Consider the following 57,671-nt stretch of genomic DNA (forward strand, 5'->3'; position numbering starts at 1 on the left):
GCGGCTCGATCGCCGCCTTCATGTCGTACAACGAGGCGCGGCGGTGGTCGAAGGAACCCGAGAAATTCGGCAAGGGGTCCGAGGAGGGGATCGCGGCACCCGAGGCAGCGAACAACGCCGTCGCCTGCACCGCGCTCGTTCCCGTCCTGAGCTTCGGCATTCCCGGATCGAACTCCGCCGCGATCCTGATGGGCGGGATGCTCATACACGGCCTGACACCAGGACCGATGCTGTTCCAGAAAGAACCGGAATTCGTATACGGACTATTCGGAGGCCTCGTGGTCGCCAACATCGCACAGCTTCTGCTCGGCATCGTCATGATGACGCCTGCGCTATGGCTCGTGAACCGGCCCAAGCCCTACCTGATGGCCGCGATCTTTGCGTTGGTCTTCTCGGGGATCTACTCGATCCATGACAACACCTACGACCTCTACCTGGTGCTTCTCTTCGGTGTCGTGGGCTACCTTCTGAGGGTCTTCGGCTTTCCGTTCCTGCCGCTCGTGCTGGGACTGGTGCTTGGCTACCTCGTGGAATCCAACTATCGGCGCTCGCTCGAACTGACGGCAGGAGACCACCGGATCTTCTGGGAAACGCCGATCTCGTTCTGGTTGCTGGCGACCGCCGGGGTCTTCGTCGCGGGCTCGGCAATCCGGGACGTGATGGTGGGACGCAAGGCAACCCGCCAGGTCGTGGAGGACCCGGCGGCATGAGCACGGTCTTTTCCGTCCGGCCGTGCCGCCCCGAAGCGCGGCCCGCGCCTGAAGAGCAGTTGTCCTGGGCACTGGCCGACCTCGCCGCGTGCGACCGTCCGCTCGACACTGACGCCGCAGCCCTCGTCGGGTGCCGGCTGATCGACAACATGGCGATCGCCGTCGCCTCTCTCGATCGCTCGCCCGTTGCCGCGGCCCGGGCCCAGGCGCTCTGTTTCCGTCGCGAAGGCGGGGCGCGGATTGTCGGCCTTCCGGTCGATCTGCGCGCCGACTGCACCTGGGCTGCCTTCGCCAACGCCACGGCCGTTCGCGAACTCGACTTCCACGACAGCTACTTCGCGCTCGACTCGAGCCATCCCGCCGACTGCATCATGACCCTTCTCGCCGTCGCGCAGCAGTGCGGCTGCACGGGCGACGACCTCGTCAGGGGTATCCTCGTGTCCTACGAGGTCCAGACCGCGCTGGTCCGGGGCCTGCCGCTTCAGCACCACCGGATCGATCACGTGGCACACCTCGGTCCCGCAGTGGCGGCAGGGCTTGGGGCCATGCTGCGTCAGCCGGCCAGCGTGATCTACGAGGCCGTGAACCTCGCCGCGCATCTCTCGCTGTCCACCCGGCAGATCAGGAAGGGGCGCATATCGACCTGGAAGGCTTCGGCGCCCGGGCATATCGGCAAGTGCGCCATCGAGGCACTGGACCGCGCGATGCGCGGCGAGACGGCGCCCTCGCCGATCTACGAGGGCGACTACGGCATCCTCGCCGTCCTGCTCGGCGGGCAGGACGCGGAAGTGACCTTGCCGGGGCAGGGCGAGCCTTGCCACGCCATCCTCGATACCCTGCCCAAAACACATTCCGCCGGATACCACGGTCAGGCGATCATCGACCTGGCACTCAGGCTGCACGGGCGGCTAGGAGACCTCGACCAGGTGGAAGCGATCACGATCCACACCAAGCGCATGACGCATGTGGTCATGGGCTCGGGCTCCGGCGACCCCGACAAGTGGGACCCGCGCGCATCGAGGGAGACGCTCGACCATTCCGCGCCCTTCCAGTTCGCCCGCGCGCTGGTCGACGGGGACTGGCACCACGACCGAAGCTACGATCCTGCACTCATCTCGGACCCCGCCTTCGTGCGCCTTTGGGGCAAGGTGCGGACCGTGGAGGACGAGGAATGGAACCGCAGGTTCGCCGCCGCCCGCCCCATCGACAAGGATCACGGCGGCAGAGCAGTCATCCGTTTTGCGGATGGCCGCGAACTGACCGAGGAACTGGCCGTTGCGGACTCCCATCCGCGTGGCGCCTTTCCTTGGGGGTTCGAGGACTACCGTCGCAAATTCGAGACCCTGACCGAGCCTTTCTTGTCCCGAGACGAGGGCGAGCGGTTCGTCGTCGCGGCCCGCGATCTGGCGAAGCTCTCCACGGAGGAGGTGCGACTCCTCGGCGTCGAGGCGGACCTGCGTCCCCCGACAGAGGGAGCGAAAGGACTTCTGGACCGGTCGCCCGCATGATCCCCATCAGCCCGCACGAGGTCATGGCCCGGCTCCGCACGCCCACTGTCGACGAGTGGGCGTTCCTCGACCTTCGCGAGAGAGCAGAGGCGGCGAGCGGGCACCCCTTCGGCTCCACCAATGTCCCTTCCAGCCGACTACACCTTGAGATCGGCCGCCTCGTCCCCCGGCCAGCGACCCCGCTCGTCCTCCTCGACGGTGGCGACGGTGCAGCCCGGCGCACGGCCGCGCGTCTCGAAGCCGTCGGACGGCGGCACATCTCCATCGTCGCGGGCGGCATCCCGGGCTGGCGTTCCGCGGGCTTACCGCTGTTCGAGGGCGAGCATACGTTTTCCAAGGCCTTTGGTGAGTGGGTGCAGCACCGCTTCGGCGTTCCGGACATTGGACCCGACGATCTGGCGGCCCTGATCGACGGGGACCAGCCGCCCCTTCTCATCGACGGGAGACCCCTTGAGGAGCATCGGAAGTTCACCCTTCCCGGTGCCATCAGCTGCCCGAATGCGGAACTCGGACTGAGGCTTCCGTCCTTCGTCAAGCCGGGCAGGACCATCGTGGTACATTGCGCCGGGCGCACACGGTCGATCATCGGCGCTCAGACGCTGCGCGACTTCGGTCTTCCGAATCCCGTCGTTGCTCTGCAAGACGGCACACAGGGCTGGGAGTTGTCCGGCAGACACCGGGAGTTCGGAGCAGACCGCCCCATTCCTCCGCCCTCGACGGAGGCACAGGACGCTGCCACGGAGATGGCGAGAAGGGTGCTGCTGTCAGAACGCGTCCCGGAGGTGGATGCGTCAGAACTTGGCCGGTGGACGGAAGATGAGAAGCGCACGACCTACCTTTTCGATCCCCGTGAGGAGGCTGAAGGCCATACCACCCCCGGCTTCCGCAGCGCGCCGGGAACCACGCTCCTCCAGCAAATCGATCGTTACATTGCGGTCAGGGGAGCTCGTGTAGTCCTCTGGGATCCCAAGCTCGTTCGCGCCACGTTCGGCGTGCTGTGGCTTCGCCGCATGGGACTCGACGCCTATGTGCTGACCGAGCCGCCGACCCTGCCGTCCGCGCGAGCCGACAGCGAAACTGTGATGCCGGCCGACGATCCCATCCACGACGTGGTGCCCGAAGCGAAACTGCCCTTCGCCGACCGCCACAATGGCAACCTCGACGACGCACGCGCCTATCTTGCTTGGGAGACTGGCCTCTTGGGACGGCTCGAGGCCGCCGGGATGGTGCTGTGGGAACCGAGACAATCGGGAACGCACTGCACGGCTTGAAGGTCTTGTAGCCTCGATCGTCCTGTCGAACCCTGGGTCGCCGTGCCACGGCGTTCGCCGCGGGCATGCGCCACGGAACCTGCGCCCAACTACGCACTCAGCGAGGCCAGGATCGTGGCGACGAGGCCCTCGGCCCTGAAGTCGATGCCGACCGAGTGAGGTGGCGGCAACGCCCCGCCCGAAAGCAGCTTCAGGCCGAAACCGTCCGTCCGGGGAGCATCGACCCGAGGTCCGCCCGTTTCGCGCCACTCCATGCGCAGGAGGTCGTCCTCCACGGTCCACGTCAGGGTGACGCGTCCCGTCTCCGTCGAGAGAGCGCCGTGCTTCAGGGCATTCGTGGCAAGCTCGTGCAAGACAAGAGCAATTCCGGTGAACACGGACTCCGGAAGGTCGAGATCGGGGCCCTGAATGTCGAAGGGATCCTGATCTTCGGGTCTGAACGGCAAGAGCGACCGCTCCACGAGGGCGCCCAGCCGGAGGGTCTTCTCGCGTTCGCCGAACATGAGTTCGGTGGACAAGGTAAGCGCCCGAATGCGACCGAGGTAAGTGTCGAGCTTCGCATCCCCGGACCAGGTCTGCCGAGCGAAAGCCCCAGCAAGCTGCACCATGTTCTTCAGCCGGTGGCGCAACTCCTGGTTCATGGTGGTGAGCAGCTGTTCGGCTCGGGCCTGATCCGTGGCATCGAACAGAATACCGATCACACGTTGCGCGCTGGCGTTCAGCCTGGGCGTCTGATCGAGCGCCGCGCGCAGGACATAGGTGACCTCGCCCTTGCCCGGCACAAGATAGCGCACCCTTGCCTGCAGGCTCGTTTCGCCCCGCGCCCGCGCCGCGGCGCCCTCGTCCTCGATGCGTTCGCGTTCGCCGGGCGCATACCTCGAACGCAGCTCCTCGACCGTCGGATGGGCTGATTCCGGGAACCCGAGCATGCGGTTCAGCTCGGGCGAGTGCGCTACCGTATTGGTCTCGAGATCCAGATCCCAGACGGCCATTTCGGCGGCGTCTATCGCAAGCCGCAGCCTCTCCTCGCTTGCCGCGAGGGCCTGCCGGGTCAATTCCCTGTCGGTTACGTCCTGAACGGAACCAGCATAGAGCACCGCGTTTGCGTCCGGGCTCTCGTCGTCGAACTCGGCGATTCCATGCGCACGAATCCATCGCGGTTCACCCGTGTCGAAGCGCCTGATCCGATACATGTAATGTTCGTCGGATCGGACGCTCGGGTCCATCGCGCGACCTGCCGCGGCGAGCACCGCCTCGAGATCGTCCGGGTGTATCGCGCCATGGACGATTTCACGCGTAATGGCTCCTTCCGGAGGAAAGCCGAAGATCGACCTCGCTACGTCCGAGTAGGCCAGCCGGCCTTCGCGGACATGCAATTCCCAAACGCCGATTCCCGCCGCCCGGCAGGCAAGCTCGTATCGGTCGGCGGGTTCATGAAGCTCCATGCGATTGGCGGTCTGTTCCATCGGTCCCGAAAGGTTGAAGATTCACGGCAGACGGAAAGAATTGCTTTTCAACCTAACAGCGAAGCCCTGTCGCGCAATATGGAAAAGAATGGCCGAAATAGGAGGCCGCTTGTGGACGGACACCACGGTCATTCGATCGGAAACAACCGCTCGAGCACACGTTCCACGTCCGCCTGGCAATATGGCTTGGCGAGGAGGGGCGCGTCGGCCCAGGCGGCGACGACTTCCTTGCCATAGCCCGTGGCCAGGGCGAAGCCGATGCGCCTCTCCGTCAGCGACGCCGCCACCGGGTCGATCCGGATACCCCGGACGTTGACGTCGAGGATCGCCGCATCGAAGGTCGCGTCCCTCGCCAGCGTGAGCGCGTCGTCGATGTTGTAGGCAGGTCCGATGACGGTCACGCCGTGATCTTCCAGGAAATGCTGAAGCATCGCGGCGACGAGGAACTCGTCTTCGACCACGAGAATGCGCCGCCCCCGGGCGGGTGATGCGCTCACTGTGGCCCCCGTTGCAGGGGCGCGCGCACCGTGCAGCGCAGACCTTGCTTCTGGAAGTCGAGGATGACCTCGCCGTCGAGGTCGTTGGCGAGAACCCTTTCGATCATGAAGGTGCCGAACCCCCGACCGGATGGCGTCTCCACGGGTGGTCCGCCGCGCTCCGCCCAGGTCAGTTCGAGGTCGGATCCCCGCAGAAGTTGCCAGTCGACCAGCACGCTCCCGCTGTCGCAGGACAGGGCCCCATACTTCATCGCGTTCGTGTTCAACTCGTGTATCGCCATCGCCACGGCCAGCGACTGCTTCGGGCTCAGCCTGACGTGGGGCCCATTCAACTCGATCCGCGCCCCGTCGGCGTCGGAGACGGCGAGGGCGTCCGTCAGCAGTTCCCTGAGCGGCGCGCTTTCCCAGTTCGCCTTGGTCAGAAGGCTATGGGCTGCGGCGAGGCTTGCGAGGCGGTCATGGAAGTCGTCGGCCAGGCGGCTTCCCTCGGCTCCCTTCAGGGTCTGGTGCGCGATGGCCTGCACCAGGGCGAGGGTGTTCTTCACCCGATGATTGAGTTCGTTGAAGATCATCTCCCGCTGCGCGGCCGCCTCTTCCTGCTCGGTGATGTCCACGTTGACGCCGATCATCCCGAGAAACTCGCCCGTGGCCGAAGAATAGGGACGAGCGGTGGTGGTCAGGGTCCGATAGTCGCCGTCCACGTTGCGATACCGGCCGGTGACCGAGAAGGGCTGCTGCCGGACTGTCGCGGCCACAACCTCGGCGGTGATGTGCTCGGCGTCGTCCGGGTGCATCGTCGAATGCCAGTCGAAGGTCGCCACCTCGTCTTCGCTGATACCCCAGGCATTCCTCAGCATCCGGTTGAGGTGGAGGCACGACCCGTCGCGGTCGCTCATCCAGATCATCACCGGCGCGTCTTCCGACATCAGACGGAAGCGGATCGCGGAGTCCCGAAGCGCCGCCTCGGCCGCCTGCCGCTGCTCCTCGGCCCTCAGCCTCTCGACGCTGAACCCGACCTGGCGCGCGATCGTGACGGCAAGGTCCATCTCGTGTCCGGACAGGACACGACGGTTGGCGTAGTAGGTCATGAACTTGCCTACGACCCGCCCCCTCACCGTAAGGGGAAAGAAGCCGAGACTGCGGATGTCCTCGCGCCGGATGATCTTCTTGATCCAGTCCGGTTCGTCGGTCTCGTCGATATCGGTGACGAAGATGGGGGTCGGGAAAAGCTCGCCGCACGACCACGGCGTGTGCCCTTCGAGTTGACGCCGATAGTCCGCAGACAGTCCGCGGGTGGCCTTGAAGCGCATGACCTCGTCGTCATCGAACAGCAGGATCGAGGCGCGAGAACATCCAAGCGTCGAGGTGATGGCGTCGAGCCCGGCCTCGAACACCTCGTCGATCGACGTCGTGCGGTAAAGTCTGTCGGTCAGTATATAAAGGGATTGAAGCTCATCGACGTTAGATTTTTCCGTCACCTGGCTCCCGACCATGCGACACACCCCCCGTTTTTCGTGCCGCTTGAGCGACCGGAACTCTCTTGACGAGGCGGTGCCCCAGGTTCCTCACGACCGTCCAAACGCACAGGCGCAGGAAAGGTTCCCCCCTGTGGCAGAGATTTTTTGCGTCGCTATTCCGGCGTGAGGAAGACCGTCCCCAGAGGCGGCAGGGTCACCGTGGCGGAGACCGGCTGGCCGTGCGTTCCCTCCCCCATGGCGCGAATGGTGCCGCCATTGCCCACCCCGGAGCCGCCATACTCGCTGGCGTCCGAATTCAGGACTTCCTTCCAGGTGCCTTCGATGGGCAGACCGACGCGGTAACCCTCCCGCACGACAGGGGCCATGTTGCAGATCACCGCAACCGGACGGCCGTCATCGGCCCACCGCAGGAAAGAGAAGGTGTTGTTGTCGGCGTCCCCGCCTTCGATCCACTGGAAGCCGTCGGGGCTGCAATCGCGCCGGTGCAGGGCCGGTGTCGCCTTGTAAAGCGCGTTCAGGTCACGCACGAGCTTTCGCACGCCGTCGTGCAACGGGTCGTCCAGCAGGTGCCAATCCAGCGACTGGTCGTGGTTCCACTCCTTCTCCTGGCCGAACTCGCAGCCCATGAAGAGCAGCTTCTTGCCCGGATGACCCCACATGAAGCCATAGTAGGCGCGCAGGTTCGCGAACTTCTGCCAGCGGTCGCCCGGCATCTTGCCCAGCATCGACCCCTTGCCGTGGACAACCTCGTCATGGCTGAGCGGCAGCACGAAATTCTCGGAAAAGGCATAGACCAGCCCGAAGGTCATCTGGTGGTGGTGATACTTCCGGTGGATCGGGTCGAGCGACATGTATTCCAGCGTGTCGTGCATCCAGCCCATGTTCCACTTGAAGTCGAAGCCGAGCCCGTCCTCGCTGACGGGGCGGCTCACGCCCGGGAATGCCGTGCTCTCCTCGGCAATGGTCAGGCTGCCCGGCGCATAATCGCGCGCGGTCTCGTTGACACCCTTTAGGAAGTCGATGGCGTCCAGGTTCTCGCGCCCGCCATAGCGGTTCGGGATCCATTCGCCCTCGTTCCTTGAATAGTCGAGGTACAGCATCGAGGCGACGGCATCCACGCGCAGCGCGTCGACGTGAAGCTCCTTCAGCCAATAGGTCGCCGAGGCGCGCAGGAAGTTCGCCACCTCGCGGCGACCATAGTTGTAGATCAGCGTGTTCCAGTCCTTGTGGAAACCCAGCCGCGGATCCTCGTGCTCGTAAAGCGCGGTTCCGTCGAAGCGGGCGAGGCCGTGGGCGTCGGACGGAAAGTGCGCGGGCACCCAGTCGACAATCACGCCGATACCCGCGCCATGCAGCCGGTCGATCATCGCGGCGAAGTCCTCGGGGCTGCCGAAACGCGAGGTCGGGGCGTACATCCCGACCGGCTGATAGCCCCAGGAGCCGGAGAAGGGGTACTCGGTGACCGGCAGGAACTCGACATGGGTGAAGCCCATCTCGGTGACGTAGTCGATAAGCTGGTCGGCGAGCGTGGCGTAATTCAGCACCTCGCCGTTGCCGCCACGCCGCCAGCTCTCGAGATGGACCTCGTAAATCGAGATCGGATCGGCGCGCTGGTCGGGTCGGCGGGCCTCGATCCAGCCGGAGTCGGACCATTCGTGGCGCACCAAGCCGTGTACGACCGAGGCCGTCTCGGGCGGCACCTGGGCAGCAAATCCCAGCGGATCGGCCTTGAGAGGCTGCAGATGCCCGTAGGCGCCCAGGATCTCGTACTTGTAGATCTCGCCCTTGCCGATGCCGGGCACGAAGATTTCCCACACCCCCGTCGCCCCGCGCCGGCGCATTGAGTGCCGTCGGCCGTCCCAGGCGTTGAAGTGGCCCACGACAGACACCCGCCTCGCGTTCGGAGCCCAGACGGCGAAGGACGTGCCCTCGACGCCCTCGTGGGTCATCGGGTGTGCGCCCAGGCGGCGATAAATCTCCTCGTGCCGCCCCTCGCCAAGCAGATACTCGTCCATCTCGCCAAGCACCGGCCCGAAGGCATAGGGATCATGCATCTCCCAGACGTGCCCCTGCGGATTGCGCAGGCGAAGCCGATAGGGAAAGGCTTTCATCTTCGTGCCGAGAACGCCGTGGAAGAAGCCCTCGTTGTTGATCAGGTCAAGCTCGCAGACGCTCTTGCCATCGAGGTCGAGGACCTCGACGTCCGACGCATCCGGGGCGAAGACGTTCACCACGAGCGTGTCCGTCTCGGTCGCACGGCTCATCCCCAGATAGCGGAAGGGGTCGCCATGATGACCTCTCAGAATGGCTTCTATGTCAGCTGCTGGAGGGGCGGAATCCCACATCAAGAGTCATCTCCGTTTTCGTCGAGAAGCGACAGTAGGCCGCGTAGGGGAATGTCGATCCAGTCCGGCCGCATGGACATCTCGTAGGCCACTTCGTACGCCGCTTTCTGTATCAGGAAGAGGTCGAGCAGCGCGGTCTCGAAGTCGCGGTCAGATGGGTGCAGCGATGCGCTGCCGAGTGTGTCTCGGTATGCTTCCAGGAAGGCGCCCTGCGTCGCGTCGCGCCAACCCGCAACACCCGCAAGGGTGCGCTCGGCGTCGGCGCCGATCTCGATCCGGCGGCGCACCGTGGACCAGAGCGCATAGTCGAAGCTGCGAAGCATCCCTGCCACGTCTCGCAAGGGTGACGACTTTGCCTGCCGCTCTCCCAGGCTTCGGGTGGGCTCGCCCTCGAAGTCGATGATCATCACGTCGGTCTCGACCACGAGGACCTGTCCGAGATGATAATCCCCGTGAATCCTGCACTTTCCACCCGAAGGACTGCTTCCGCGCAAGGACGTCAGGCGCGCCTCGAAATCGCCGCGCGCGGCCAGCACCTTGTCGGCCAGCTCTTGCCCGCTGTCGCGAAGCGCGTTCCGCTGTGCCGCGAGCCGGTCGAAGACCTCACTCACCTCTCGCGTCACATCGTCGACGAGCAGGGCGAGGTCGCCCTCCGTCAGCGGCTCTTCCGAGAACGCCGTGCCCGGCTTTCCGCTGGCCAGTGCGAGGTGCAGTTCACCCGTGCGCCGGCCAAGGACGGCGCCGAGATCGAGGGGACCGCCCATGACGTGATCGTCCTCGCCACCGGAGATCTTCTCGGTCATCTCCTCGCGCTCCATGTCGCGCTCGAGCGCTTCGGTCACATAGCGCCAGGCGTCGCCCTGGTTCCGCACGAACTCCGACGCGGCGGCGAGCGTCGTCGGCGTGCCGTCAGGGGCAACCCAGTCGATCGTGCCCAGCAGGGCGGGGCTCGCCTCGAACTCCGTCTCCTCGGTCAGGAAGCGGGCAACCTCAATGTCGGGCTGCACCCCCTGCCGCAGGCGGCGGTAGAGCTTGAGGATCACCTTGTCCGAGAACGCGATGGAGGCGTTGGATTGCTCGGCCGACAGAAGTCGCGGCTCGCCCGGGTCGGCGGCATGCTCGGCCAGCGCATCGCTGCCCCGGAACGCGACGCTGCCTTCACCGGCGGGCAAATCCACGCCCTCGACCATCGCGGACAGCAGCGCCCGAGCCATCTCCTCGTCGACTGCGCCGTCCAGCAACGCGCCCACGCGGTTCGCGCGGCGCAGCTTTGCGAGGGTCGCAGGCAACCTTGGTCCGATCGTCAGCGCATCCTCGCCCCAGACGGCCGAGAGCGGCAGGAAATACTGCGCCTCACCGCTGGCGGACGTGACGTCGACGACCGAGAGCAGGTGGCTCCCATTCCCCATCTCGGCAAGCTGGCGCATCTTCACGCCGTCGATCCGCTCTTCCTTCGCGGCGAACCAGCGCTGCAGCGGCAGGTAGTCGCGCAACGTCTGCCGTTCGAACTGCGGGGCAGACGCATCGGCCAGGGCCGACGAGATCGTTCCGTTTCGCGTCGTCAGGGTCAGGAAGTCTGGCAGCGTCTGGGTATAGGGCGTGTGCCACTCCGGCGCGGCTTCCTCTTCGGCGAGGAGGAACCAGTAGAAGCCATAGGCAGGCAGCGTCAGCAGATAAGGCAACTCGCCCACGGGCGGGAACGGCGACTGACCCGTGAGCTCGACGGGCACGCGACCGTTGAACTGGGACAGGTCGATCTCGGCGGCCTGGGCCTGGCGCGAGAGGTTCGCCACGCACAACACCACCTCGTCTTCGAAGCGGCGGAGGTAAGCGAGCACCTTGCGATTGCGGGGGTACAGCAGCTCGATCTCGCCGCGTCCGAAGACCGGGTGGCGCTGGCGCACCGCGATCATGCGCTTCACCCAGTTCAAGAGCGACGTGGGCGAGCTGTGCTGCGCCTCGACGTTGATCGCCTCGTAGCCGTGGACCGGGTCCTGGATGATCGGCAGGTAAAGTTGCTGCGGATTGGCGCGCGAGAACCCGGCATTGCGGTCGGCCGACCATTGCATCGGCGTGCGCACCCCGTCGCGGTCGCCGAGATAATAGTTGTCGCCCATCCCGATCTCGTCGCCGTAGTACACGATCGGCGTTCCGGGCATGGAATAGAGCAGCGAATTCAGCAGCTCGATCTTGCGCCGGTCGTTCTGCAACAGCGGAGCGAGGCGGCGGCGAATGCCCATGTTGATCCGCGCCCGCCGGTCCTCGGCATAGAAATTCCACAGGTAATCCCGCTCGCGGTCCGTCACCATTTCCAGCGTCAGCTCGTCATGGTTGCGCAGGAAGATCGCCCACTGGCAATCCTCGGGGATCGCGGGCGTCTGCCGGATGATGTCGGTGATCGGGTAGCGGTCCTCCTGGGCCACGGCCATGTACATCCGCGGCATCAGCGGGAAATGAAACCCCATGTGGCACTCGTCGCCCTCGCCGAAATAGGGGCGGGTGTCCTCGGGCCACTGGTTCGCTTCGGCCAGAAGCATCCGCCCGCTGTAGTGCTTGTCGAGGTCGGCGCGGATCGCCTTCAGCACGTCGTGGGTCTCGGGCAGGTTCTCGTTGTTGGTTCCGTCGCGCTCCACCAGGTAGGGGATCGCGTCGAGCCGCAGCCCGTCGACGCCCTTGTCGAGCCAGAAGTGCATCACGTCGAGCACCTCCTCCAGCACCTGCGGATTGTCGAAGTTCAGGTCGGGCTGATGGTCGAAGAAGCGATGCCAGTAGAACTGCTCGGCGATCGGGTCCCACGACCAGTTCGAGTCGTGAGTGTCGTTGAAGATCACCCGTGTCTCGTCCATCCACTTCGACGGATCGTCGGACCACACGTAGAAATCGCGCTCGGGCGACCCCTTGGGCGCGCGCCGCGCCCGCTGGAACCAGGCGTGCTGGTCCGAAGTGTGGTTGATGACAAGCTCGGTGATGACCTTCAGCCCGCGCCGGTGCGCCTCGTCGACGAAGCCCTGGAAGTCCTCCATCGAGCCATACTGCGGATTGACCGATTTGAACTCGGCGATGTCGTAGCCATCGTCGCGCAGGGGCGAGGGGTAGAAGGGCAAGAGCCAGATCGCCGTCGCACCCAACTCCTGCACATGGTCGAGCCGGCGCATCAGGCCGGCGAAATCGCCGATCCCATCGTTGTCGCTGTCCTGGTAGGCCTTGACGTGAACCTGATAGATCACGGCGTCCTTGTACCAGTCGGGTGCGGTGGTTTCCGGGTCGACTGCTAGCGACTGTCTGTCGGCGATGTTCATGCGACCCCTCCCGGCGGGAACAGCTTCCATATGGCATAGGGCCGGTTCACGGGATCGAGGGCAAGCCAATGGTCCTTTCCGTGCCACATGAACTGGTTCCCGTGGATGGCGTCCTCGACCCTGATCGAGGCGGCATCGGGCAGGTCGAACTCCCAGAGCGGCACCTCGAAGTCGAACTCGGTGCCGGTGTGGGGGTCGATCAGAACGTGGAACAGAAGGTAGTTGCGGGTCGCCTCATCGAAGCGGCCGTAATAGAGGACACGCTCGTCGCCCGCGTCGAAGAACTTCAGGTTCAGAAAGTCCTTCATCGCGGGGTTCTCGCGCCGGATCCGGTTGATGAGGCGGATGTCGTCCTTGATGTTGCCCTCGGCGTCCCAGTCGCGGTGCCGCAACTGGTACTTCTCGGAGTCGAGGTACTCCTCCTTGCCCGGCAGCGGTGCGCTTTCACAGAGCTCGAAGCCGGAGTACATGCCGTAATTCCCCGCCAGCGATGCCGCCATCAGAAGCCGGGTGCGGAAGCCCGCGCGGCCTGAGTACTGCAAGGCGACCGGGTTGATGTCGGGGGTGTTGGTGAAGAAATTCGGCCGCATGTAGTGGCGGCAGTCCTTGGTGGTCAACTCGGTCAGGTACTCCGTCAGCTCCTGCGCCGTGTCGCGCCAGGTGTAATAGGTATAGCTCTGGTTGAAACCGAGCTTCGCCAGACGCTTCATCACCTTGGGCCGCGTAAAGGCTTCGGAGAGGAAGATCGCCTCGGGATATTTCACGCGCACCTCGGCGATGATCCACTCCCAGAACGGGAACGGCTTCGTGTGCGGATTGTCGACGCGGAAGCAAAGCACGCCATGCCCCGCCCAGAACAGGAACAGGTCGCGGATCGCCTCCCAGAACGGCGCATTGGGGCGGCCGTCGTCGAGGTAGTAGCGGAAGTTGACGATGTCCTCGTACTTCTTCGGCGGGTTCTCGGCGTATTTGATCGTCCCGTCCGGACGGCGCTCGAACCAGTCGGGATGCTCTCCGATCCAGGGATGGTCGGGCGAGGCGTTCAGCGCGATGTCGAGCGCGATCTCCAGCCCCTTGTCGGCGGCCGCGGCGACGAGCGCGTCGAAATCCTCAAGCGTGCCGAGGTCGGGGTGGACGGCGTCCATGCCGCCCTCGGGCGAACCGATGGCATAGGGCGAGCCCACGTCGTCGGGTTCGGACTTGAGGGAGTTGTTCTTGCCCTTGCGGTTCGTGGTCCCGATGGGGTGGATCGGCGGGAAGTACAGCACGTCGAAGCCCAGGTCGCGCACATAGTCGAGCCGGTCGATCACGTCGCGGAAGGTGCCGTGCTGCCCCTCAGGCCCGGTGGAGCGGGGGAAGAGTTCGTACCATGCCGAAAAGGCCGCCCGCTCGCGGTCGATCCAGAACGGCAGATCCTCGTAGCGGGTGACGTTGGCGCGCGGGCCATGACGCGCCATCGTCGCGAGGGTCTCGGCCGACAGAAGCGTATCCGCGTCGCCGGCCTTGGCGGCGGCATTGAGGGCATTCAAGTCCGAGGCTTCTCCACGACGAGGCTTCAGGTCTGCCAGGATCAGGCGCGCTTCTTCCATCTCGACGGACACGTCCTGACCGGCCTCGAGCTTCTTGCGCGTGTCGCGCGCCCAGGTGCCCCAGAGGTCGCGCCAGGCGACGATGGTCACTTGCGCCGGTCCGACCTCGTCGAAGGTGACCTCGGCGCTCCAGCGGTCGTTCACGCCCTTGAGCATGGGGATCTCGCTGCCATCGTCCTTGACGATCGCGGCGGCGATGACCTCGTGGCCGTCGCCGAAAATATCGGCGCTGATCGTCTCCGGCCAGCCTGCCACCGCCTTTGCGGGGAAGCGGCCGCCATCGATCTCGGGGCTGACCGCTTCGATCACCAGCCGATTTTGTGCCAGAGCTTCAAGTATCGCTAAGCTGCCATCTTTTCTTGTCTTTCCGACTGCCACCTAAACCTTTTCCCCTTAAATCTCGCTGTCCCTGACCAATCTCGTGATGGGCTAACGACCCAGACCCGACCTTGTTCCGGCCCGTGGACAGGTCAGTCGGGATCGGGTCGCTCACGCTGGCCGAAACGGCGGCGCACCCGGCGCGCCCGGTCGGACACTCGAGCCATGCCATCATTCTTCAGGATATGGGCACGAAGACAAGGCCGCAACGAAAGAGGCGCAGTCGCCCGTGTGGCGCGCTCTTTGGTCCTTGTGGTGGCGTGTGGGGCGCCTGGCTATCCCGCCCCCCTCGCATGGCGCAACTGACCGGACCGGACGGTCTACCGAAGCCTGGCGTGACCCTTGTCCAAGCTACAAGGCTCGAGGCTCAACGGTACGATTTGCTGAGCGCTCTGCTGCGGCTCTTGGGGCGCTGCGCGTCCGGCCTCCAGTCGATGTGCTGCGAGATCTTCTGCCGGCTTTTCTTCTCCCGCTTCTCGGAGGCGGAGCTTAGCAACTTCGAAAGGAGACGGCGCATCGGGAGACCTCGCAAGGGGAACAAGTTTTGAAACAGCGCCGGAATCGTGGCAATTCCGTGGCGCATTTCCGCACCTGTCGCTCACTCCGGCATGGTCAAGAGGCGGTCATTCGCGGCGCGATCCAGCAGGTCGAAAGCGACCGGACGATCAGCATCTCAAGCCCCGTGGAGGATGCGACGGAAGCTCTTCGGTCGCCTCGTACCAGGCGCGAAGGGCAGAATAGCTCCCGTCGAAGACGCGACGCTTCAGGGTCTCGTAGATCTCCGAACATTCGGCGATCCCGGACCCGCTCAATGCGCCATCCTGAGCCAATGCCTCGCACCGAAGATAGGAGGTCTTGAGCGTCTCCGCCTGATTGCAGGCGTCTCGCCCGACAGAGGACGGAAAGGCGGCAGCCGGTTCGGAAGCTGCAAATGCCATTCCCACAACAAGCGGCGCGAGAACGCGGCAGCACATCGACATGTTCATCGTGAAGGTCCTCGGAATTGCTGCGGGTCCAGTTCTCGAAAAGCCTAGGTCCGCACGGGATCCGTCGCATGGGGCGAGCGTCCCGAATGTCCGGATTCTTTCAGCTCTCGTCAGCCATGACCGGGTCTCCGGTCCCGGTTCACGCTGTCGCCGCGCCCGAAGCCTGCGTCGCGCGCCATCACGATCGCTTCCGCCCTGGACTTGACCCCAAGGGCCGCGATCAGGCCCGAAACATGGTTGCGGACCGTCTTCGGGCTGATCCCGAGGCGTCCGGCGATGGCCCGGTTGTCGAGGCCAGCGGCGACAAGGTCCAGCACCTCGCGCTCACGCGCGGTCAGATCCCCGAACCGGGCGTCGTCTAGGGCCGGTGCCGGAAGAAAGTCATGCAGGACCTCGACGAAAGACCTCCAGGCCGGCTCGTCGTCACGCGGGAAATGATTGGGCGTGTCGAGTTCGAGAAACTGCGCCCCGTGAATCGATTGCGCCAGAAGGCGTCCCTCCGCGAGGGGCACGACAGCGTCGCCCGTCGCATGGGCCACCAGCGTGGGGCAGCCGATGACAGTCAGCGCCGTGCGAATGTCGATCCGGAACATGTACTCCGTCAGCCGGGCGGCGACCTCGGGCGAGGCCGCGCGGCGCTGCAACTCGCACCACGTCGCCAGATGGCCCGGCGCGCCGTCCGGCTGGAACTGCTGGGCGAAGGCCGTCGCGAACGCGTGGTCCTCGCTGCCCCAGCCAAGCCGGACCATATCCAGCATGACCCGCGCCTTTTCCGGCTCGAGAGGAATATCGTCGCGCTTGTTGCGTCCGCGCGCATAGGTCCCGAACAGCACCAGGTGGCTGACCCGCCCCGGATGACGCGCGGCGTATTCCAGCGCCACCGCGCCGCCCTGACACACGCCGATCAGGGAGAAGCTGTCGAGCTTGAGATGACCGACGAGCGCGTCGAGGTCCCGGACCCAGGCTACAAAGGTCAGGTCGTCGACCCGGCGGTCGGACATGCCGCAGCCGCGCGGATCATAGCGCACGAGCGAGTACCGGCTCGACAGCGCCTCGAGCCAGGGCTTCCAGGCGACGCTGCGCCGCTGAAATTCAAGATGCGTCAGCCAGCTCGGCAGAAGAATGACCGGAGGGCCTTCGCCAGAGACGCAATACGCGATCTTCGCGCCGTCGAAGCTCTCGAAGAACCTGATCTGACCATCCCGCATGGCGCCACTCCCAGGGCCGCTGTGCCGCCGACGGTACCCGTGAAGACCTCGGACGGCAAAGGCGCATGCCATGAAGTTGTGGAGATTGATAACCGATCCCCGACCGACCGTCGTCCGTCCGCCTCAGAACCCCGCTTCGTACTCTGCCTTGCGTCGCTGGTCTTCGGCGACCGCGGCGTAGACCTCTGCGGGATCGACATGCCTCGGCGCCATCTCCTGGCCCCGGTTCGCCATGTCGTAGCCTTCGATCGCGACCGACTCCTCATAGGTCCGCACCACGACCGTCGATCCGACGGACACGCGATTGTAGAGGTCGATGGCGTCCTGGTTGAACAGCCGGATGCAGCCCGCGCTGCCCGAGTTGCCGATCGTCGCGGGGTCGTTCGTCCCGTGGATGCGGTAGTAGGTGTCGCGGTTGCCCCGATAGAGGTAGATGGCTCGCGCTCCCAGCGGATTGGCCCTGCCGCCCGGAATGCCCTTCGAGAAGGGACCATAGACGTCGGGCTCGCTGCGGATCATGTTCGCGGTCGGCGTCCATCCGGGCCACTCCGCCATGCGTCCGACCGTAGCTTCGCCCTGAAAACCGCGCCCCTCGCGGCCCGCCGCGATGGGATATCGGATCGCGGCTCCGGGCGCCTCGACGTAATAGAGAAACTTGGCGTAGGGATCGACGACGATGGTTCCGGGCGTCTCGTACCCGTTGTAGGCCACCGAGGTTCGGCGATTGGGTTCCTGAAGGTACTGCGGGTCGACGCGCGGGATGACGATATGTCCCTCCTGCACCTCGCCATAGTCGCCGACGTCTTCCAGATCCTGGAAGTTGCCCACGTCTTCCGACGGCATGGTGCCCGAGCATGCGGCAAGCGCCAAACCGGCCGCCATCGCGACGACAAAGCGTATTGCTGTAAGTTTACTCATAAGTTCCATCGGATCGTTGGATTTGCGCGCAACTTAAGGCGCTGCGATCTGGGAGCAATCGCCAATTGCCCGGACGGCGAAGGCAAGCGGATAGTGGCGCGGAAAAGCCCGGGCAACGGGTGTGACCGACCTTCAGAACATCCCGTTTTCATTTTCGCCGTCGTCGGGGATGACCTGAAGCGACATGTGCAGTCCGACCTGCACCGGCACGGGCAGCATCCGCGTCGAGAGCCGCGCGTAGAGATAACCGAGCAGCAGAACGCTCTGGAAGAACAGCATCGCCGTCGTCCAGACCGCGGGCGAGCTCTGCGGAAAGGAATGCCATGTCTGTCCCGTTGCCTGTCCGATCCCGGGAAAAGCATCGAAATATGGTGCCAGTATGGCGACAGACGCGGCCCCTGCGTCACATTGGTGCCGGGGTCGCGCCTTGGCCCTTCCGTCCGCAAAGCGCGCCGTCTATCCCTTTCGCCATGATCGACGTACGCCCCGCCACCCCCGACGATTTGCCCGAGATCCTCGCCGTCCAGCTCGAAAGCTGGCGCCGCACCTATCCCGGTCTCTTGCCCGACGCCTATCTGGGCGAACCCGTGGCGAGCGACCTGAGCCGCACCTGGACGCCGGACCGGCTGAGCCGCGCGCTCGTCCTCGTGGCGCTGCGCGAGGGCCGCGTGGCGGGCTTCGTGGCGACGCTGCCCGACGACCCGGACGGGCCCTACGTCGACAACCTCCACGTCCGTCTCGCGGACGAAGGGCAGGGGGTCGGCCGCGCCCTTCTGGCCGAGACCGCGCGCCGCCTGATGGCGCTCGGCCATGACTGCCTGCACCTGACCGTGGCCGAAGGCAACGCGCGCGCCACGGCCTTCTACGCCCGCAGCGGCGGCCACCTCTCGGACCCCGTTCCGGACGACGTCTACGGTCAGCCGCTGATGGCGCTTCCGGTGCGCTGGACCGACCTTTCCGCCCTCGCTGCATTGGCCTGAGAGGCGGTCCGCAAAAATCCGACGGTGCCGCGAAACGCGCGGCCAATTCCGCTTGACGCCCTTCGCACCCTTCCTTATGTCACCCCCTGTCGCGCGGTTGTAGCTCAGTTGGTTAGAGTACCGGCCTGTCACGCCGGGGGTCGCGGGTTCGAGCCCCGTCAACCGCGCCACTTCCTCCCTTGCATGTCGCTTGTACCGGGGCTCTCCTGAGCCTCCGGAGGATATGCGCATGGCGGACTTCACCCAGGACGGTATCACCGTCGCCTACGATGTGGCGGGCGAGGGGCCTGCCGTCCTTCTGCTCCACGGCTTCCCCCAGACCCGTGCCCTCTGGACCGATGTCGCCTCTCGCCTCGCAGCGCGCTTCACGGTGGTGACCGCGGACCTGCGCGGCTACGGCGCCTCGTCGAAGCCCGGGGCGTCGCCGGACCTTGCCGAGTATTCCTTCCGCGCGATGGCCGCCGATCAACTTGCCCTCATGCGTCACCTTGGCCACGACCGCTTCCACCTCGTCGGCCACGACCGCGGCGCGCGGACCGCTTACCGGCTCGCGCTCGACGCACCCGAGGCCGTGGCGAGCCTCACGCTCATGGACATCCTGCCCACGGACGCGCTTCTCGCCGCCTGGACCTACCCGGTCTCGAAGGCCTACTTCCACTGGAGCTTCCTCGCTCAGCCAGCGCCCTTCCCCGAGCGCATGATCGAGGCCGACCCCGATCACTTTTACGAGGCCTGCCTCCTCGGCTGGGGCGGCGCGTCGCTCACCGACTTCCCCGCCCTCGACACCTACCGCGCGGCCTGGCGCGACCCCTCGACCATCGCGGGCATGACGAACGACTACCGCGCCGCCGTCACCATCGACCAGACGCACGACGCCGAGGACGCGGGCCGCACCCTCGACATGCCGTCGCTCGTGCTCTGGGGCGCGCAAGGCGCGATGGCGAAAAACTTCGACGTGGCAGAGGTCTGGCGCCCAAGGCTCAGCCGCATGACCGCCCGCGCGATTCCCGGCGGGCACTTCTTCATCGACCAGCACCCGGACGCAACGGCCGACGCGCTCGAACCCTTCCTCGGCTCCATCGACCTCTAGGTACGTCGGGAGGGTCCGGGAGGGCAGCGCGCCTCCATCCCGTCCGCGGCTTCAAGATTGACCGCCGCCATCTTGGTCCCGTCGGCTAACTTCGCGATGTCGGCACAGACGCGATACCGACACAATACCGACGTGATACCGACGCGGGGTTGGCGATCACCGCGTCACCGCGTCCAGCACCCGCGCCCAGCTCCGGATGCCCTTGTGGAACGACCGGACGTCGTACTTCTCGTTCGGGCTGTGGATCAGGTCGTCGTCCAGACCAAAGCCGATCAGCATCGAATCAAGTCCGAGGATCTGCTTGAAATAGCCCGCGATCGGGATCGATCCGCCCGACCCGATGAAGGCCGCATCCTTCTCCCATTCGTCCGAAAGCGCCTGCCGCGCCTTCTCGAAGGCGGGGTCGTCCGTCGCCATGACCGAAGCCGGTCCGGCGCCGTGGTCCTTGAACTCCACCGAGCAGTCCGGGGGCAGGGCATCCTGCACCATCCGCCTGAAATTGTTGCGGATTTCCAGTGGGTCCTGCGTGCCCACCAAGCGGAAGCTGATCTTGGCCGAAGCCTTCGACGGCAGCACCGTCTTGAACCCGTCGCCGGTGTAACCGCCGGTGATCCCGTTCACCTCGCAGGTCGGCCGCGACCAGATCATCTCCAGCACGCTGCGGCCGGTCTCTCCAGCAGGAACCGACAGATCGACCCCGCCCAGGAACCCTTCGGCATCGAAGCCAAGCCCTTCCCACTGCGCCCTCATTTCGTCGGTGATCTCCGGCACGCCATCATAGAACCCCGGCACCGTGATCCGACCCGTCTCGTCATGCAGCGAGGCGATGATCCGCGCCAGTACCCGGACGGGGTTCATCGCCGCACCGCCATACATCCCCGAGTGCAGGTCCTTGTCGGCGCCAGTGACGGTCAGTTCCTCGCCTAGAAGTCCCCGCAGCATGGTCGTGATGGCCGGCGTGTCGCGGTCGAAAAGCCCCGTGTCGCAGATCAGCGCCAAGTCCGGTTTCGACAGCTCATCCTTGAATTCCTTGAGGAAAGGCACGAGCGACGGCGACCCCGACTCCTCCTCGCCTTCGAAGAGGAAAGTGACCCGGCACGGCCACGATCCGTTCACTGCCTTCCACGTCCGGCAGGCCTCGACGAAGGTCATCAGCTGCCCCTTGTCGTCCGACGATCCGCGTCCGCGCAGGACTTTGCCCTGCGGCGTGTCCTGCACCTCGGGGTCGAAGGGATCGCGGTGCCAGAGAGACAGGGGATCGACCGGCTGCACGTCGTAGTGCCCGTAGAACAAGAGGTGCGGCGATCCTTCGCCGACATGCCCCACGACCATGGGATGCCCCGGTGTCGCCCGCGCTTCGGCGTCGACGCCAAGCGAGGCGAGATCGGCCACCAGCCAGTCCGCCGCCGTGGCGCAGGCTTCCTTGTAGGCCGGGTCCGTCGAGATCGAAGGAATGCGCAGAAGCGCCTTCAATCGTTCGAGAGCGGGGTCGAGATCGTCGTCGATGCGGGAGAGCACGGCGTTCAGGGTCATGGGGCCTCCGGTTGCTGTGAACCGGACGTTATCAGGCTGTGAAACGGCGTCCAGAGCGCTGGCCTTCTAGGCCCTCCGGGCGTATGTGAAACCAAACGGCAAAGGAGTTCCCCAATGGTCAGGACGCTGACCCTTGTCCTCGTCTTCCTCGCGATGGCGATGCCCGCCGCAGCGCAAGTCTTCGACACCGCCTCGGCGCGGCAGATGCTTTACCCGACGCGCGGACACACGATCCAGACCGCCAAGGAACTCTCGCCCCAGAACCGCCGCATCGTGACCGGCATCGTGCCGCTGATGGCCAAGGAAATGCGTCAGCCCGTCCGCTACTACACCGCCATCGCCTGGTCGCCCAAGGACGGGATGGTCCACGAGTCGCTCCAGGCGGCGATGAATCACCATTCGGTCGAGGCGGCCGGCGCCGCCGCCGTCGCGGCCTGCAACGTGAAGAAGTCGAATGGAGCGCCAAACTGCGTCGTCGCGGCGCGGGTCGTGCCGAAGAACTGGCAGCCGAGGCCGCTCATGCTGTCGATCGATGCGACGGCCGCTTTCGACAAGAAATACAGAAGGATGCGCGGATCCAAGGCCTTCTCCGTCTCATCCGCCACGGGGGCCTTCGGCTATGGGGCCTCGGACGCCGCGGCCCTGGCCCGCTGCGGGTCGACTGGGGCGCAAGACTGCAAGGTGGTCATCAGGAACTGATTGATCCGCGTCAATTTGTTCGGTCGTCGAGGTTGTTAGGGTAACATATTCCGTTTTATGAACGAGAGACGACTCGGAGGGGAAGACACAGTGGACTACACCGCCAAGCTCGACGCCGCGCTGCAACGGCTCCACGACGAAGGCCGCTATCGGACCTTCATCGACATCGTGCGCGCGAAAGGCCAGTTTCCCCACGCCACCTGGCGTCGGAAGGACGGCAGCGAGCGTCCGGTGACGGTCTGGTGCGGCAACGACTACCTCGGCATGGGCCAGCACCCCGAGGTGCTTGCCGCCATGCACGAAGCGCTCGAGACGACGGGCGCGGGATCGGGCGGGACCCGCAACATCTCGGGCACGACGCTGTATCACAAGGCGCTTGAGGCCGAGCTTGCCGACCTTCACGGCAAGGAAGCGGCCCTTCTCTTCACCTCGGCCTACATCGCGAACGACGCCACGCTGTCGACGCTGCCGAAGCTGTTTCCCGGCCTCATCGTCTATTCCGACGAGCTGAACCACGCCTCGATGATCGAAGGCATTCGCCGCAACGGCGGGGCGAAGCGCGTCTTCCGTCACAACGACCTCGACCACCTGCGTGAGCTTCTGGCGGCCGACGATCCGGCCGCGCCGAAGCTGATCGCCTTCGAATCGGTCTATTCGATGGACGGCGACTTCAGCCCGATCGAAGCGATCTGCGATCTGGCCGACGAATTCGACGCGCTGACCTACATCGACGAGGTCCACGCGGTCGGTATGTACGGCCCTCGCGGCGGCGGCGTGGCCGAGCGCGACCGGCTGATGCACCGCATCGACATCATCAACGGAACGCTGGCCAAGGCCTATGGCGTGATGGGCGGCTACATCGCTTCCAGCGCGAAAATGTGCGATGCCATAAGGTCTTACGCGCCGGGCTTCATCTTCACGACCTCGCTTCCGCCCGCTGTCGCGGCGGGCGCTGCGACATCGGTCCGCATCCTCAAGACCGACCGCGCGCGGCGCGAGCTGCACCAGACGCAGGCCTCGATCCTTAAGACGCGGTTCAAGGCGCTGGGCCTGCCGCTGATCGACCACGGCAGCCACATCGTTCCGGTGATCGTGGGCGATCCGGTCCATACCAAGGTCATTTCGGACATGCTGCTGGAACAGCACGGCATTTACGTCCAGCCGATCAACTTCCCGACCGTGCCTCGCGGCACCGAAAGGCTGCGTTTCACGCCCTCTCCGGTGCATGGTCCGAAGGAAATCGACGCACTCGTGCGCGCGATGGATGCACTCTGGTCGCACTGCGCCCTGAATCGGGCCGAACTCTCCGCCTGAACAGAACTCTGCCGTGACCCTTTGGTAGGTCCGTGTTAACAATGGCCTACTACGCTCGGAGCCGATTCTGACGGCCCTGAACCTGGGACAGAGATGACTGAAATGGGGCAGGACTCGTGACCGGTCGTCGCGGGACGACTGATCAGACGAAAAAGCCGTCGCGCCAGAAGGGGTTCGACGACTTCGAACTGCGCCTTGGTGACATCATGCGCGGGGAGCGCGCCACCCTGGGCAAGTCGCTTCTGGACGTGCAGCGCGAGCTGAAGATCAAGGCGACCTACATCTCGGCCATCGAGAATACCGATCCCTCGGCCTTCGACACGCCGGGCTTCGTCGCGGGTTACGTCCGCTCCTACGCGCGCTACCTCGGTCTCGACCCGGAATGGGCGTTCAAGACCTTCTGCGAAGAGGGCGGCTTCACGGTGGCGCACGGCATGTCACCCGAAGCCAGCGTCAAGGTCGACAAGACTCCCGGCGTCAAGAAGCCCAAGGCCATGGGCAAGCCCGCGCATCTTCGCGACCCCTTTACCGAGCCCTCCGTCAGCTATCTCCCCAAGGGGGAGGCGGTGTTCGCGGGCATCCAGCCGCGGGCAGTGGGGTCCATCGCCGTCCTCCTCGTGCTGCTAGGCGGGATAGGCTACGGCGGGTGGGCCGTCCTTCAGGAAGTGCAGAAGGTACGTCTGACGCCCGTGGACCAGACGCCCGAAGTGCTGGCCGAACTCGATCCCCTGTCGTCTGCAACGCTTGCGCCCGACGAAAGCGAAGGGCCTCAGATCGCCGCGGCCAACCCGGATGGCACCGACCGTCTCTACAGGCCCGAAGCGCTGGACGTTCCCGTCCTGACCGCCCGCGACGGACCGATCGCCTCCATCGACCCCGACACGGTCGGGGCGCTCGCGCCAAGCCGGGACGAACGCTTCCTCGCCAATCGCCAGCCCACGCCCGACAATGCTCCCTTCGCGATCCCCGGCGGCCCGCGCACGCCGACCGAAGCGGTGGCGATGGCCGACCTCGACGGATCCGAACTCCTGCCGCCCGTCCAGGTGGTCGAAGCGACGGCGCCATCCGTCTCGCTTCTCGCGGTGCGCCCGTCCTGGGTGCGCGTGCGCGCCTCGGACGGCACCGTGATCTTCGAGAAGATCCTCGACGCGGGTGAGGAATTCAACGTCCCCCTGACCGAGGAACCGGCGACACTGCGGGCCGGAAACGCAGGATCGCTCTACTTCGCCGTCAATGGCCAGACCTATGGTCCGGCGGGCGACGGACCCATTGTGGTGAAGGACGTCAAGCTGGGCGTCGACGCGCTGATGCAGAAGTACAAGGTCGCCGACGCCGCCCGCGACACCGACCTCGCGCGCTTCATCGCCGTCGCGGAAGCGCAGACCGACGCCCAGAGCCAGTAATTGCGATCCGGACGCGCGGGCCTTACATAGGCCGCGACCCGTATCCGCGAAGGACACGCCGAATGTCGCACAATCCGATCCGTCCCTGGCGCAACATAGAGCGCCGGAAATCGCGCATGATCCACGTGGGCTCCGTGCCCGTGGGCGGCGACGCGCCGGTCAGCGTGCAGACCATGACGAACACGCTGACGACCGACGTGGCGGGGACGGTGGCGCAGGTGCAGGCGGCCGCGGACGCCGGCGCCGACATCGTGCGCGTCTCGGCCCCCGACGAGGCGTCGACGCGGGCCTTGAAGGAGATCGTCGCCGAAAGCCCGGTCCCGATCGTCGCCGACATCCACTTCCACTACAAGCGCGCCATCGAGGCGGCCGAGGCCGGTGCCGCCTGCTTGCGGATCAACCCCGGCAACATCGGTTCGCCCGACCGCGTGCGCGAAGTGATCCGCGCGGCCCGCGACCACGGCTGTTCCATTCGCATCGGCGTGAACGCGGGGAGCCTCGAGAGGCACCTTCTCGAGAAGTACGGCGAGCCTTGTCCCGATGCGATGATCGAAAGCGGGCTCGATCACATCCGCATCCTTCAGGACAACGACTTCCACGAGTTCAAGATCAGCGTGAAGGCCTCGGACGTCTTCCTCGCCGCCGCCGCCTACCAGGGGCTGGCCGAGGCGACGGACGCGCCGATCCACCTCGGCATCACCGAGGCGGGCGGCCTGATGACCGGCACGATCAAAAGCGCGGTCGGCCTCGGCACCCTTCTGTGGATGGGCATCGGCGACACGATCCGTGTCTCGCTTTCGGCCGATCCGGTGGAAGAGGTGAAGGTGGGCTTCGAAATCCTCAAGTCGCTAGGCCTGCGCCACCGGGGCGTCAACATCATCAGTTGCCCTTCCTGCGCGCGCCAGGGGTTCGACGTGATCCGCACGGTCGAGGCGCTGGAGAAGCGCCTCGAGCACATCAAGACGCCGATGAGCCTCTCGATCATCGGCTGCGTGGTGAACGGTCCCGGCGAGGCGCTGATGACCGATGTGGGCTTCACCGGCGGTGGGGCGGGGTCCGGGATGGTCTATCTGGCGGGTAGCCAGAGCCACAAGATGTCGAACGACCGTATGATCGACCACATCGTCGAGGAGGTCGAGAAAAAGGCCGCCCAGATCGAGGCGGCCTCGGCGCAGCAGGCGGCGGAATAGGGCGTCAGCCCTTTTCGGCCCGGATGCTGTCGATGATGGCCATCATCTGGTCCAGCTCGACGTATCCCCGCACGAAGGTCTCGCCCATGATGAAGGTGGGCGTCCCCTGGATCTGGAGCGCCTGGCCGAGAGCGCGGTTGGTGTCGATGACGCGCGTGACCTCGTCGCTGTCCATCTCGGCGACGATGGCGTCGTGGTCCAACTCCAGCGTCTTCGAAAGCCGCGCGAGGAAGGGTTCACTGACGTTGCCCGAATGGGTCATCAGGCTGTCGTGCGCCTTCTTGTAGGCGTCGTCGCCCTGGGTGATCTTGGTTGCGATGGCATAGCGCGCCGCCAGCGTCGACTGGTCGCCCAGGATCGGGAACTCCTTCACCACGAAGCGGATGTTGCCGTCTGTGTTCACAAGGTCCTCGACGGCAGGAAATGCGCGCTTGCAGTAGCCGCACTTGTAGTCGAGGAACTCGACCACCGTCACGTCGCCGTCGGGATTGCCGCCGACGAAGCTGAAGCCGTCCTCGAAGATCGCCTGCCGGTTCTGCTCGAGCATGGCCTTCTCGGCCACGGCACCCTGCGCTACGCGCTGCTGCTCGAGCACCGCGATGGCCTCCATCAGGACGTCGGGGTTCTCAAGCAGGTAGTCGCGGATCTCGGAGCGGAAGATGGTGCGTTCGTCGGGCGTCATCGCCTCGATCTCGAACGCCTGCAGCGGGGCGGCGAGAGCGCCGAGGGCCAGCATGCCGGTCGTCAGGGCTGCAGTCAGGCGAAGCATGGGTCGTCTCCGTTTCAAAGTCGCCGGAGGATGGCAGGTTGCACGGCAAACGCAACGGCTTCACCAAATTTTGACCGGAGGGCGTGCGATTGACGGCGGGGCCTGCGATTGGCAGGAACGCCCCAACCCCAGGAGGAACGTCATGCGCCTGTCCCGCCGGTCCGAGGTCGATCCCTTCATCGTCATGGACGTGATGGAAGCCGCCACACGCGCCGAGGCGGAAGGGCGACACATCATCCACATGGAGGTAGGTCAGCCCGGCACGCCCGCACCTAAAGGTGCGCGCCGTGCGCTGGCGCAGGCGATGGAGGCGGGGTCGCTCGGCTACACCGTGGCTCTAGGCCTGCCCGAGTTGCGGACGCGCATCGCGGCTCTCTACGGCACGCGTTACGGCGTCGATCTCGACCCCGCCCGCGTCATCGTCACGGCTGGGTCCTCGGGCGCCTTCCTTCTCGCCTTCACCGCGCTCTTCGACGCGGGCGACCGCGTCGCTCTGGGTGCGCCGGGATATCCGTCCTATCGCCAGATCCTGTCGGCCCTGAGTCTCACGCCGGTCGATATCCGGACGCGGGCCGAGGATCGCTTCCAGCCGACGCCCGACCTTTTGCCGGATGACGTTCAGGGTCTCATCGTCGCCTCACCGGCGAACCCCTCGGGAACCATGCTCGACCGTCCCGCGCTTGCCGCCCTGATCGACGCGGCCGCCGCGCGAGGGGCCGCCTTCGTGTCGGACGAGATCTATCACGGCCTCGAATACGACCGTCCGGCGGTTTCGGCGCTTCAGATCACCGATGACGCCTATGTCATCAACTCGTTCTCGAAGTACTTCTCGATGACCGGCTGGCGGGTCGGTTGGATGGTGGTGCCCGAGGCGCATGTCCGCACCGTCGAACGCCTGGCTCAGAACATGTTCATCTGCCCGCCCCATGCAAGCCAGGTGGCGGCGCTGGCGGCGATGGATTGCGAGGACGAACTCGAGGCCAACGTGGCCGTTTACCGTCGCAACCGCGCGCTGATGCTCGAAGGTCTGTCCGAGGCGGGCTTTACCGATCTCGCGCCGCCTGACGGAGCTTTCTACATCTACGCCGACGTCTCCGGCCTGACGCAGGACAGCAGAGCCTTGGCCGCCGAGATCCTCGACAGCGCCGGAGTCGCCGTGACGCCGGGCCTCGATTTCGACAAGGGCAGGGGTCACGCGACCCTTCGATTCTCCTACGCACGCTCGACCGAAGACATCGAGGAGGGTCTCCGCCGCCTTCACGACTTCATGACAAGACGTCGGGTCGGCGGTTAGCCGCTTTCGCCGGAGGCGCTTTTGCGCTATCCAGAGCCGAAACGACAAGACCGGGGCCATGGGTAGCTTTGTAAGAATTATCGTCGCCATGGCGGCCATTTTTGGCGCGTGCCTGAGTTCAGGCTCTGCTGCTGTGGCCGATGGCGTCGTGGCTGAGGTCTTGGCCCCCGGCGTCACCATCGCGGACGAGGCGGGCAAGGTCGCGATCACCATTCCCCTTTCGATATCAGTGCCCTGGAGGGTGACGTTGGCGGATGGACCGCCGCGCGTGATCGTCGAGTTCGGCGACGTGGATTTGACCGAAGTGCCCGCAGCAGCCTCTGTCGCCATCGGCGAAATTACGACGGAACATCACGCGCCGGGATGGTCCCGGATGGTGGCTGTCCTCCGCGAACCCCTGGACGTCGACACGGCCGAGATGACGACCGCGGACGACGGATCGGCTATCCTCTCCGTCATGCTGATCCCGGCGACGGCCGAGACCTTCCGTACCCAGGCCGACCCCGCCAACGTCCCCGGTCCCCTCGTCACCAACCCCGAGGCCCGTCCGATGATCGCCATCGACCCGGGTCACGGCGGCTTCGATCCCGGTGCCGAGATCGAGGTCTTTCGCGAGGCCGACCTGACGCTTCAGTTCGCGCGGAAGCTGCGCGAGCAACTCATGTCCACCGACCGCTTCGACGTGGTCCTGACGCGGGAGGACGATGTCTTCGTCTCGCTCGACGACCGTCTGGATATCGCGCGCGAGGCGGGGGCCGACGTGTTCCTGTCGTTTCACGCCGACGCGCTCGATGACGCCTCGGGCGAGGCGTCGGGCGTCACGGTTTACCGGCTTTCGCCCGAAGCCGCCGGCAACGCGGACGAGGAACAGGCCGAGCGGCACGGCGCCGCGAACATGCTGGGCGGCGTCGATCTGAACGGCGCGGGCGACGACGTGTCCGTGGCGCTTCTGGAACTCGCGCGGCAGGACACGACGCCCAGGACCGACGCCCTGTCGGCAGCCCTTGTGTCGGCGTTCCGGTCGGCGGAACTGGCGGTCAATTCGCACCCCGAGCGAACCGGCGACCTGGCCGTCCTGAAGGCATCAGAGATTCCGTCGATCCTGATCGAATTGGGTTTTCTGTCCTCGAAGGCCGACCGGGCGCGGCTTGCCTCCGAGAAATGGCAGCACGAGGCGGCGGTGGCGGTCAGGAACGCCCTTCTCCTGTGGGAGGATGAAGACCGCCTGCGCCGCGACGCCCTGCGCCGTTAGAAGCCTTCTTGTGGGCCGAAACCCGCGCGGAGCCCTTTTGACCCGGACCACTCCGCGCCATATACAGGATCGACAGGCAAAGGTGCGGCGACGGTGACCCGGTTCTTCTTCTCTTTTCTAGGCGCGATATTCTCGCTCGTGACGCTCGGCCTTCTGATGGTCGCGCTGGTCGGCGGGGCCGTGTTCTATGTCTACGGCCGCGATCTGCCGGACGTGGCGCCCCTGGCGAACTACCAGCCGCCTACGCTGACACGCATCTATTCGCCCGAGGGGCGGATCATCGACGAATACGCAGCGCAGCGCCGGATCTACATTCCCTACGACGAGATCCCGGACACGGTGAAGAACGCCTTCATCTCGGCCGAGGACAAGCGGTTCTGGACCCACGGCGGTTTCGATATCCAGGGGATTGCGGCGGCCCTCTACGAGGCCGCGCAGACCCGCGGCGAGTCCGTCCGCGGCGCCTCGACCATCCCGCAGCAGGTGGCGAAGATCATCTACTTCGGCAGCGAGCGGGCCATCGAGCGCAAGATCAAGGAGGCGATCCAGGCGTCGCGCATGGTCAAGGAGATCGGGCGCGAGAAGATCCTCGAGATCTATCTCAACGAAATCTTCCTCGGCCAGAACGCCTACGGTGTCGCGGCCGCCGCTCAAACCTACTTCAACAAGTCCCTGACCCAGCTCAACGCGCAAGAGGCGGCATACCTCGCGGCGTTGCCGAAGGCGCCCTCGACCTATCACCCGGTCACCGCCGAAGAGCGCGCCGTCGCGCGCCGGAATTTCGTGCTGACCGAGATGTACGAGAACGGCTACATCGACGAGCCGACCTACGAGGAAGCCCGCGTGGCGCCGCTTCTGACCGTGCAGGCCGGAGACCGCGAGGCTTTCGCGGCGAAGCTGCCGGCGCGGGACTATTTCACCGAGGAGATCAGCCGCCAGCTCACGCGCGATTTCGGACAGGAAGGCTTCAAGGCCGCCGGCCTGACGATCCGGGCGACGATCGACCCCGAGATGCAGAAGATCGCTGCCGCAGCGCTGCAGGAGGCGCTCGAGGAATACGACCGCGCGCAGGGCGAATGGCACGGCACCGTGGCGACGCTGGAGCCCGAGCAGCTGACCGACGCCAAGACCTGGCGTGCGGCGCTGGAAGAGATCCCGAAGCTCGCCCGCGACGTCGAAAGCTGGTTTCCCGCCGTGGTGCTTGAGGTCGGCGAAAGCGCGGCCCGGATCGGGGTCGAGGCTTGGGCCGACGGCGCCGACGGCCACTGGATCACGCCGGACGACGTGAAGTGGATCCGCAAGGCCCGCGTGGCAGGCGATGTTCTGAACGTCGGCGACGTGATCCACGTCCGCCACGATGGCGGCAGCCCCGACGACCCGGTCTTCTCGCTGCGGCAGGTGCCGGGCGTGCAGGGCGGCTTCATGGCGATGGACGTCAACACCGGCCGCGTCATCGCGATGCAGGGCGGCTTTTCCTACCAGGTGTCGAACTTCAACCGTGCGACGCAGGCGCTGCGCCAACCGGGCTCGTCGTTCAAGCCCTTCGTCTATGCGGCGGCCCTGGATTCGGGCTTCACGCCCGCGACGATCATCGTCGACGCGCCGATCGAGGTCGACGTGGGCGGCGGGCGGGTGTGGCGTCCGAGGAACGCCTCGAACCGCTTCTACGGGCCGACGCCCCTGCGCACCGGGATCGAGCGGTCGCGGAACCTGATGACGGTCCGTCTGGCCGAAGAGGTGGGAATGCCGACCGTCGCGGGCTATGCCGAACGCTTCGGCGTGTACGACCGGATGGACCCGTTCCTCGCCAACTCTCTGGGAAGCCAGGAGACGACGCTGTTCCGCATGGTCTCGGCCTACGCCATGTTCGCCAACGGCGGCGAGCGGGTCGAGCCCACGCTCGTCGACCGGGTGCAGGACAGGTGGGGCACCACGATCTATCGCCACGATCAGCGTACCTGCGAGGAATGCGGAGTCGAGGATCTGGCGGCCGGAAAAACCCCGCGCATCATCACCAACGGCAAGCGCGTGATGAACCCGATCACGGCCTACCAGCTCACCTCGATGATGCGGGGCGTCGTCGAGCGTGGAACGGCGGCGGGGCAGGTCAACCTGGGTGTTCCCACGGCCGGCAAGACCGGCACCACCAACGACGCCCGCGACGTCTGGTTCGTCGGCTTCACCTCGACCATCGCGGCGGGGTGCTATATCGGTTACGACCAGCCCCGGGCTCTTGGACGCGGCGCGTCGGGAGGCGAGTTCTGTGCGCCGGTCTTCCAGAACTTCATGAAGAAGGCCGTCGAGAAGTACGGCGGCGGCCGCTTCGAGATTCCGCCCGGCGGGCACTTCATCAACATCGACCGCTACAACGGTGCGCGGCTTCCCGACAATGCGAGCGGCGAGAACGTGGTGGCGGAGTACTTCCGCGAGGGCGAGGAGCCGGTCTTCGGCATCGCCTTCGACGGCGGTTTCGCCATGGGGGCAAACCTGCCGCTCTACACCGAGGAAGTCTCGCGCGCGACGCGCCAGGTCGAGACCTCGGACGGCGACGTGGTCAACATCCCCAGCCAAGCGACTGCCGGCGAGATTTCGTCGGGCGGGCTGTACTAGGACAGCGCCGCCACGCCGATGAAACGGTCAGGAGGTCTCAGTCGTCCGACTGGGCCTCGCCTCGTTTCATCCCCGAAACACCGAGCGCGAGTGTGGCAGCCATGAAGCCGTCCAGATCGCCGTCCAGCACCCCTTGCGTGTCCGAGGTCTCGTGCCCGGTCCGCAGGTCCTTCACCATCTGGTAGGGCTGGAGGACATAGGACCGGATCTGGTTGCCCCAGCCCGCGTCGCCCTTGTTCTCGTGCGCCTCGGTGATGGCCGCGTTCCGGCGGTCCAGTTCCATCTGGTAGAGCCTCGACTTCAGCGCCTTCATCGCGATGTCGCGGTTCTGGTGCTGCGACTTCTCGGACGAGGTCACCACGATCCCCGTCGGCAGGTGCGTGATCCGCACCGCCGAGTCGGTCGTGTTGACGTGCTGTCCACCGGCGCCAGACGAGCGGTAGGTGTCGATGCGGATGTCGTTGGCGGCGATGTCGATCTCGATGTTGTCGTCGACGACGGGATAGACCCAGACACTGGCGAAGGAGGTTTCGCGCGTGCCCTTGCCGAAGGGCGAGATGCGGACGAGTCGATGCACGCCCGCCTCGGTCTTCAGCCAGCCATAGGCGTTCGGGCCCTTGATCTGGTAGGCGCAGGACTTGATGCCCGCCTCCGATCCGCCGATCTCGTCCTGAAGCTCGACCTTGAAGCCGCGCTTCTCGGCCCACCTGATGTACATCCGCTGAAGCATCTGCGCCCAGTCGCAGGCCTCGGTGCCACCTGCGCCCGCGTTGATCTCGAGGAAGGTGTCGTTTCCGTCCGCCTCGCCGTCAAGCAGCGCCTCGAGTTCGGCTTGGGCCGCGCGGTCGCGAAGCGCCTTCAGCGCTGCCTCGGCCTCGCTCACCACCTCGGCGTCGTCTTCCATCTCGCCCAGTTCGATCAGCTCGACGTTGTCGGACAGCTCTTGCGACATGGCCTTGTAGCGCGTCACGGCGTCGACCAGCATCTGCCGGTCCCGCATCAGGGTCTGCGCGCGCGCCGGGTCGTCCCATAGCTTGGGATCCTCGGTCATCGCGTTGAATTCTTCCAGACGATGCTCTGCCGTGTCCCAGTCCATCCGCTGCGCCAGCAGATGAAGCGACTTCTGGATGGCGGCGACCGTGTTCTCGGCCTCGGCGCGCATGGGACCTCCGGGGGGTGAATGCCTGTCGGCGGGTGATACCAACGCGCGGGTGTGGCTTCAAGCACGAGGGGACGGGCGGGTGATCTGGATCAAGGCGCGGTCGCTCCGCGCCGGACAGGACTGAGCGCATGGAGGATACATCGCATCCGTTGGCGCTTCCGGCTTCGCCGATCCCCCAGATCGCGCGGGTGACCGTGCCGGAACTGGTTTCGGCACTGAAGGCCGGGATCTGGGACTTTCGCACCGCACCCCTTTTCGGGATTGCTTTCAGCACCTTCTATGTGGCCGCGGGACTGGCGCTCTGGTGGCTCGGGGCGGGGACCTTTCTCTGGACGCTCGCCTTCGCACTCGGTTTCCCGCTGGTCGCGCCCTTCGCCGCGGTCGGGCTCTACGAGGTCAGCCGCCGGATCGAGGCCGGAGAGCCGCTCGTCTGGGGCCCCGTGCTGTCGGTCGTCTGGCACGAAAGGACGCGGCAGCTTCCATGGGTCGGTGCGATCCTCGCCTTCACCTTCCTGTTCTGGAGCTTCTTCGCCCACATGACCTTCGCGCTCTTCATGGGCCTCGGCGCCATGCATCACGGCCCCCTGACGTTGGAGGCGTTCATGACGCCCGAGGGCCTGACCATGCTGGCGGTGCAGGGCCTCGTGGGCGCAGGCGTGGCCTTCCTGACCTTCGGCATGACCGCGGTGTCGCTGCCGCTTCTGGTCGACCGCGAGATCGACTTCGTGACGGCCATGATCGTCAGCCTGAACACCGTTCGGCACAACCGCGTTGTCATGGGGCTTTGGGCGCTGACGATCGCGGCAGGGCTGCTCGTGGCGATGCTGCCGGCGTTCCTCGGGCTCTTCGTGGCGCTACCCGTCTTCGGTCATGCGACGTGGCATCTCTATCGTCGCGCGCTTTACACGCCCGCGCCCTGAGACACGAAAAAGGCGCCGCGGGTGGCGGCGCCTTCGAACATCCCCAGGGGACGAAGCTTACTTCACGCCGCCTGCCGGGGCGCTCGTGCCCACGCCCATGCCGGGCTTCGGCGCGATGCCGCCCTTCGAGTTCAGCGGGTCTTCCTGTCGCTGGACCGAACCCTCGAAATGGGCGCCGGATTCGATGGCGATGGTCTTGTGGATGATGTCACCCTCGACGCGGGCGGTCGAGGTGAGGCGAACCTTGAGGCCGCGCACCTTGCCGACCACGCGGCCGTTCACGACGACGTCGTCGGCGATGCACTCGCCCTTCACCGTGGCGCCTTCGCCGACGGTCAGAAGATGCGCGCGGATGTCACCCTCGACGTTGCCCTCGATCTGGATGTCGCCGGTCGTCTTGATGTTGCCGGTGATCTGAAGGTCGGCCGAGAGGACCGATGCCGGCGGCTTGGCCTTCGGCGCGGAAGAGGACGAGGAGGGGCTGAAGTCCGAGCTGCTGTTCGACTGGTTCATGACGGGCGCCTTTTCTTCCTTTGCTGCCTCAGTTCCCTGCTTGGGGCCGGGTTCGTTGATTTTGCTCTTAGAAAACATCTCTAGCTGCCTTGATGAATTTCATCGGGTTGAGGGCGTCACCGCCGATCCGGATCTCGTAGTGGAGATGGGTTCCGGTCGACCGTCCGGTGTTCCCCATATCACCGATCAGGTCCCCGCGCGAGACTCTTTGCCCAACCTCGACCCGGATTTTGGAGAGGTGTCCATATCGTGTCTCGTATCCGAAATCATGCCGTATCTTGATGAGGTGGCCATATCCTGACGCCGTTCCGGCGTGCGTCACCACCCCATCGGCGGTGGCAAGGATCGGCGTCCCGGTGCCGCCGGCGAAATCATGCCCCTCGTGCATCCGGCCCCATCGCTTGCCGAAGCCGGATGTCGAGCGGTAGCTGCCCTTGATCGGGAACGAGAACGGCAGCTTCTCGGCGGCGATGCGATAGAGGTTCGCCTCGTCGAGACGTCCCAGCACCTCGTTGGCGCGGTCGGTCAGGGGGTCGGGCTCGGCGTCGCCGCTGGTCGAGAAGACGATCGGGGTCAGAGGGCCGCCCTGGCCCGAATAGCTGCGGCGGACCTGCTCTAGGATCGAATCGGTCGGAAGTCCCACGGCCGAGAACATCTCCTCGATCGGCGACAGCGACGTCGTCACCGCCTCCTCGATCTGGCTGAAGATGCGCTCGTTGCGCTCGGCCTCGAGTTTCTGGTCGAAGGCGACTTCCTGGAGCATCGTCTCGGCCTCGACGACCTTGTCGTTCATCTGGTCGCGCTCTCCCGCCAGATCGCCCAGGGCCGCCGTCATCACGTCCAGCGTCGTCTCGAGATCGCTCATCCGGGTGATGTCGGGTCTCTCGGCCGCGCTCTCGGCGATCTCGGCCAGAAGAAGTTCGGACTGTTTGCGGGCCTCGTCGCGTTCCTTCATCGTCTCGCGCAGCGTGCCGGCGATGACGTCGACGCCGGTTTCCAGTTCACGCCGGCGGTCTTCGGAGGCGAGGAGACGGGACTGCATCGCCGAGACCTCGGCCAGCGCCACCGCGAAGCGCCCCTGCGCGTCGGAAGCCTCGCGCGCTCTCGCGTCGCGTTCGTGGGAAAGCTCGTTCAGGCGCGCCTCGTACACGGCCTGGTCCCGCAGCGCCTGTTCGCGCAGGTCGCCCGCGCCGAGGCTGTGCATGATGAGGATGGCGGACGAGACGATCGTCCAGCCAAGGAGCAGGGCGCTTCCGGCGATGCCGACGAACTGCGTCGCGGGCGAGAGGCGGACGAACCGGGTTTCGGTGTCCGACCTCAGGAAAAGCCTCTGCTCAGGAAATGTGCGCTCCAGCGCACCGCTCAGTCTGGATATCATTGGCAGCGTCACAAGGTCCTGTCCCGTAACCTCGAATGAGGAGCCGGGCCCTGTCCGGCCCTTCACCCCGCGAAAGTCTTAAAGGCTGGGGGGGAGTCAGGCAACCGTGCCTTGCTCCCGCCGCGGAAATGCCGCGATTCAAGCGGAAAGCCGCCGAAAGATCAGTTATTTCCGGCAAGTGGCCAGTAGAAGTCAGGCGGTATTCCGGCCTCGGCGCGCTTTTCCTCGTTGAAGGGCGGCTTCAGCGCTCCGTGGAAATAACGGCGGACAAGATCGTGGAACACGGGCTTCGGATCGAGGTCGCCGCGCCCGCAGAGAAAGTTGAACCACTTCGAGCCGTAGGCGACGTGGCCGACCTCTTCGGCATAGATCGTCTCGAGCGCGGCCACTGCACCGGCATCGCCGGACTTGCGGAAGATGCCGATCATCTGGGGCGTCACGTCCAGACCGCGCGCCTCCAGCACCATCGGGACGACAGCGAGGCGTCCGATCAGATCGTCCGCCGTATCCTCGGCCGCCCGCCACATGCCGGCGTGGGCGGGCAGGGCGCCGTAGTGGCTGCCCTGCGCTTCGAGGCAATCGGCGACGAGTCCGAAGTGCTTTGATTCCTCGTCGGCCGCTCGGACCCAGTCGTCGTGAAAGCCGGCCGGCATGGGAACATGCCCGAACCGCGCGACGAGGTCCCAGTGCAGATCGACAGCGTTCAACTCGATGTGGGCGACCGCGTGCAAGAGCGCCGCGCGGCCCTCGGGGCTGCCCGGCTTGCGCTTCGGCACGTCGCGCGGGTCGAGAAGCTCGGGCCTGTCAGGTCTCGCGGGGCGGTCGGGCGGCGAGGCGGTGCCGACGGGGAGGGTCTCGCCTGCCTCACGCGCCGCGAACCAGCGGGCGGCCTGCGCCCGCGACAGGCGGCACTTCTCGCGCGCGTCCGCCGTCGTCAGGACCTCGACCGCCATCTCCGTCAGCGTCTGTGTCATGGCCGTCCTGTCCGGACCGAGCGGCTCACAGCGCCTTCACGGCGTTCAGAACCTCGTCCGCGTGGCCGTCCACTTTCACCTTGCGCCATTCGCGCGCGACCGTTCCGTCGCCCGTGACGAGAAACGTGGCGCGCTCGATACCCATGTAGCTCTTGCCGTACATCTGCTTCTCGCCCCAGACGCCGTACCGCTCGCAGACGTCGCTCTCGGCATCCGACGCCAGGATCACGCCCAGATCGTACTTGTCGCGGAACTTGTCGTGCTTCTGCACCGTGTCCTTGGAAATGCCGACGACAACGGCGCCGGCGGCCTCGAAATCCGCCGCGCGGGCGGTGAAGGCCTGCGCTTCCAAGGTGCAGCCGCGCGTGTCGTCCTTGGGGTAGAAATACAGCACGACCGCCTTCGGGCGCAGGTCGGAAAGGGTGATCTCGCCGCCTCCGTCGCGGGGGAGCGTGAAGTCGGGCGCGGTCTGTCCGTCGAGGCTCATGGGATGTCCCTGTGTCTTCTGCGATTACAGTTTGGTGTTTTAGTCCGCTTCGGCCCAGAATACACCCCGGACGCAAATGCCGATGGCAGAGAACGACGAGCAGACAGAAGGGACGCAAGACGTCCCGCCGCCGGTCCGCCGGCCGCGCCGCCCGCGTCACGGGCGCGTTGGCCTTGGCATGGTCCTGACCCTGTCTCTGGCCGGGGTCATCTTCACCATCCTCGTCCTGTCCCTGTCAGGCCGGACGATCGCCGTTCCCGACACGATCCGTGCGGGCGTCGAGCGCCGGATCAACGCCCGGCTCGAGGGCACGCCGATTTCGCTGGGCGGGATCGAGGTGGGGGTGGGCCGGGACGGTATCCCGCACCTCTTGATGAACGACATCCGTTTCGTCGACCTTCAGGGCGGGGCCGTGGCGCAGTTGAACCGCATCGGAGCGGAACTGTCGCCCGGCCGTCTTCTGCGCGGAGAAGTCGCGGCATCGAGCCTGTTTCTTTCGGGCGCGCAGATCACCATCCGCCGGACCGCCGACGGCAGCTTCGCCTTTCGGTCCGACCAGGTGGCGGCGGACGAGGCCGAGACGCTTCCCGAACTTCTCGAACGCATCGACCGCATCATGGCCTCCGGCGCGCTGGCCTCGCTTCAGGAGGTGCAGGCGGGCGGTATCGTGCTGACGCTCGAGGATGCGCGATCGGGGCGCATCTGGCAGGCCACGAACGCCACGGCCATCGTGCGGAAAGGCGGTGAGGGGCTGAACCTCTCGGTGGCTTCGGACGTCTTCAACGGCACCGACGACCTCGCCGGAATACAGTTCTCGGTCTCGCGCAACCGGGGCACGGGCCGGGTGTCGCTCGGCTTCACCGTGACGGGCATGCCCGCAGGCGACATCGCGCTTCAGTCGCCCGTGCTGTCGTGGCTCTCGGTTCTCGATGCGCCCATCTCGGGCTCGGTTCGGACCGAGATCGACGAAACCGGGCAACTTCTGTCCTTCGCCGGAACGCTCGACATTGCCTCGGGTGCGCTTCAGCCGACCGAGGAGGTGACGCCCGTCGCCTTCGAAGCGGCGAGGGCCTATTTCACCTTCAACCCCTCGCGGCAGAGGATCGACTTCTCGGAGATCAGCATCGTGGGACCCGAGGGCCGTCTCCTCGCCTCGGGTCACACCTATCTCGACGAGCTTGACGGGCCTTGGCCGCGTGCGTTTCTCGGCCAGTTCCGCGTCGAGGCGCTGGACTACGAGGGCGGCGGCATCTTCGAAGCGCCGGTGACATTGACGGACGTCCGCGCCGACCTGCGCCTGCGGCTCGATCCGTTCACCGCCGACCTCGCGCAGGTTGTCATCGACAACGAGGGCACACCGATCCGTGCGACGGGTCGCGTCGAGGCCCGCGAGGACGGCTGGCACGCGTCGGTCGACGCGACGACCGAGCGCATCGGGTCCGACCGCGTTCTGGCGTTCTGGCCCGTCGAGGTCTCGCCCATCACCCGGAAGTGGCTGTCGCGGAACCTCGAACACGGAACGATGGTCGAGCCTTCGGTGGCGCTGCGCGCCCATACGGCACGGAAACCCGAGATCGAACTCAGTTTCCTGTTCGAAGATGGCAATGCCCGCTTCCTGCCCGCGATGCCGCACCTGACCGAAGCGACGGGGCGAGCCACCCTGCACGACCGCCGCTTCACGCTGGCGGTGGACGCGGGCGGCATGGAGGCCGAGACGGGCGATCGGATCGATCTCGGCGGCTCGGTCTTCCTCGTCCCCGACGTTCGGCCGAAGCCGGTGCAGGGCGAGATCACGGTGGTGGCGAAGGGGCCGATGCAGGGCATGCTGTCCATTCTCGACAACCCGCCGCTTCGGATCATGGAACGCGCCAAGCGCCCGGTCGATATCGCCGAGGCCGAGGCCGATGTGCTGGCCCGGATCACGCTGCCGCTCGTCGACGGCATCAAGGCCGAGGACGTGTCCTACGAGGTCGCGGCGACATTGAGCGACGTGCGGTCCGACAGCCTCGTGCCGGGCCGCGTGCTCGAGGCCGAGACGCTGGAGTTCTTCGCCGACCCCAGGCGTCTCGGTCTGGAAGGCGCGGCAACGCTCGACGGCGTGGCGCTGACCGCGCGCTGGCTTCAGCCGCTCGGCGAGGCGGCGGACGAGGGAGGGACCATCGCGGGCCGGCTCGCGCTCTCGCCCGACACCGTGGAGACCTTCGGCCTGCCGCTGCCCGACGGGTTCCTGCGCGGCGAAAGCGAGGGCGACTATCGCCTGACGCTGGCGCCGGGCGCGCCGCCCGACTTGCTTTTGACCTCGCAGATGTCGGGTCTGACGCTGTCCTTGCCCGCTGTCGGCTGGACCAAGCCCGCGGGCGAAACGGGCACGCTGACCGTCGCCGCCACGCTCGGTGACGTGCCCCGGGTCGACCGGCTGGAACTGGACACCGCCGGGCTGTCGCTGCGGGGCGGTCTGGACTTTGGGACCGAGGGGTTCACGGGCGCGACCTTCACGCCGCTTCGGGTGGGCGACTGGCTGGACGCGACGGTGAGCCTGACGCCCCGAGGCGCAGGGCAATCGCCCGCGGTGGCGCTTCAGGGCGGGACGCTGGACCTGCGCCGCCTTGATCTCGGCGGCACGGGGGGCGGGCGCGGCGGCGGCCCCATCGACCTGGCGCTCGACCGGCTGGTGGTGTCCGACAGTATTTCCCTGACGGGCGTGCGAGGCCGGATCGACCAGACCGCCATCGGACTTTCGGGCGAATTTCGCGGGCAGATCAACGGCGGGGCACAGGTGAGAGGTACGCTGGCCCCCGCCAACGCAGGGACCGCCATCCGCATTCAGAGCGAGGACGCGGCGGGCGTGCTGGCCAGCATCGGACTGACGCCAAACGCGCGCGAGGGGACGCTCGACATCGTCCTGACGCCGGTTGTGGGGGCGCCGTCGGGCACCTACTCAGGCCAGTTCCTGATCGAGCGCATCCGCATCCGCAAGGCGCCGGTGATGGCCGATCTCCTTGACGCGATCTCGATCGTGGGCCTCATCGACCAGCTCGACGGGCCCGGCATCCGGTTCGAGAGCATCGACGGCAGCTTCCGCCTCACACGCGACCGCCTGACGCTCCAGCAGGCGGCGGCGGTCGGGGGGTCCATCGGAATTTCGGCCGACGGGATCTATGACATGGCGTCGAAGCAGCTCGACATGCGCGGGGTGATCTCGCCGGTCTATTTCCTGAACGGGATCGGCTCGCTTTTCACGCGGCGGGGCGAGGGGTTGTTCGGCTTCAACTACCGCATGGCAGGCCCGACGTCGGACCCGTCGGTCAGCGTCAACCCGCTGTCGATCCTGACGCCAGGCGCCTTCCGCCAGATCTTCCGCCGCGCGCCGCCGGGGGGCTGAAGGGTGCGGCTGTCCGACTTCGATTTCGACCTTCCCGAGCGTCTGATCGCGACCCGTCCCGCGCGGCCCCGGTCGTCGTCGCGCCTGCTCGTGGCGACGCCGTCGACGATGACCGACGCGCACTCCATCGACCTTCCCGCGTTCCTGCGACCGGGCGACCGGCTGGTCCTGAACGACACGCGCGTGATCCCCGCCCGCCTGTCGGGAGTGCGGCGCCGGTCGGGCGAGGGTGGGGACACCTCCGCCCGCATCGAGGCGACGCTTCTCGAGCCGCGCGCGGACGGGACGTGGTCGGCGCTTCTGAAGCCCCTGAAGAAAGTCCGCGACGGCGAGGCGCTGGCGTTCTCGCCCGATCTGTCGGCCACGGTCGAGGGCCGCGACGAGGGCACCGCGCGCCTGCGCTTCAACCTGTCGGGCGACGACTTCGACGCGGCGCTGGCCGAGGCCGGCGCGATGCCCCTGCCGCCCTACATCGAAGGGCGCAGGCCGTCCGACGCTCAGGACCGCGAAGACTACCAGACGGTCTGGGCGCGAGAAACGGGAGCCGTCGCCGCGCCGACCGCGTCGCTTCACTTCGACGACGCTTTACTGGCCGCGCTCGCTGCGCGGGGGATCGACCGCAGCTTCGTGACGCTTCACGTCGGCGCGGGCACCTTCCTGCCGGTCAAGGTGGATGACGTGCGCGACCACAAGATGCATGCCGAGCGGGGAGAGATCACCCTGGAGGCCGCCCGAGAGATCAACGCTACGCGCAGCGCAGGAGGACGGATCGTTCCCGTCGGGACCACGGCGCTACGTCTGATCGAGACGGCGGCGGAGGACGACGGCACGCTCGCGGCGTGGCGAGGTGCGACCGACATCTTCATCACGCCCGGCTACCGCTTCAAGGCCGCCGACGCGCTTATGACGAACTTCCACCTGCCGAAGTCGACGCTGATGATGCTGGTTTCTGCCTTCATGGGGGTGGACCGCGTGCGCGAAATCTACGATCACGCCATGCGGAACGACTACCGCTTCTTCTCCTACGGAGATGCCTCGCTGCTCCTGCCGGCGGGCTGAAAACCGACAGAGGTCGTCGCATTCGGGCAAGTCGCGCCCAGTCAGCGCGCGTTAGGGCAGGCAAGACAGAGGGAGGCAGCACGATGCTGCAAGTGATCCGCAGCGCATGGCCGCTGCTCCTCGGCATTATCCTGCTGATGGTCGGCAACGGCCTTCAGGGCTCGCTCATGGGCATTCGCGGCGGGATCGAGCAGTTCTCGACCATCGAGCTGTCGGTCATCACCTCGGCTTATTTCGTGGGCTTCCTGTTCGGCTCGCGCACGGCGCCGGGCCTGATCCGGCGCGTCGGCCATGTCCGCGTCTTCGCCGCGCTCGGGTCTTTCATCTCGGCGGTGCTGATCCTCTATCCGACGATCACCGAGCCCTGGGCCTGGGTCCTGTTGCGCGTCCTTTTCGGCTTCTCCTTCTCGGGCGTCTACGTCACGGCCGAAAGCTGGCTGAACAACTCCTCGACGAACGAAAACCGCGGCAAGGCGCTTTCGCTCTACATGATCGTGCAGATGGTCGGGATCATGGTGTCTCAGGCGCTTCTGAACGTCGCCGATCCGGCGGGCTATGTTCTTTTCGTCATCCCGTCCGTACTCGTGTCGCTCTCCTTCGCGCCGATCCTCTTGTCGGTCACGCCGACGCCAGAGTTCGACACGACGAAGGCGATGAACCTTCGCGCGCTCTACAACACGTCGCCCACGGGCATCGTGGGGATGTTCCTGATGGGCTTCGCCTTCTCGGCGCTCTTCGGGATGGCCTCGGTCTATGGCACGGCGGCGGGCATGTCCGTGGCCGAGATCTCGATCTTCGTCACCGCGATCTTCTTCGGCGGCCTCGTGCTGCAGTTTCCCATCGGCTGGATGTCGGACCGGATGGACCGCCGCAAGCTGATCCTCTTCGCGGGGGTGGGCGGCGCGCTCGGCTCGCTTCTGGGCCTGGCGTTCGGAGGGAGCTTCGAAATGATCCTCGTCGCGGGTTTCATCCTCGGCGGCGTGTCGAACCCGCTCTATGCGCTCATTATCGCCTACACCAACGACTATCTTCCGAGAGACGACATGGCGGCGGCTTCGGGTGCGCTGATCTTCGTCAACGGTCTCGGCGCCATCGCAGGCCCCATCCTGACCGGATGGCTGATGGGCAACCTCGGACCCCCGGGGTTCTGGGTCTTCCTCGCCGCCAACTTCACGCTTTTCGTGGCATACGTCGCCTACCGGATGACGCAGCGCGTCTCGCTCTACGAGGGCGAGGGCGACTATGACGCTGTGACTTATGCGCCGCTGACCCCCTCGGCGACTCCGATCGCGGTCGAGGCCGCACAGGAATTCTATGCCGACAACGCCCCCCCCGAGCAGGACATTGCTGCCTCGCAGGAGGAAAGGGTTGATCGCCAGTGAGGACGTGGTAACGCTCGAAGGCGCCTGGGGAAGAGGCAAGGGTAGGTGACACGCATGGCGAGTCCTGAAGACATTCTGGCCTTCTGGCTGGACGAGACAGGCCCGGAAGGCTGGTACAAGGGCGGCGAGAAGCTCGACGAGACGATCCGCGAGAGGTTCGAGGCCGACTGGAACCAAGCAATGCAGGGCGCACTGTCGCTGTGGCTGACCTATGCTTCGGGAACGCTGGCCTACATCATCCTGACCGACCAGTTCTCGCGCAACATGTACCGGGGCACGGTCAAGGCCTTCTCGTCCGACCGGCTGGCGAAGTCCGCCAGCAAGGTGGCGATCTCGAAGGGCTGGGATCTCAAGATCGACGAACCCGCGCGTCAGTTTTTCTACCTGCCGCTCGAACACTCCGAGAACCAGGAAGACCAGGACCGCGCCGTCCGTCTGTTCTCGACGCGGATGCCCGAATCCGCCGAAAGCCTGCTTCACGCCAAGGCGCACCGCGAGATCATCCGCCAGTTCGGCCGCTTCCCGTTCCGCAACGAGGCGCTGGGCCGCGAGTCGACCGAGGCCGAGCGCGAGTTCCTCGAAAGCGGGGGCTACGGGCGCATGGTCGAGAAGCTGCGGGCGAAGAGCGCCGCCTGACGTCTTCGGTATGGCGGGTATTCCGACATGGCAATGTCGGACCGGGTGACTTCGCCTTTCGTCCGTGGCACATGGAGGACAGACTGTTGATCTCGCCTCGGGAGGAAAACCAATGGCAGCCAGGACCTTCGACGTCGTCGTGATCGGAGCGGGACCGGGCGGGTATGTCGCCGCCATTCGCGCCGCGCAGCTTGGCCTGAAGGCCTGCATCGTCGAGCGCGAGCACATGGGCGGCATCTGCCTCAACTGGGGCTGCATCCCGACGAAGGCGATGCTGCGGTCCTCCGAGGTCTTCCACCTGATGCACCGCGCCAAGGAATTCGGGCTGAAGGCCGAGGGCGTCGGCTATGACCTCGACGCGGTGGTGAAGCGGTCGCGCGGGGTGGCCAAGCAGCTTGCCTCGGGCGTGGGGCACCTGATGAAGAAGAACAAGGTCGAGGTCGTCATGGGCGAGGCGACCCTGACCGCGAAGGGCAAGGTCAGCGTCAAGACCGACAAGGGCACCGAGGAGCTTCAGGCGAAGAACATCATCGTCGCCACCGGCGCCCGGGCGCGCGAATTGCCGGGGCTCGAGGCTGACGGCAAGCGGGTCTGGACCTACAAGCACGCGCTTCAGCCGCCGCATATGCCGAAGAAGCTCCTGGTCATCGGCTCGGGCGCCATCGGCATCGAATTCGCAAGCTTCTACAACACGCTCGGCGCCGAGACGACGGTGGTCGAGGTGATGGACCGAATCCTTCCGATCGAGGACGCCGAGGTTTCTGCCTTCGCGAAGAAGGCCTTCGAGAAGCAGGGCATGAAGATCCTCCAGAAGGCGACGGTCAAGAAGCTCGACCGCTCCGACGACAAGGTGACGGCGCATATCGAGATGGACGGCAAGACCGAGACGATCGAGGTCGACACGGTGATTTCCGCCGTAGGCATCGTCGGCAACGTCGAGGGCCTGGGACTTGAGGAGTTAGGCGTGAAGGTCGAGAGAACCCACGTCGTGACGGACGCCTACTGCCGCACCGGGGTCGACGGTCTCTACGCCATCGGCGACATCGCAGGCGCGCCCTGGCTTGCGCACAAGGCGTCGCACGAGGGCGTCATGGTCGTGGAACTGATCGCGGGCAAGAACAAGGTCCACCCGGTCAAGCCGCAGGAAATCGCCGGCTGCACCTACTGCCAGCCGCAGGTGGCGAGCGTCGGCTACACCGAGGCCAAGGCCAAGGAACTGGGCTTCCAGGTGAAGGTCGGAAAATTCCCCTTCATCGGCAACGGCAAGGCCATCGCACTTGGGGAAGCCGAAGGTTTCATCAAGACCGTCTTCGACGAGAAGACCGGCGAGCTTCTGGGCGCACACATGGTCGGCGCGGAAGTGACCGAACTGATCCAGGGCTATATCGTCGCCCGCAAACTCGAGACGACCGAGGAGGACCTGATCGAGACGGTCTTCCCGCACCCGACGCTGTCCGAGATGATGCATGAAAGCGTTCTCGACGCCTATGGGCGCGCGGTCCACTTCTAGCCGCTGTAGCCGATCATCCGTCCCAGGACGAGGATCGCGGGCCAGAGGATCAGCGAGGGCAGGGCGGCGCGCTGCAGCGCCGAGCCTGTCGCGTTGAGGTGCCAGAGCGCGTTGGCGACGGCGAGCGCAAGAAGAGCCATTTTCGCCCGGAACCAGCCGTTCACGACGTAGTCGCCCGCCTGCGTGATGAACAGCAGCAGGCCGCAGGCCGCCGCCAGAAGAAGTCCGGCTATGGCCCAGGGATGCAGGCCGGCGGTCATGTCGCGGCCGCGAAGGGCGGCGACGTCCATCGGGATGACCGCTCCGACGAGGAGCGCTATGCCCAGGATGTGGCCCGCGTTGATGAGCGGATAGAGCCACCGAGACGCCTTGAGCGCCTGCGCCAGCGATGTCGCTTCCAGAAGGGCTGCAAGCTCGGTCAAACGCGGTCCGGGTAGAGGACGTACTCGGTGCCGCCGATGACCACGACCTCGGCCTTCATCAGAAGTTGCTCGGGATCGGCGTGGCGTTCGCCGAGAAGTGTGACTTCGGCCCCAGGCGCCAGCATCTCGTCAGTGAGACCGGCGTTCTGGTTGCGCCAGGGCTGGCCGACTTCGGCGGTCCATGACTCGCCGTCGGCGTCGACGGTCAGGACGCCGTGAGGGTTGCCGAGGTTCGCCTCGGTGACGATGCCGGTCAACTCGAACTGCCCGCCGTCGGTCCAGCGCCATCCGTGGTGCGCGGCGGCAGGCAGGGCGAGGGCAGCGGCTAGAGCGGTGATAATGAGGCGGCGGGTCAGCATGGCAGGGCTCCTTGGTGGCGTGGGGGCTTGTCGGAAAATCCTAGAGCCTCAGAGGCGTCCGTCGCCTGACAATCCCGTGTGCCCGCTCGCTACTGCGCGGGCCTCTGCCGTTATTCACAGGAAGTTCACGGAAAATCGGTGACGCGGCATGGATGTTCCGGTAATGTTCCGTTTACGCCATTGAGTCTCGCGGCCCCGTCGCTATCTCTGTGGCTTGCGCTTTGAGAGGTGGCTTGATGGCCGAGCAGAAGAACATCGAGGTGCGCGGCGCGCGCGAGCACAACCTCAAGAACATAAACGTCGACATTCCCCGGAACGAATTGGTGGTCATCACTGGCCTCTCCGGCTCGGGCAAGTCGTCGCTGGCCTTCGACACCATCTACGCCGAGGGGCAGCGTCGCTATGTCGAGTCGCTCTCGGCCTACGCGCGGCAGTTCCTCGACATGATGCATAAGCCGGACGTAGACCACATCTCTGGTCTGTCTCCGGCGATCTCCATCGAGCAGAAGACCACCTCGAAGAATCCGCGTTCGACCGTCGGCACCGTTACCGAGATCTATGACTATCTTCGCCTGCTCTTCGCCCGCGCCGGCACGCCCTATTCCCCCGCAACAGGCCTGCCGATCGAGGCGCAGCAAGTGCAGGACATGGTCGACCGCGTGATGACGATGGAGGAGGGGACGCGCGCCTATCTTCTCGCCCCGATCGTGCGTGACCGGAAGGGCGAGTACCGCAAGGAATTCCTGGAGCTGCGCAAGCAGGGCTTCCAGCGCGTGAAGGTCAACGGCGAGTTCTACGAGCTCGACAGCCCGCCCACGCTCGACAAGAAGTTCCGCCACGACATCGACGTGGTGGTGGACCGCATCGTGGTGAAGGAAGGCATTGAAACCCGGCTGGCGGACTCGTTCCGCACCGCGCTCGACCTCGCCGACGGCATCGCCATCCTCGAGACCGCACCCGCCGACGCCGAGCCCGAGCGGATCACATTCTCCGAAAAGTTCGCCTGCCCGGTATCGGGCTTCACGATCTCGGAAATCGAGCCGCGCCTCTTCTCGTTCAACGCGCCCTTCGGGGCCTGTCCGTCCTGCGATGGTCTGGGCGTCGAGCTGTTCTTCGACGAACGCCTCGTGGTGCCCGATTTGTCGCGGCCTCTCGTGCCGCTCGACAACGGCGCGCTTGCGAACTGGCGGAAGGGCAAGTCGCCCTATTACATGCAGACCATCGACGCCTTGGCGAAGCACTATGGGTTCGACAAGCGCACACCGTGGAAAGAGCTGCCCGAGACCGCGCAGCGGGGTATCCTGTTCGGCTCCGGCGAGGACGAGATCGCCTTCCGCTACGACGAGAACGGCCGCGTCTACACCGTCGAGCGCGCCTTCGAGGGAATCATCCCGAACCTCGAGCGGCGCTACCGCGAGACCGACAGCGCCTGGATTCGTGAGGACCTGGAGCGGTTCCAGAACAACCGCCCCTGCGGCACCTGCGGCGGATTCCGCCTGCGGCCCGAGGCTCTGGCGGTGAAGATTGGCGGCCTTCACGTCGGGGAAGTGGTGCAGAAGTCGATCCGCGAGGCGCTGGACTGGACGCTCGACGCGCCGAACCACCTGTCCAAACAGAAGAACGAGATCGCTTCAGCCATCCTGAAGGAGATCCGCGAGCGTCTCGGCTTCCTGAACAACGTGGGTCTCGAATACCTGACCCTGTCGCGGAACGCGGGCACCCTGTCCGGTGGCGAAAGCCAGCGCATACGCCTCGCGTCTCAGATCGGCTCGGGCCTCACCGGGGTTCTCTACGTTCTCGACGAGCCGTCCATCGGCCTGCACCAGCGCGATAACGGGCGCCTGCTGGAGACGCTGAAGAACCTGCGCGACGCAGGCAACACCGTCATCGTCGTCGAGCACGACGAAGAGGCGATCCGCGAGGCCGACTACGTCTTCGACATCGGACCCGGCGCCGGCATTCACGGCGGCGAGGTCGTGGCCCACGGCACCCCGGCCGAGATCATCGCGAACCCCGCCAGCGTTACGGGAGACTATCTTGCCGGGCGACGGGCGATCCCTGTGCCGCACGAGCGCCGGAAGCCGAAGAAGGGCAAGTCGGTCACGGTGGTGAACGCCTCGGGCAACAACCTCCAGGATGTGACGGCGAGCTTTCCCCTAGGCCAGTTCGTCTGCGTCACGGGCGTGTCCGGCGGCGGAAAATCGACGCTGACCATCGAGACGTTGTTCAAGACGGCTTCCATGCGGCTGAACGGTGCGCGTCAAACGCCAGCGCCCTGCGAGACGATCAAGGGGCTCGAACACCTCGACAAGGTCATCGACATCGACCAGCGCCCCATCGGGCGTACTCCGCGTTCGAATCCAGCGACTTACACGGGGGCCTTCACGCCGATCCGAGACTGGTTCGCGGGACTGCCCGAGGCGAAGGCGCGGGGCTACAAACCCGGACGCTTCAGCTTTAACGTCAGGGGCGGGCGCTGCGAGGCCTGCCAGGGCGATGGCGTCATCAAGATCGAGATGCACTTCCTGCCCGACGTCTACGTCACCTGCGAGACCTGCCACGGCCAGCGGTATAACCGTGAGACGCTGGAAATCCGATTCAAGGGCAAGTCCATCGCGGATGTCCTTGATATGACGGTGGAAGACGCGCAGGAGTTCTTCAAGGCAGTGCCGTCCATCCGCGAGAAGATGGATGCTCTGGTGCGCGTGGGTCTTGGCTACATCAAGGTCGGCCAGCAGGCGACGACGCTGTCGGGGGGCGAGGCACAGCGGGTGAAGCTGTCGAAGGAACTGTCGAAGCGCGCGACGGGGCGGACGCTTTACATTCTAGACGAGCCGACGACGGGCCTTCACTTCGAGGACGTACGCAAGCTGCTGGAAGTGCTGCACGAGCTGGTGGAGCAGGGCAATTCCGTCATCGTGATCGAGCACAACCTCGACGTCATCAAGACCGCCGACCACATCATCGACATCGGTCCCGAAGGCGGCGACGGGGGCGGGCGGATCGTGGCCGTGGGCACGCCCGAGGACGTGGCGAAAGTGCCCGAGAGCCATACGGGGCGCTACCTCGCCGGAATCCTTGGCGCGGCGCGTGTGGCGGCGGAGTAGGCTCCGCCGCGCCTTTGGGTCAGCTCAGGATGAGGTCGGTCAGCTCGATCAGGTCGAGCACGGCGCGTGTGCGGCGGTCGACCCGGATGATCGCGTCGCCGACGCGGACATAGTCCGAACCGTCGTCGAGCCGCGGCAGACGCCACGTCCGGTCGTCACGGCGGATCAGCGTGCCGTCGCGCGTGTCGACGACGATATATTCCCGTCCATCCAGCACGATGCGGTCGCCGACGCGCAGGACGCGATAGTCGTCCTCGTCGTAACGATCCCAATCGTCGCGGTCCCGGTCGTCCCGGTCCGCACGATCCTCATAGCGGTCATGGTCGCGGTCGTCGCGCGTCACGCCCTTCCGCGCAAGGCCTGGCGGCACGCAGGCGGGCGACTTCTTTGCCAGACCCGGCGGGCAACCCTTGGGGTCCTTGGCGAGAGCGGCATCGGGCAGGGCGCCGAGCGCCAGCGTGAGGGAAAGGGCAGTCAGAAGGATTTTCACGGGGTCTCTCCTTTGCTTCTCAAGCTAGGGCTGCTTTGAGGCAGAAGTAGGACAAGGCCCTTTGCGTTGGCAATTCGCCGCCGGTCAGAAGGCCCGGTTCATTTGCGCAGTGACGTCCTCGAGCACTTCGAGCGTGTCCGGGTTTACGCGGAAAACCTGATCCCCCACACGGAAATACCAGAAGTCTCCGCCTGTCGGCGGAAGCCCGTAATACTCGGCGTTGAGGAGGATTTGCCCCTGACCCCGGGGTACGACTTCGCCCGCGGCCACTTCGACAGAGCCAGAATTCTCGGGCGGCGTGAGGCACTTGCCACCCACGGTGCAACCATGCGCGCCCGAGATCTGGATAAAGGCGGCCAAACCGGCCAATACGAGGTAACGAACCATGGGACAACACCCCTCACTCACACCTGTCATACGAGGGGATGACGCGGAATAAGCGGAAAGGTTCCGTAAAATTCAGGCGTCGATGTCGATCCAGACAGGAACGTGGTCGGAAGGCTTCTCTCGCCCCCGCACGGCCGCCTCGATCCAGCAGTCGTTCAGCAGGTCGGCAGCTTGAGGCGACAGCAGGTGGTGGTCGATGCGAATGCCGTCGTTCCGGTCGAAGGCGTTGCGCTGATAATCCCAGAAGCTGTAGTGCCCGCCGCCCGCGTGGCGGACCCGGAAGGCGTCGGTGTAGCCGAGGTTCAGGATCTCGCGGAAGGCGGCGCGGCTGGCGGGCAGGGCGAGCGCATCCTCGCGCCACGCTGCGGGTCTTGCGGCGTCCTCGTCCTGGGGAATGACATTGTAGTCGCCGCAGATCACCACAGGCTCCTCAGTCTCGAGCAGCGCCTCGGCGCGGGACTTCAGCCGCGCCATCCAGGCGAGCTTGTAGTCGTACTTCGGACCCGGTGCGGGATTGCCGTTCGGCAGGTAGAGGCCGCAGACGCGCACCGCGCGTATCCCGATCACGGTCGCCTCGATCCAGCGCGCCTGCTCGTCGGTCTCGTCGCCGGGCAACCCTCGCGTCACGTCCTCGAGAGGTAGCTTCGACAGGATCGCGACGCCGTTGAAGCCCTTCTGCCCGTGGGTGTGGACGGTGTAGCCCAGGTCCTCGAAATGCTCGCGCGGGAAACCCTCGTCCTGCGACTTGATCTCCTGGAGGAGCGCCACGTCGGGCGCGCTTTCGGTCAGCCAGGCGGTGACGGCTTCGATCCGGGCCCGGACGCCGTTGATGTTGAAGGTGGCGATGCGCATGAGGGGAGATGACGGGTTTTGCCGGATGTTGTCAAAGCGGATCCGGCGCACGCACCGCGAAAGCGCACGGTCCGAGCCGGCCCTTTGCCTTTTATGGCGCAGCCTGATGACGGCTACGCCGAACTCCCAAAGGCTGCTTTGAGACCATTGGGTACGCCCCAGAAATCAATTGTCTTCGGTGTGTCGAGCGGGTCCGAATGGACCGACTTGGGCCAAGATTGTTTTGACGTCTGATTTTTCGTCCGGAATGCTTGCCTGGAACATCAAAGGGTCGGGCCATGGGAAGAGACGAATTCTTTGGAACCGACGATCAACGCGCGGTGCTGCGTCGGGGCCGTGGGATGGCTTCTTTACTGGGTCAGGACCGGCGCTACACTTATTACGGTCGCACGGTTGGCTTGGCCGGACCAGAGGACGGCGGCATTGAGCAACTTGCAGCCCTGGCCACGGTCCAGGGCAACGCGGCCTACGGTACCGTGCGGTTGAACGAGGCCGAAGCCATCAAGATGTCGCTGTCGGCGCGCGGGTTCGTCCCCGTGCACTATGACAAGTGGGAGGGCAATCGCTCTGCCATCGCGGCGGCGCGACGGGTTGTCGAGACGGTTTCCCTGCCCGAGGATCTTACGATGCTGCGTCTTGATGCGTCGACATCGGACGGGCACCTGACCTCTCTGGCCGACATGGCCTTGGGCTGCGGTGTCCTGCCGCTCTGCGGAGAAGTCTTGCGCGGCCTCTTGCGTCCCGCGCTCTGTTTGGTGGCCATTGACCGCACGTCGAAGGTGGTTTCGTGCGCAGCGTCATCGGCATACGCCCACGAAGATCATCCCAAACATGGCAGGCAGGCATGGTGGGGAATGCTTGCCACCGACCCTGCGCGGCGTGGTCAGCGGTTGTCTCTTGTTCTTGGGGCACATGCCTTGCTTGAGATGGAAGCACGGTTCCAATTCGGCAACTTCATGACTGGCGTTGAGCCTGGAAACGCGCCGTCGGAATCCATCTGCGCCCGAATGGGACTTTCGCGGGGAGACTTTGCGATCGTCGGATGCACCGATCCGCGCGCCTTGGCCGCTGGACGTATGACGAGGTAGAGCCTCAATGCCCCCGTATATGGAAGGCGGCTCTCCGCACAGGGGTTAGGTGAAGCGTACGTTTGTCGAGTCGATGGCGTGCCTGCCCCAATTTGCACGAGAAATGCAGAAGGCCGGGGTCCGAGCCATCCCTTCGATTGCATCCCCCGGTCTGTCAGGCGGGGATCGGCTCTCCCGTCCGCCGCTCTATCGCGATAAAGCGCCGGGCGCGCGTATCGGCGTCGGTGTGCAGAGGACGCCGTTGAAGCGCGATCGAATGCGGATGAGGCCGCGCTTCGGAGTCGAGCTTAGTGTAGCGTCGCGCCTTCGCCGGTCCTCCGGGGATACGCTTGCCGTCGATGATATGCTTGGTCATCAGAGCCTCCCTTGTCTGGGACAGCCACCCTAACAGATTCGCGCTATGTTTGCAGGCCCCACCGAAAAGCGAGCAGGCATAAGCTCTTACATCGAAAACGACGTCCCGCAGCCGCAGCTCGACGTCGCGTTCGGGTTCTCGATCACGAAGCGAGCGCCGATCAGCTCGTCTGCGAAGTCGATGACGGCATTCGACAGGAAGGGCAGGGATACCTCGTCCACCACGACCTTCTGTCCCTCGCCTTCCAGCACGAGGTCACCGTCCGACGGCTCGCCCATGTCGATGGAGTACTGGAAGCCCGAGCATCCGCCGCCCTCGACGGCGACGCGAAGCGCCCTGGGCGCGTCCGCGCCTTCGTTGATCTCGGCCAGCCGCGCAAAGGCGCGGGGCGTGACACGGGGAGGAAGGGCAAGGTCCATCTCGGACTCCGGCGTTTCTTTTGCTGCTTCAACGGAATATATGGGCGACGGGACAGGCGAACAAGACAGGGGACGCAATGCAGGCGCCCTATGCGTCGGACCCGGCGACAAGCCGGGGCCGGCTGCACGACGAGGACGAGTCCACCTTCCGGTCCGCCTTCCAGCGCGACCGGGACCGGATCATCCATGCCAGCGCCTTCCGGCGGCTGAAGCACAAGACGCAGGTCTTCATCGAACACGAGGGCGACTACTTCCGCACGCGCCTCACGCATTCCATCGAGGTGGCACAGGTGGCGCGGACGATTGCGGGCGCGCTTGGCCTCAACGCCGAACTGACCGAGGCGGTGGCGCTGGCGCACGACTTGGGCCATACGCCCTTCGGTCACACGGGCGAAGAGGCACTGTCGGCGCTCATGGCACCCTACGGCGGCTTCGATCACAACGCGCAAGCGCTGCGGATCGTGACTGCGCTGGAACGGCATTATGCGCGGTTCGACGGGTTGAACCTGACCTGGGAAACCCTTGAAGGCATTGCGAAACACAATGGTCCGGTGACGGGCGTGCTGCCTTGGGCGCTGGCCGAGTACCAGACCAAGCACGACCTCGAACTTCACACCTACGCCAGCGCCGAGGCGCAGGTGGCGGCGATCTCGGACGACGTGGCCTACAACCACCACGACCTGCACGATGGGCTGCGGGCGGAATTGTTCTCGACCGACGAACTTGGAAAGCTCCCCATCCTCGACCGCTGCTTCGCCCGCGTCGACGAGATCTATCCCGGCCTCAACTACTATCGCCGAAGGCACGAGGCGCTGCGGCGCTTTTTCGGGCTTCTGGTCGAGGACGTCATCGCGGTGGCGCAGAGATCCCTGGCCGAGATCCAGCCGGCCAGCGCGCAGGACATCCGCGAGGCGGGGTTCCAGATGATCCGTTTTTCCGAGCCGCTGTTCCAGGATCTGAAGGTGATCCGCCAATTCCTCTTCACCCGCATGTATCGCGCACCGACGGTCGTGAAGATGCGCGCCGAGGTGACCCGCGTGATCGACGAGCTTTTCCCGTTCTTCATGGCGCACCCCGACAACTTGCCGAAGCAGTGGCGGAAGGACGTCGAGGACGCCGAGGACGAAACCGCGCTCGCCCGCATCGTGTCCGACTACATCGCGGGCATGACCGACCGTTTCGCGCTTCAATGCCACGAGAGGTTCATCGGGGGCGGCGAGGCGGCGGCGATGCGTAGCGTGCCGGTGGGGTGACGTCTCAGGCTTTGCCCGTCGGGGTGATCTTCCGCCGCAGTCTGTCGAGCCGGTTCGTCAAAACGGTCCGGAGGGCAGCATCGTCGAGCGTCGGCTCGAGGTCCTTGAGAAAGACCATGTGCCGCCTGAGGCCCGCGGGGTAGTTCGGCAGGGTCATCGCCGCAAAATGCTCGGCCAGGTCCGGATTGGCTTCGAAATACGGGGCGGGATCGACGCCCGCCGCGACGAGGTTCAGCTTCGTCCGGACGCATTTCTCGCAGGTGCCGCAATTGCCGCCGATTTCCTTGTTCTGGCAGACCGACACGGCTCTCATCAGGTCGGGATCGGCGTCGACGATAGCCCGGACCTTGGCGGTCCGCCCGGCCTCGCCGCCGGCGTGATGGATCGGGAACCATGTGGACCCAAGCGCTTCGACGATAGGGCGCGAGTTGCCCCAGGGCGTATAGCCGTACTCTTGCGCCAGCGTGAAGTCTGCGGCGATGGACCCGTCTCGGAAACATTGGGCGTGGAAGGCCAGCATCATCGCCAGGACGCAGGTGTGCGTGGCATTGAAATAGAGCTTGTGGTCGCGGACCGTCGTTTCGGCCGTCACCAGCTCCAGCCCGAGGACCTCCGCGAGACGCGCCACCCGGCCGCGCCTCTCGACGAAGCCGGGCGAGGTGGCGCGCGGGTAGTCTGCGCCCGCGACGAGAAGGCCATGACCAGCCCGGCCTTCGGCGACGTCCTTCATGGCAGCGTAAGTTGAATCTATACCGCCCGAGAGGCAGATCAGGCCGCCGTGGCGCGGGGCATGGACTGGGGCCGGGACGAGATTGGTCGCTTCGATGGTGACGGGATAGCAGCGGCGAACGCGCCACAGATCGAAAATGTCGACCACGCGGCGCGCGGCGGCAAGGCCGTCCTCCGTAATCGGAAGATCGGTCCTAACATTCCAGTTGTTCCGCACCGCCACGGCGAGGGTGCCGAAAAGCGCGAAGTCGAAGACGTCGTGCGTCCCGATGTCGTTGAGGTCGGAGGTCACGTCGAACGCCGCGTCGCCAAAGTGCACTCGGCTGGTCGAGCCCTGTTGCACGACCGTCAGGTCCAACGTCCGTGCTTTCGGAACACGGATCAATCTTTCGGTTAGCACAGTCAGCAAAGCTGCAACCTCGAGAAGTGGCCCCCTTGGTTGTTCACACGGTGCGGCTCAAAGAACAACCCTGACGCCAAGGCATCGGCGGGGATAGGGTCGCTTGTATCGCGGTGGCCGCAGCACCAGCCGGAAGCACCGGCCCGCTTTCGTTGACGCCGGGCGCCGGAGTGTTAAACCCCGCCAAGAGCCAAGGACCGGACCCATGAACATCTTCGCCGACATCCGCACCTCCGTGATCGAGACGCTCGACGCCCTTGTGGCCGAGGGGCGGCTGCCCTCGGGCCTGTCCTGGGGCGCGGTGGCGGTGGAGCCACCGCGCGATCCGGCGCATGGCGACATGGCGACGAACGCGGCGATGGTCCTGGCAAAGCCCGCCGACAAGGCTCCCCGCGACATCGCGGTCGAACTGGCCGAGCGGCTGACGTCCGATCCGCGGATCGCGACAGCCGAGGTCGCGGGTCCAGGGTTCATAAACATCCGTCTCGTCCCCGAGGTCTGGCATGATGTCGTGGCCGAGGCCATCGACGCCGGGAGGTCCTTCGGCCATTCGGGCCTCGGCGCGGGCGTGAAGGTGAACATCGAGTATGTCTCGGCGAACCCGACGGGACCCCTCCACGTCGGACACACGCGGGGCGCGGTTTTCGGGGACGCGCTTGCGGCGCTGCTCGAATTCGCGGGCTACGACGTCACGCGCGAATACTACATCAACGACGGCGGCGCGCAGGTCGACGTCCTCGCCCGCTCGGCCTACGAGCGGTACCGCGAGGCGAACGGCCTTTCTCCCGAGATCGCCGAGGGTCTCTACCCCGGCGACTATCTCGTTCCTGTGGGCGAAGCGCTGAAGGTGAAGTACGGCGACCGGCTTCTGAACCTGCCCGAGGGCGAATGGCTGACCGAGGTCCGCGACTTCGCCACCGACGCCATGATGGAGCTGATCCGCGAGGATCTGGCGACGCTCGGCGTGAAGATGGACCACTTCTTCTCCGAGAAGTCGCTTTACGGCACGGGTCGGATCGAGGCGGCGATCGCGGAGCTGAAGAAGCGGGGCCTGATCTACAAGGGCACGCTCGAGCCGCCGAAGGGCAAGGTGCCCGAGGACTGGGAGCCGCGCGAGCAGACGCTCTTCAAGTCGACCGAGCATGGCGACGACGTCGACCGGCCGATCATGAAGTCGGACGGCGCCTGGACCTATTTCGCACCCGACATCGCCTATCACTGGGACAAGATCGCGCGCGGCTTCGACGAGTTGATCGACGTCTTCGGCGCGGACCACGGCGGCTACGTCAAGCGGATGAACGCCGCCGTCTCGGCCCTGTCGGACGGGCGCGTGCCGGTCGACATCAAGCTGACGCAGCTCGTGAAGCTCTACAAGAATGGCGAGCCCTTCAAGATGTCGAAGCGGGCGGGGACCTTCATTACCCTCCGCGACGTGGTCGAGGAGGTCGGAGCGGACGTGACGCGCTTCGTGATGCTCACGCGCAAGAATGACGCGCCGCTCGACTTCGACTTCGCCAAGGTGACGGAGCAATCGAAGGACAACCCGGTCTTCTACGTCCAGTACGCCCACGCCCGCGTCAGGTCCGTCATGCGCCGGGCCGAGACGATGCACCTCGACTGGTCGGACAATGCCCGGCTCGAGGACGAGGCGGAGTTTACCGTGGCGAAGAAGATCGCAGAATGGCCGCGCCTGATCGAGATCGCCGCCCGCAATCACGAGCCGCACCGGGTCGCCTTCTACCTCTACGAGCTGGCGTCGGATTTCCACGCGCTGTGGAACAAGGGCAACGACAATTCTGCCTTGCGTTTCGTGCAGGAGGGCAATCCCCAGGCCACGGCGGCGAAAATCGCGCTGCCCCGTGCGGTGGCAGTGGTGATCGCCAACGGGTTGAGGATCCTTGGGGTCACGCCGGTCGAGGAGATGCGGTAGGGAGCGGCGGGAGGGCGGTTGGCAGGAGTGCGAACAACCTGCGATTCATTGTCTCGCATAATGCCTCCTCATAAAGTTCTCCATGACAGCGACCTCAGAGTGCCGATGACCTCCAGGTTCCTCATCACGTTCGCAAAAAAGATCCTAGTGTTCGGCTCTGTGATGACCGGAGCGGCATACTCTATGGCGCACGCTGACGTTCGCGCGACGGCCGTAGCTTATGGCTGCGTCTCACTTGAAACAGAGTTCGAAGACGGAACACGATCAGACGAAACATATCGATTGCACCTCATTCAAATTGAGCGGCTAGGCGCAGAAGCAGACGAAAGTTCATTGGCTCTCTATTCATTGGGCCCGCTGATGAGAGCTGCGGGAGGTGGACTTTTTGTGAGTACGTCGCAGGTGATTTCGTCTTCGGCAAACACGCGCCGCGACGTCCTTGCCGAGGCGACTGTGGACGGAACTGAGTATGGCTGGTTTTCTATTGGCTCAACGCGCGTTCCAACCGGGAGGGAAAATCCTCTCTACCATGTGCGTCCCGCGTCTGAAGTGGAGGGTCTGCGTTCCGGTTCAGCTATTACCGAGTTTGAGTGTTCGCAGGTTCTTTTCGAGTAGCGAACACACCTAGGGCTCCTCGCTTCTCGTCTTCCAAGCGGAACACCAAGGCTGCCACACTCTAATATCCGACAA

At 65.6% G+C, this 57,671-nt stretch carries 48 protein-coding genes and 1 tRNA gene; 24 read left to right on the top strand and 25 right to left on the bottom strand.

Features of this window, described 5'->3' with window-relative positions; all coding sequences use genetic code 11:
- From C8D95_RS07415 to C8D95_RS07425, 3 genes are all read left to right on the top strand, one after another.
- Positions 1-710, top strand: a 710-nt coding sequence (locus C8D95_RS07415; RefSeq protein WP_211312613.1) for a tripartite tricarboxylate transporter permease, incomplete at its 5' end; no start/stop codon positions are given.
- Entirely contained in the window at positions 707-2,218 is a 1,512-nt protein-coding gene (locus C8D95_RS07420) for an MmgE/PrpD family protein (RefSeq protein ID WP_109758553.1), read from the top strand. The genes C8D95_RS07415 and C8D95_RS07420, both read left to right, overlap by 4 nt.
- Positions 2,215-3,489, top strand: a complete 1,275-nt coding sequence (locus tag C8D95_RS07425) for a rhodanese-like domain-containing protein (RefSeq protein WP_109758554.1) — start codon at positions 2,215-2,217, stop codon at positions 3,487-3,489. The genes C8D95_RS07420 and C8D95_RS07425 overlap by 4 nt, the downstream gene beginning before the upstream one ends.
- Positions 3,490-3,578: 89 nt before the next feature.
- Here the strand turns inward: C8D95_RS07425 and C8D95_RS07430 are convergent, their stop codons facing one another.
- The 10 genes from C8D95_RS07430 to C8D95_RS21975 form a co-directional block, all read right to left on the bottom strand.
- On the bottom strand, positions 3,579-4,955 hold the full coding sequence (locus C8D95_RS07430; RefSeq protein ID WP_109758555.1) for a sensor histidine kinase: 1,377 nt from the start codon (positions 4,953-4,955) through the stop codon (positions 3,579-3,581).
- Between the two features lie 128 nt (positions 4,956-5,083).
- Entirely contained in the window at positions 5,084-5,452 is a 369-nt protein-coding gene (locus tag C8D95_RS07435) for a response regulator (RefSeq protein ID WP_126918540.1), read from the bottom strand.
- Positions 5,449-6,930, bottom strand: a complete 1,482-nt coding sequence (locus C8D95_RS07440; protein WP_164721616.1) for a sensor histidine kinase — start codon at positions 6,928-6,930, stop codon at positions 5,449-5,451. The genes C8D95_RS07435 and C8D95_RS07440 overlap by 4 nt, the downstream gene beginning before the upstream one ends.
- Positions 6,931-7,082: 152 nt before the next feature.
- Positions 7,083-9,275 carry a 1,4-alpha-glucan branching protein GlgB gene (glgB, locus tag C8D95_RS07445; protein ID WP_109758558.1) on the bottom strand — a complete coding sequence of 731 codons (2,193 nt, stop codon included), beginning with the start codon at positions 9,273-9,275 and terminating at the stop codon, positions 7,083-7,085.
- Complete coding sequence (treS, locus tag C8D95_RS07450) at positions 9,275-12,574, bottom strand: maltose alpha-D-glucosyltransferase (protein WP_109758559.1); 3,300 nt, start codon at positions 12,572-12,574, stop codon at positions 9,275-9,277. Before treS ends, glgB begins: the two co-directional genes overlap by 1 nt.
- A complete protein-coding gene (locus C8D95_RS07455) occupies positions 12,571-14,472 on the bottom strand; it encodes an alpha-1,4-glucan--maltose-1-phosphate maltosyltransferase (RefSeq protein ID WP_241239848.1) in 1,902 nt (633 codons plus the stop codon). Before C8D95_RS07455 ends, treS begins: the two co-directional genes overlap by 4 nt.
- A 734-nt stretch (positions 14,473-15,206) precedes the next feature.
- Positions 15,207-15,527 (bottom strand): hypothetical protein, encoded by a 321-nt coding sequence (locus C8D95_RS07465; RefSeq protein ID WP_109758561.1) that lies wholly within the window; start codon positions 15,525-15,527, stop codon positions 15,207-15,209.
- 110 nt (positions 15,528-15,637) lie between these two features.
- Complete coding sequence (locus tag C8D95_RS07470) at positions 15,638-16,735, bottom strand: alpha/beta fold hydrolase (RefSeq protein WP_164721618.1); 1,098 nt, start codon at positions 16,733-16,735, stop codon at positions 15,638-15,640.
- Positions 16,736-16,858: 123 nt separating this feature from the next.
- Positions 16,859-17,653, bottom strand: coding sequence for a L,D-transpeptidase (locus C8D95_RS07475; RefSeq protein WP_241239849.1), 795 nt, complete (start codon positions 17,651-17,653; stop codon positions 16,859-16,861).
- 132 nt (positions 17,654-17,785) lie between these two features.
- Positions 17,786-17,932, bottom strand: a complete 147-nt coding sequence (locus C8D95_RS21975; RefSeq protein WP_164721619.1) for a hypothetical protein — start codon at positions 17,930-17,932, stop codon at positions 17,786-17,788.
- Positions 17,933-18,123: 191 nt separating this feature from the next.
- On the opposite strand from C8D95_RS21975, the gene C8D95_RS07480 reads away from it, so the two are divergent.
- The 3 genes from C8D95_RS07480 (at position 18,124) to C8D95_RS07490 (ending at position 19,723) form a co-directional block, all read left to right on the top strand.
- Positions 18,124-18,633, top strand: coding sequence for a GNAT family N-acetyltransferase (locus tag C8D95_RS07480; RefSeq protein ID WP_164721620.1), 510 nt, complete (start codon positions 18,124-18,126; stop codon positions 18,631-18,633).
- 93 nt (positions 18,634-18,726) lie between these two features.
- A tRNA-Asp gene (locus C8D95_RS07485) sits at positions 18,727-18,803 on the top strand.
- A 59-nt stretch (positions 18,804-18,862) separates the two neighbouring features.
- A complete protein-coding gene (locus tag C8D95_RS07490; RefSeq protein ID WP_241239850.1) occupies positions 18,863-19,723 on the top strand; it encodes an alpha/beta fold hydrolase in 861 nt (286 codons plus the stop codon).
- A gap of 156 nt (positions 19,724-19,879) precedes the next feature.
- Here the strand turns inward: C8D95_RS07490 and C8D95_RS07495 are convergent, their stop codons facing one another.
- Entirely contained in the window at positions 19,880-21,256 is a 1,377-nt protein-coding gene (locus C8D95_RS07495) for a M20/M25/M40 family metallo-hydrolase (RefSeq protein ID WP_109758566.1), read from the bottom strand.
- 114 nt (positions 21,257-21,370) lie between these two features.
- On the opposite strand from C8D95_RS07495, the gene C8D95_RS07500 reads away from it, so the two are divergent.
- The 4 genes from C8D95_RS07500 to ispG all read left to right on the top strand — a co-directional run bounded on the left by C8D95_RS07500 (position 21,371) and on the right by ispG (position 25,862).
- Positions 21,371-21,955 carry a hypothetical protein gene (locus tag C8D95_RS07500; RefSeq protein WP_109758567.1) on the top strand — a complete coding sequence of 195 codons (585 nt, stop codon included), beginning with the start codon at positions 21,371-21,373 and terminating at the stop codon, positions 21,953-21,955.
- Positions 21,956-22,045: 90 nt separating this feature from the next.
- On the top strand, positions 22,046-23,269 hold the full coding sequence (hemA, locus tag C8D95_RS07505; protein ID WP_109758568.1) for a 5-aminolevulinate synthase: 1,224 nt from the start codon (positions 22,046-22,048) through the stop codon (positions 23,267-23,269).
- A gap of 116 nt (positions 23,270-23,385) precedes the next feature.
- On the top strand, positions 23,386-24,672 hold the full coding sequence (locus C8D95_RS07510) for a helix-turn-helix domain-containing protein (RefSeq protein ID WP_241239851.1): 1,287 nt from the start codon (positions 23,386-23,388) through the stop codon (positions 24,670-24,672).
- Positions 24,673-24,734: 62 nt separating this feature from the next.
- A complete protein-coding gene (gene ispG, locus C8D95_RS07515) occupies positions 24,735-25,862 on the top strand; it encodes a flavodoxin-dependent (E)-4-hydroxy-3-methylbut-2-enyl-diphosphate synthase (protein ID WP_109758569.1) in 1,128 nt (375 codons plus the stop codon).
- A gap of 4 nt (positions 25,863-25,866) precedes the next feature.
- Here ispG and C8D95_RS07520 read toward each other — a convergent pair whose 3' ends face one another.
- Complete coding sequence (locus tag C8D95_RS07520; protein WP_109758570.1) at positions 25,867-26,631, bottom strand: DsbA family protein; 765 nt, start codon at positions 26,629-26,631, stop codon at positions 25,867-25,869.
- A gap of 142 nt (positions 26,632-26,773) precedes the next feature.
- Here C8D95_RS07520 and C8D95_RS07525 point away from each other — a divergent pair, with 142 nt between their 5' ends.
- The 3 genes from C8D95_RS07525 (at position 26,774) to C8D95_RS07535 (ending at position 31,787) form a co-directional block, all read left to right on the top strand.
- Positions 26,774-27,925, top strand: coding sequence for a pyridoxal phosphate-dependent aminotransferase (locus tag C8D95_RS07525; protein ID WP_109758571.1), 1,152 nt, complete (start codon positions 26,774-26,776; stop codon positions 27,923-27,925).
- A 58-nt stretch (positions 27,926-27,983) separates the two neighbouring features.
- Positions 27,984-29,177, top strand: a complete 1,194-nt coding sequence (locus tag C8D95_RS07530) for an N-acetylmuramoyl-L-alanine amidase family protein (RefSeq protein WP_109758572.1) — start codon at positions 27,984-27,986, stop codon at positions 29,175-29,177.
- A gap of 93 nt (positions 29,178-29,270) precedes the next feature.
- Positions 29,271-31,787, top strand: a complete 2,517-nt coding sequence (locus C8D95_RS07535; RefSeq protein ID WP_109758573.1) for a penicillin-binding protein 1A — start codon at positions 29,271-29,273, stop codon at positions 31,785-31,787.
- Between the two features lie 37 nt (positions 31,788-31,824).
- Here C8D95_RS07535 and prfB read toward each other — a convergent pair whose 3' ends face one another.
- Positions 31,825-32,949: a peptide chain release factor 2 gene (gene prfB, locus C8D95_RS07540; protein ID WP_109758574.1), complete on the bottom strand. Its 1,125-nt coding sequence runs from the start codon at positions 32,947-32,949 to the stop codon at positions 31,825-31,827.
- A gap of 128 nt (positions 32,950-33,077) precedes the next feature.
- Here prfB and C8D95_RS07545 point away from each other — a divergent pair, with 128 nt between their 5' ends.
- The gene (locus C8D95_RS07545) at positions 33,078-33,869 is read left to right on the top strand and encodes a DUF2189 domain-containing protein (protein WP_109758575.1); all 792 of its coding nucleotides are present in this window, start codon (positions 33,078-33,080) and stop codon (positions 33,867-33,869) included.
- 57 nt (positions 33,870-33,926) lie between these two features.
- On the opposite strand, the gene C8D95_RS07550 is transcribed toward C8D95_RS07545, so the two are convergent.
- From C8D95_RS07550 to C8D95_RS07565, 4 genes are all read right to left on the bottom strand, one after another.
- Positions 33,927-34,460, bottom strand: coding sequence for a bactofilin family protein (locus C8D95_RS07550; RefSeq protein WP_109758576.1), 534 nt, complete (start codon positions 34,458-34,460; stop codon positions 33,927-33,929).
- Positions 34,450-35,760, bottom strand: a complete 1,311-nt coding sequence (locus tag C8D95_RS07555; protein WP_109758577.1) for a M23 family metallopeptidase — start codon at positions 35,758-35,760, stop codon at positions 34,450-34,452. Before C8D95_RS07555 ends, C8D95_RS07550 begins: the two co-directional genes overlap by 11 nt.
- 161 nt (positions 35,761-35,921) lie before the next feature.
- On the bottom strand, positions 35,922-36,734 hold the full coding sequence (locus C8D95_RS07560) for a ferritin-like domain-containing protein (RefSeq protein WP_109758578.1): 813 nt from the start codon (positions 36,732-36,734) through the stop codon (positions 35,922-35,924).
- Between the two features lie 25 nt (positions 36,735-36,759).
- Positions 36,760-37,221, bottom strand: coding sequence for a peroxiredoxin (locus tag C8D95_RS07565; protein ID WP_109758579.1), 462 nt, complete (start codon positions 37,219-37,221; stop codon positions 36,760-36,762).
- 82 nt (positions 37,222-37,303) lie between these two features.
- On the opposite strand from C8D95_RS07565, the gene C8D95_RS07570 reads away from it, so the two are divergent.
- From C8D95_RS07570 to lpdA, 5 genes are all read left to right on the top strand, one after another.
- Entirely contained in the window at positions 37,304-40,603 is a 3,300-nt protein-coding gene (locus C8D95_RS07570; protein ID WP_164721621.1) for a YhdP family protein, read from the top strand.
- A 3-nt stretch (positions 40,604-40,606) separates the two neighbouring features.
- Complete coding sequence (gene queA, locus C8D95_RS07575; protein WP_109758581.1) at positions 40,607-41,662, top strand: tRNA preQ1(34) S-adenosylmethionine ribosyltransferase-isomerase QueA; 1,056 nt, start codon at positions 40,607-40,609, stop codon at positions 41,660-41,662.
- 83 nt (positions 41,663-41,745) lie between these two features.
- Complete coding sequence (locus C8D95_RS07580) at positions 41,746-43,044, top strand: MFS transporter (RefSeq protein ID WP_109758582.1); 1,299 nt, start codon at positions 41,746-41,748, stop codon at positions 43,042-43,044.
- A gap of 54 nt (positions 43,045-43,098) precedes the next feature.
- On the top strand, positions 43,099-43,680 hold the full coding sequence (locus C8D95_RS07585; protein ID WP_109758583.1) for a DUF924 family protein: 582 nt from the start codon (positions 43,099-43,101) through the stop codon (positions 43,678-43,680).
- Positions 43,681-43,792: 112 nt separating this feature from the next.
- Entirely contained in the window at positions 43,793-45,190 is a 1,398-nt protein-coding gene (lpdA, locus tag C8D95_RS07590; protein ID WP_109758584.1) for a dihydrolipoyl dehydrogenase, read from the top strand.
- Here the strand turns inward: lpdA and C8D95_RS07595 are convergent.
- Positions 45,187-45,612, bottom strand: coding sequence for a hypothetical protein (locus tag C8D95_RS07595; RefSeq protein WP_109758585.1), 426 nt, complete (start codon positions 45,610-45,612; stop codon positions 45,187-45,189). The genes lpdA and C8D95_RS07595 overlap by 4 nt on opposite strands.
- Positions 45,609-45,971: a DUF6152 family protein gene (locus C8D95_RS07600; RefSeq protein ID WP_109758586.1), complete on the bottom strand. Its 363-nt coding sequence runs from the start codon at positions 45,969-45,971 to the stop codon at positions 45,609-45,611. Before C8D95_RS07600 ends, C8D95_RS07595 begins: the two co-directional genes overlap by 4 nt.
- 236 nt (positions 45,972-46,207) lie before the next feature.
- Here C8D95_RS07600 and uvrA point away from each other — a divergent pair, with 236 nt between their 5' ends.
- Complete coding sequence (gene uvrA / locus C8D95_RS07605) at positions 46,208-49,078, top strand: excinuclease ABC subunit UvrA (RefSeq protein ID WP_109758587.1); 2,871 nt, start codon at positions 46,208-46,210, stop codon at positions 49,076-49,078.
- 19 nt (positions 49,079-49,097) lie between these two features.
- On the opposite strand, the gene C8D95_RS07610 is transcribed toward uvrA, so the two are convergent.
- From C8D95_RS07610 to xth, 3 genes are all read right to left on the bottom strand, one after another.
- On the bottom strand, positions 49,098-49,568 hold the full coding sequence (locus C8D95_RS07610) for a hypothetical protein (RefSeq protein WP_109758588.1): 471 nt from the start codon (positions 49,566-49,568) through the stop codon (positions 49,098-49,100).
- A gap of 84 nt (positions 49,569-49,652) precedes the next feature.
- Positions 49,653-49,955: a hypothetical protein gene (locus C8D95_RS07615; protein WP_109758589.1), complete on the bottom strand. Its 303-nt coding sequence runs from the start codon at positions 49,953-49,955 to the stop codon at positions 49,653-49,655.
- Between the two features lie 72 nt (positions 49,956-50,027).
- Entirely contained in the window at positions 50,028-50,807 is a 780-nt protein-coding gene (gene xth / locus C8D95_RS07620; RefSeq protein ID WP_109758590.1) for an exodeoxyribonuclease III, read from the bottom strand.
- A 278-nt stretch (positions 50,808-51,085) separates the two neighbouring features.
- On the opposite strand from xth, the gene C8D95_RS07625 reads away from it, so the two are divergent.
- Positions 51,086-51,895, top strand: a complete 810-nt coding sequence (locus C8D95_RS07625; protein WP_109758591.1) for an N-acetyltransferase — start codon at positions 51,086-51,088, stop codon at positions 51,893-51,895.
- 154 nt (positions 51,896-52,049) lie between these two features.
- Here C8D95_RS07625 and C8D95_RS07630 read toward each other — a convergent pair whose 3' ends face one another.
- Together C8D95_RS07630 and C8D95_RS07635 are read right to left on the bottom strand one after the other, a co-directional pair.
- On the bottom strand, positions 52,050-52,250 hold the full coding sequence (locus C8D95_RS07630) for a hypothetical protein (protein WP_109758592.1): 201 nt from the start codon (positions 52,248-52,250) through the stop codon (positions 52,050-52,052).
- 86 nt (positions 52,251-52,336) lie between these two features.
- Positions 52,337-52,669, bottom strand: coding sequence for a HesB/IscA family protein (locus tag C8D95_RS07635; RefSeq protein ID WP_109758593.1), 333 nt, complete (start codon positions 52,667-52,669; stop codon positions 52,337-52,339).
- A gap of 77 nt (positions 52,670-52,746) precedes the next feature.
- On the opposite strand from C8D95_RS07635, the gene C8D95_RS07640 reads away from it, so the two are divergent.
- On the top strand, positions 52,747-53,922 hold the full coding sequence (locus C8D95_RS07640; protein ID WP_109758594.1) for a deoxyguanosinetriphosphate triphosphohydrolase: 1,176 nt from the start codon (positions 52,747-52,749) through the stop codon (positions 53,920-53,922).
- A gap of 4 nt (positions 53,923-53,926) precedes the next feature.
- On the opposite strand, the gene C8D95_RS07645 is transcribed toward C8D95_RS07640, so the two are convergent.
- A complete protein-coding gene (locus C8D95_RS07645) occupies positions 53,927-55,009 on the bottom strand; it encodes a hypothetical protein (protein WP_109758595.1) in 1,083 nt (360 codons plus the stop codon).
- A gap of 247 nt (positions 55,010-55,256) precedes the next feature.
- On the opposite strand from C8D95_RS07645, the gene argS reads away from it, so the two are divergent.
- Both argS and C8D95_RS22245 read left to right on the top strand, forming a co-directional pair.
- Positions 55,257-56,981 carry an arginine--tRNA ligase gene (gene argS / locus C8D95_RS07650; RefSeq protein ID WP_109758596.1) on the top strand — a complete coding sequence of 575 codons (1,725 nt, stop codon included), beginning with the start codon at positions 55,257-55,259 and terminating at the stop codon, positions 56,979-56,981.
- Positions 56,982-57,080: 99 nt separating this feature from the next.
- A complete protein-coding gene (locus tag C8D95_RS22245) occupies positions 57,081-57,596 on the top strand; it encodes a hypothetical protein (protein WP_146202984.1) in 516 nt (171 codons plus the stop codon).
- Positions 57,597-57,671 lie beyond the last annotated feature (75 nt).

This window comes from Silicimonas algicola (assembly GCF_003148765.1).
Lineage (GTDB): Bacteria > Pseudomonadota > Alphaproteobacteria > Rhodobacterales > Rhodobacteraceae > Silicimonas > Silicimonas algicola.

What these genes read in the sequence shown, in the direction of transcription:
- C8D95_RS07420 (WP_109758553.1), top strand. Translation starts at nt 707, where the DNA reads ATGAGCACGGTCTTTTCCGTCCGGCCGTGCCGCCCCGAAGCGCGGCCC.
- C8D95_RS07425 (WP_109758554.1), top strand. Translation starts at nt 2,215, where the DNA reads ATGATCCCCATCAGCCCGCACGAGGTCATGGCCCGGCTCCGCACGCCC.
- C8D95_RS07430 (WP_109758555.1), bottom strand. Translation starts at nt 4,955, where the DNA reads ATGGAACAGACCGCCAATCGCATGGAGCTTCATGAACCCGCCGACCGA.
- glgB (WP_109758558.1), bottom strand. Translation starts at nt 9,275, where the DNA reads ATGTGGGATTCCGCCCCTCCAGCAGCTGACATAGAAGCCATTCTGAGA.
- treS (WP_109758559.1), bottom strand. Translation starts at nt 12,574, where the DNA reads ATGAACATCGCCGACAGACAGTCGCTAGCAGTCGACCCGGAAACCACC.
- C8D95_RS07465 (WP_109758561.1), bottom strand. Translation starts at nt 15,527, where the DNA reads ATGAACATGTCGATGTGCTGCCGCGTTCTCGCGCCGCTTGTTGTGGGA.
- C8D95_RS07470 (WP_164721618.1), bottom strand. Translation starts at nt 16,735, where the DNA reads ATGCGGGATGGTCAGATCAGGTTCTTCGAGAGCTTCGACGGCGCGAAG.
- C8D95_RS07475 (WP_241239849.1), bottom strand. Translation starts at nt 17,653, where the DNA reads ATGAGTAAACTTACAGCAATACGCTTTGTCGTCGCGATGGCGGCCGGT.
- C8D95_RS21975 (WP_164721619.1), bottom strand. Translation starts at nt 17,932, where the DNA reads ATGCTGTTCTTCCAGAGCGTTCTGCTGCTCGGTTATCTCTACGCGCGG.
- C8D95_RS07480 (WP_164721620.1), top strand. Translation starts at nt 18,124, where the DNA reads ATGATCGACGTACGCCCCGCCACCCCCGACGATTTGCCCGAGATCCTC.
- C8D95_RS07490 (WP_241239850.1), top strand. Translation starts at nt 18,863, where the DNA reads ATGGCGGACTTCACCCAGGACGGTATCACCGTCGCCTACGATGTGGCG.
- C8D95_RS07495 (WP_109758566.1), bottom strand. Translation starts at nt 21,256, where the DNA reads ATGACCCTGAACGCCGTGCTCTCCCGCATCGACGACGATCTCGACCCC.
- C8D95_RS07500 (WP_109758567.1), top strand. Translation starts at nt 21,371, where the DNA reads ATGGTCAGGACGCTGACCCTTGTCCTCGTCTTCCTCGCGATGGCGATG.
- ispG (WP_109758569.1), top strand. Translation starts at nt 24,735, where the DNA reads ATGTCGCACAATCCGATCCGTCCCTGGCGCAACATAGAGCGCCGGAAA.
- C8D95_RS07520 (WP_109758570.1), bottom strand. Translation starts at nt 26,631, where the DNA reads ATGCTTCGCCTGACTGCAGCCCTGACGACCGGCATGCTGGCCCTCGGC.
- C8D95_RS07525 (WP_109758571.1), top strand. Translation starts at nt 26,774, where the DNA reads ATGCGCCTGTCCCGCCGGTCCGAGGTCGATCCCTTCATCGTCATGGAC.
- C8D95_RS07530 (WP_109758572.1), top strand. Translation starts at nt 27,984, where the DNA reads ATGGGTAGCTTTGTAAGAATTATCGTCGCCATGGCGGCCATTTTTGGC.
- prfB (WP_109758574.1), bottom strand. Translation starts at nt 32,949, where the DNA reads ATGCGCGCCGAGGCCGAGAACACGGTCGCCGCCATCCAGAAGTCGCTT.
- C8D95_RS07545 (WP_109758575.1), top strand. Translation starts at nt 33,078, where the DNA reads ATGGAGGATACATCGCATCCGTTGGCGCTTCCGGCTTCGCCGATCCCC.
- C8D95_RS07550 (WP_109758576.1), bottom strand. Translation starts at nt 34,460, where the DNA reads ATGTTTTCTAAGAGCAAAATCAACGAACCCGGCCCCAAGCAGGGAACT.
- C8D95_RS07555 (WP_109758577.1), bottom strand. Translation starts at nt 35,760, where the DNA reads ATGATATCCAGACTGAGCGGTGCGCTGGAGCGCACATTTCCTGAGCAG.
- C8D95_RS07560 (WP_109758578.1), bottom strand. Translation starts at nt 36,734, where the DNA reads ATGACACAGACGCTGACGGAGATGGCGGTCGAGGTCCTGACGACGGCG.
- C8D95_RS07565 (WP_109758579.1), bottom strand. Translation starts at nt 37,221, where the DNA reads ATGAGCCTCGACGGACAGACCGCGCCCGACTTCACGCTCCCCCGCGAC.
- C8D95_RS07570 (WP_164721621.1), top strand. Translation starts at nt 37,304, where the DNA reads ATGGCAGAGAACGACGAGCAGACAGAAGGGACGCAAGACGTCCCGCCG.
- C8D95_RS07580 (WP_109758582.1), top strand. Translation starts at nt 41,746, where the DNA reads ATGCTGCAAGTGATCCGCAGCGCATGGCCGCTGCTCCTCGGCATTATC.
- C8D95_RS07585 (WP_109758583.1), top strand. Translation starts at nt 43,099, where the DNA reads ATGGCGAGTCCTGAAGACATTCTGGCCTTCTGGCTGGACGAGACAGGC.
- lpdA (WP_109758584.1), top strand. Translation starts at nt 43,793, where the DNA reads ATGGCAGCCAGGACCTTCGACGTCGTCGTGATCGGAGCGGGACCGGGC.
- C8D95_RS07600 (WP_109758586.1), bottom strand. Translation starts at nt 45,971, where the DNA reads ATGCTGACCCGCCGCCTCATTATCACCGCTCTAGCCGCTGCCCTCGCC.
- uvrA (WP_109758587.1), top strand. Translation starts at nt 46,208, where the DNA reads ATGGCCGAGCAGAAGAACATCGAGGTGCGCGGCGCGCGCGAGCACAAC.
- C8D95_RS07615 (WP_109758589.1), bottom strand. Translation starts at nt 49,955, where the DNA reads ATGGTTCGTTACCTCGTATTGGCCGGTTTGGCCGCCTTTATCCAGATC.
- xth (WP_109758590.1), bottom strand. Translation starts at nt 50,807, where the DNA reads ATGCGCATCGCCACCTTCAACATCAACGGCGTCCGGGCCCGGATCGAA.
- C8D95_RS07625 (WP_109758591.1), top strand. Translation starts at nt 51,086, where the DNA reads ATGGGAAGAGACGAATTCTTTGGAACCGACGATCAACGCGCGGTGCTG.
- C8D95_RS07630 (WP_109758592.1), bottom strand. Translation starts at nt 52,250, where the DNA reads ATGACCAAGCATATCATCGACGGCAAGCGTATCCCCGGAGGACCGGCG.
- C8D95_RS07635 (WP_109758593.1), bottom strand. Translation starts at nt 52,669, where the DNA reads ATGGACCTTGCCCTTCCTCCCCGTGTCACGCCCCGCGCCTTTGCGCGG.
- C8D95_RS07640 (WP_109758594.1), top strand. Translation starts at nt 52,747, where the DNA reads ATGCAGGCGCCCTATGCGTCGGACCCGGCGACAAGCCGGGGCCGGCTG.
- argS (WP_109758596.1), top strand. Translation starts at nt 55,257, where the DNA reads ATGAACATCTTCGCCGACATCCGCACCTCCGTGATCGAGACGCTCGAC.